At 58.3% G+C, this 56,235-nt stretch carries 55 protein-coding genes and 2 tRNA genes (2 of these 57 running past the window's edge); 28 read left to right on the forward strand and 29 right to left on the reverse strand.

The window, feature by feature from the left end:
- The 4 genes from FPL19_RS10835 to alr form a co-directional block, all read left to right on the forward strand.
- Window positions 1-750: the 3' portion of a YybS family protein gene (locus FPL19_RS10835; RefSeq protein WP_150912586.1), read on the forward strand. It extends 117 nt beyond the left edge of the window; 750 of the gene's 867 nt are visible here — the last part of the coding sequence; its start codon lies off the left edge, out of view; the stop codon is at window positions 748-750.
- Window positions 751-770: 20 nt separating this feature from the next.
- Window positions 771-1,217, forward strand: a complete 447-nt coding sequence (gene rplI / locus FPL19_RS10840; protein ID WP_150912587.1) for a 50S ribosomal protein L9 — start codon at window positions 771-773, stop codon at window positions 1,215-1,217.
- Between the two features lie 112 nt (window positions 1,218-1,329).
- Complete coding sequence (dnaB, locus tag FPL19_RS10845) at window positions 1,330-2,727, forward strand: replicative DNA helicase (RefSeq protein ID WP_150912588.1); 1,398 nt, start codon at window positions 1,330-1,332, stop codon at window positions 2,725-2,727.
- Window positions 2,727-3,803 carry an alanine racemase gene (gene alr, locus FPL19_RS10850; RefSeq protein ID WP_150912589.1) on the forward strand — a complete coding sequence of 359 codons (1,077 nt, stop codon included), beginning with the start codon at window positions 2,727-2,729 and terminating at the stop codon, window positions 3,801-3,803. Before dnaB ends, alr begins: the two co-directional genes overlap by 1 nt.
- Here the strand turns inward: alr and FPL19_RS10855 are convergent.
- Window positions 3,772-4,134, reverse strand: coding sequence for a hypothetical protein (locus FPL19_RS10855; protein WP_150912590.1), 363 nt, complete (start codon window positions 4,132-4,134; stop codon window positions 3,772-3,774). The two genes, alr and FPL19_RS10855, sit on opposite strands and share 32 nt — an antisense overlap.
- 148 nt (window positions 4,135-4,282) lie before the next feature.
- On the opposite strand from FPL19_RS10855, the gene FPL19_RS10860 reads away from it, so the two are divergent.
- Window positions 4,283-5,152 carry a sugar nucleotide-binding protein gene (locus FPL19_RS10860; RefSeq protein ID WP_150912591.1) on the forward strand — a complete coding sequence of 290 codons (870 nt, stop codon included), beginning with the start codon at window positions 4,283-4,285 and terminating at the stop codon, window positions 5,150-5,152.
- Here the strand turns inward: FPL19_RS10860 and ylqF are convergent.
- The gene (gene ylqF, locus FPL19_RS10865; protein WP_150912592.1) at window positions 5,142-6,008 is read right to left on the reverse strand and encodes a ribosome biogenesis GTPase YlqF; all 867 of its coding nucleotides are present in this window, start codon (window positions 6,006-6,008) and stop codon (window positions 5,142-5,144) included. The genes FPL19_RS10860 and ylqF overlap by 11 nt on opposite strands.
- 242 nt (window positions 6,009-6,250) lie before the next feature.
- Here ylqF and FPL19_RS10870 point away from each other — a divergent pair, with 242 nt between their 5' ends.
- The gene (locus FPL19_RS10870; protein WP_150912593.1) at window positions 6,251-6,685 is read left to right on the forward strand and encodes a Spy/CpxP family protein refolding chaperone; all 435 of its coding nucleotides are present in this window, start codon (window positions 6,251-6,253) and stop codon (window positions 6,683-6,685) included.
- Window positions 6,686-6,738: 53 nt separating this feature from the next.
- Here the strand turns inward: FPL19_RS10870 and FPL19_RS10875 are convergent, their stop codons facing one another.
- From FPL19_RS10875 to FPL19_RS10895, 5 genes are all read right to left on the reverse strand, one after another.
- Window positions 6,739-9,231: an efflux RND transporter permease subunit gene (locus tag FPL19_RS10875; protein WP_150912594.1), complete on the reverse strand. Its 2,493-nt coding sequence runs from the start codon at window positions 9,229-9,231 to the stop codon at window positions 6,739-6,741.
- 52 nt (window positions 9,232-9,283) lie between these two features.
- Window positions 9,284-10,504 (reverse strand): methyl-accepting chemotaxis protein, encoded by a 1,221-nt coding sequence (locus FPL19_RS10880; protein WP_150912595.1) that lies wholly within the window; start codon window positions 10,502-10,504, stop codon window positions 9,284-9,286.
- Window positions 10,505-10,512: 8 nt separating this feature from the next.
- On the reverse strand, window positions 10,513-11,559 hold the full coding sequence (lipA, locus tag FPL19_RS10885) for a lipoyl synthase (RefSeq protein WP_150912596.1): 1,047 nt from the start codon (window positions 11,557-11,559) through the stop codon (window positions 10,513-10,515).
- Between the two features lie 151 nt (window positions 11,560-11,710).
- Window positions 11,711-12,988 carry an O-acetylhomoserine aminocarboxypropyltransferase/cysteine synthase family protein gene (locus FPL19_RS10890; RefSeq protein ID WP_150912597.1) on the reverse strand — a complete coding sequence of 426 codons (1,278 nt, stop codon included), beginning with the start codon at window positions 12,986-12,988 and terminating at the stop codon, window positions 11,711-11,713.
- Window positions 12,989-13,115: 127 nt separating this feature from the next.
- Window positions 13,116-13,192, reverse strand: a tRNA-Met gene (locus FPL19_RS10895).
- 154 nt (window positions 13,193-13,346) lie between these two features.
- Between FPL19_RS10895 and fhuF the strand changes: the two genes are divergently transcribed.
- Entirely contained in the window at window positions 13,347-14,117 is a 771-nt protein-coding gene (gene fhuF / locus FPL19_RS10900; protein WP_150912598.1) for a siderophore-iron reductase FhuF, read from the forward strand.
- Here fhuF and FPL19_RS10905 read toward each other — a convergent pair.
- The 9 genes from FPL19_RS10905 to FPL19_RS10945 form a co-directional block, all read right to left on the reverse strand.
- The gene (locus FPL19_RS10905) at window positions 14,105-14,833 is read right to left on the reverse strand and encodes a 4'-phosphopantetheinyl transferase family protein (RefSeq protein ID WP_150912599.1); all 729 of its coding nucleotides are present in this window, start codon (window positions 14,831-14,833) and stop codon (window positions 14,105-14,107) included. The two genes, fhuF and FPL19_RS10905, sit on opposite strands and share 13 nt — an antisense overlap.
- 21 nt (window positions 14,834-14,854) lie before the next feature.
- Window positions 14,855-15,946, reverse strand: a complete 1,092-nt coding sequence (gene ychF, locus FPL19_RS10910; protein ID WP_150912600.1) for a redox-regulated ATPase YchF — start codon at window positions 15,944-15,946, stop codon at window positions 14,855-14,857.
- 35 nt (window positions 15,947-15,981) lie between these two features.
- Window positions 15,982-16,569 (reverse strand): aminoacyl-tRNA hydrolase, encoded by a 588-nt coding sequence (pth, locus tag FPL19_RS10915; protein ID WP_150912601.1) that lies wholly within the window; start codon window positions 16,567-16,569, stop codon window positions 15,982-15,984.
- Window positions 16,570-16,599: 30 nt separating this feature from the next.
- Entirely contained in the window at window positions 16,600-17,253 is a 654-nt protein-coding gene (locus FPL19_RS10920) for a 50S ribosomal protein L25/general stress protein Ctc (RefSeq protein ID WP_150912602.1), read from the reverse strand.
- A 164-nt stretch (window positions 17,254-17,417) separates the two neighbouring features.
- The gene (locus FPL19_RS10925; RefSeq protein WP_150912603.1) at window positions 17,418-18,368 is read right to left on the reverse strand and encodes a ribose-phosphate pyrophosphokinase; all 951 of its coding nucleotides are present in this window, start codon (window positions 18,366-18,368) and stop codon (window positions 17,418-17,420) included.
- A gap of 52 nt (window positions 18,369-18,420) precedes the next feature.
- Window positions 18,421-18,495, reverse strand: a tRNA-Gln gene (locus FPL19_RS10930).
- A 19-nt stretch (window positions 18,496-18,514) separates the two neighbouring features.
- On the reverse strand, window positions 18,515-19,393 hold the full coding sequence (gene ispE, locus FPL19_RS10935) for a 4-(cytidine 5'-diphospho)-2-C-methyl-D-erythritol kinase (protein WP_225314396.1): 879 nt from the start codon (window positions 19,391-19,393) through the stop codon (window positions 18,515-18,517).
- On the reverse strand, window positions 19,390-20,022 hold the full coding sequence (lolB, locus tag FPL19_RS10940) for a lipoprotein insertase outer membrane protein LolB (RefSeq protein ID WP_404802832.1): 633 nt from the start codon (window positions 20,020-20,022) through the stop codon (window positions 19,390-19,392). The genes ispE and lolB overlap by 4 nt, the downstream gene beginning before the upstream one ends.
- On the reverse strand, window positions 20,022-21,797 hold the full coding sequence (locus FPL19_RS10945) for a tetratricopeptide repeat protein (protein ID WP_150912605.1): 1,776 nt from the start codon (window positions 21,795-21,797) through the stop codon (window positions 20,022-20,024). Before FPL19_RS10945 ends, lolB begins: the two co-directional genes overlap by 1 nt.
- Window positions 21,798-22,021: 224 nt before the next feature.
- Between FPL19_RS10945 and hemA the strand changes: the two genes are divergently transcribed.
- Genes hemA through FPL19_RS10970 form a run of 5 tightly spaced genes read left to right on the forward strand, consistent with a single transcriptional unit; the run spans window position 22,022 to window position 26,714 of the window.
- Window positions 22,022-23,311, forward strand: a complete 1,290-nt coding sequence (hemA, locus tag FPL19_RS10950; protein ID WP_150912606.1) for a glutamyl-tRNA reductase — start codon at window positions 22,022-22,024, stop codon at window positions 23,309-23,311.
- A complete protein-coding gene (gene prfA / locus FPL19_RS10955; protein WP_150912607.1) occupies window positions 23,308-24,393 on the forward strand; it encodes a peptide chain release factor 1 in 1,086 nt (361 codons plus the stop codon). The genes hemA and prfA overlap by 4 nt, the downstream gene beginning before the upstream one ends.
- On the forward strand, window positions 24,386-25,285 hold the full coding sequence (gene prmC, locus FPL19_RS10960) for a peptide chain release factor N(5)-glutamine methyltransferase (protein WP_150912608.1): 900 nt from the start codon (window positions 24,386-24,388) through the stop codon (window positions 25,283-25,285). Before prfA ends, prmC begins: the two co-directional genes overlap by 8 nt.
- Window positions 25,286-26,044 (forward strand): HesA/MoeB/ThiF family protein, encoded by a 759-nt coding sequence (locus FPL19_RS10965; protein ID WP_150912609.1) that lies wholly within the window; start codon window positions 25,286-25,288, stop codon window positions 26,042-26,044.
- Between the two features lie 7 nt (window positions 26,045-26,051).
- Window positions 26,052-26,714, forward strand: coding sequence for an energy-coupling factor ABC transporter permease (locus FPL19_RS10970; RefSeq protein WP_150912610.1), 663 nt, complete (start codon window positions 26,052-26,054; stop codon window positions 26,712-26,714).
- A 1-nt stretch (window position 26,715) separates the two neighbouring features.
- Here the strand turns inward: FPL19_RS10970 and phrB are convergent, their stop codons facing one another.
- Window positions 26,716-28,128 (reverse strand): deoxyribodipyrimidine photo-lyase, encoded by a 1,413-nt coding sequence (phrB, locus tag FPL19_RS10975; RefSeq protein WP_150912611.1) that lies wholly within the window; start codon window positions 28,126-28,128, stop codon window positions 26,716-26,718.
- A gap of 134 nt (window positions 28,129-28,262) precedes the next feature.
- Here phrB and FPL19_RS10980 point away from each other — a divergent pair, with 134 nt between their 5' ends.
- From FPL19_RS10980 to FPL19_RS11020, 9 genes are all read left to right on the forward strand, one after another.
- The gene (locus FPL19_RS10980) at window positions 28,263-29,075 is read left to right on the forward strand and encodes a hypothetical protein (protein ID WP_225314397.1); all 813 of its coding nucleotides are present in this window, start codon (window positions 28,263-28,265) and stop codon (window positions 29,073-29,075) included.
- Window positions 29,076-29,126: 51 nt separating this feature from the next.
- Window positions 29,127-30,008: a mechanosensitive ion channel family protein gene (locus FPL19_RS10985; protein ID WP_150912612.1), complete on the forward strand. Its 882-nt coding sequence runs from the start codon at window positions 29,127-29,129 to the stop codon at window positions 30,006-30,008.
- Complete coding sequence (locus FPL19_RS10990) at window positions 29,995-30,492, forward strand: ATP-dependent zinc protease family protein (RefSeq protein WP_150912613.1); 498 nt, start codon at window positions 29,995-29,997, stop codon at window positions 30,490-30,492. The genes FPL19_RS10985 and FPL19_RS10990 overlap by 14 nt, the downstream gene beginning before the upstream one ends.
- Window positions 30,492-31,397, forward strand: coding sequence for a 30S ribosomal protein S6--L-glutamate ligase (gene rimK / locus FPL19_RS10995; protein ID WP_150912614.1), 906 nt, complete (start codon window positions 30,492-30,494; stop codon window positions 31,395-31,397). The genes FPL19_RS10990 and rimK overlap by 1 nt, the downstream gene beginning before the upstream one ends.
- Window positions 31,398-31,399: 2 nt before the next feature.
- Complete coding sequence (locus FPL19_RS11000) at window positions 31,400-32,467, forward strand: succinylglutamate desuccinylase/aspartoacylase family protein (RefSeq protein WP_150912615.1); 1,068 nt, start codon at window positions 31,400-31,402, stop codon at window positions 32,465-32,467.
- Between the two features lie 205 nt (window positions 32,468-32,672).
- A complete protein-coding gene (locus FPL19_RS11005) occupies window positions 32,673-33,650 on the forward strand; it encodes a TAXI family TRAP transporter solute-binding subunit (protein WP_150912616.1) in 978 nt (325 codons plus the stop codon).
- A 90-nt stretch (window positions 33,651-33,740) separates the two neighbouring features.
- Entirely contained in the window at window positions 33,741-35,927 is a 2,187-nt protein-coding gene (locus tag FPL19_RS11010) for a TRAP transporter permease (protein ID WP_150912617.1), read from the forward strand.
- Between the two features lie 90 nt (window positions 35,928-36,017).
- Entirely contained in the window at window positions 36,018-37,832 is a 1,815-nt protein-coding gene (locus FPL19_RS11015) for a sensor histidine kinase (RefSeq protein ID WP_150912618.1), read from the forward strand.
- The gene (locus tag FPL19_RS11020; protein WP_150912619.1) at window positions 37,829-39,181 is read left to right on the forward strand and encodes a sigma-54-dependent transcriptional regulator; all 1,353 of its coding nucleotides are present in this window, start codon (window positions 37,829-37,831) and stop codon (window positions 39,179-39,181) included. Before FPL19_RS11015 ends, FPL19_RS11020 begins: the two co-directional genes overlap by 4 nt.
- Here the strand turns inward: FPL19_RS11020 and FPL19_RS11025 are convergent.
- The 9 genes from FPL19_RS11025 to FPL19_RS11065 all read right to left on the reverse strand — a co-directional run bounded on the left by FPL19_RS11025 (window position 39,171) and on the right by FPL19_RS11065 (window position 46,258).
- The gene (locus FPL19_RS11025) at window positions 39,171-40,751 is read right to left on the reverse strand and encodes a sensor domain-containing diguanylate cyclase (RefSeq protein WP_150912620.1); all 1,581 of its coding nucleotides are present in this window, start codon (window positions 40,749-40,751) and stop codon (window positions 39,171-39,173) included. The genes FPL19_RS11020 and FPL19_RS11025 overlap by 11 nt on opposite strands.
- A gap of 39 nt (window positions 40,752-40,790) precedes the next feature.
- Window positions 40,791-42,176: a PhoH family protein gene (locus FPL19_RS11030; RefSeq protein WP_404802821.1), complete on the reverse strand. Its 1,386-nt coding sequence runs from the start codon at window positions 42,174-42,176 to the stop codon at window positions 40,791-40,793.
- A gap of 30 nt (window positions 42,177-42,206) precedes the next feature.
- On the reverse strand, window positions 42,207-42,701 hold the full coding sequence (locus FPL19_RS11035; protein ID WP_150912621.1) for a CBS domain-containing protein: 495 nt from the start codon (window positions 42,699-42,701) through the stop codon (window positions 42,207-42,209).
- A 49-nt stretch (window positions 42,702-42,750) separates the two neighbouring features.
- Window positions 42,751-43,491 carry an START domain-containing protein gene (locus FPL19_RS11040; protein WP_150912622.1) on the reverse strand — a complete coding sequence of 247 codons (741 nt, stop codon included), beginning with the start codon at window positions 43,489-43,491 and terminating at the stop codon, window positions 42,751-42,753.
- A 166-nt stretch (window positions 43,492-43,657) separates the two neighbouring features.
- Window positions 43,658-43,912, reverse strand: coding sequence for a cell division topological specificity factor MinE (gene minE / locus FPL19_RS11045; protein ID WP_150912623.1), 255 nt, complete (start codon window positions 43,910-43,912; stop codon window positions 43,658-43,660).
- Window positions 43,913-43,915: 3 nt separating this feature from the next.
- Complete coding sequence (gene minD / locus FPL19_RS11050; RefSeq protein ID WP_150912624.1) at window positions 43,916-44,728, reverse strand: septum site-determining protein MinD; 813 nt, start codon at window positions 44,726-44,728, stop codon at window positions 43,916-43,918.
- 80 nt (window positions 44,729-44,808) lie between these two features.
- Complete coding sequence (minC, locus tag FPL19_RS11055) at window positions 44,809-45,585, reverse strand: septum site-determining protein MinC (protein ID WP_150912625.1); 777 nt, start codon at window positions 45,583-45,585, stop codon at window positions 44,809-44,811.
- A complete protein-coding gene (locus FPL19_RS11060) occupies window positions 45,585-45,971 on the reverse strand; it encodes a HopJ type III effector protein (protein ID WP_150912626.1) in 387 nt (128 codons plus the stop codon). The genes minC and FPL19_RS11060 overlap by 1 nt, the downstream gene beginning before the upstream one ends.
- Entirely contained in the window at window positions 45,968-46,258 is a 291-nt protein-coding gene (locus tag FPL19_RS11065; protein ID WP_150912627.1) for a DUF1244 domain-containing protein, read from the reverse strand. Before FPL19_RS11065 ends, FPL19_RS11060 begins: the two co-directional genes overlap by 4 nt.
- Before the next feature lie 111 nt (window positions 46,259-46,369).
- On the opposite strand from FPL19_RS11065, the gene dinB reads away from it, so the two are divergent.
- Entirely contained in the window at window positions 46,370-47,434 is a 1,065-nt protein-coding gene (gene dinB, locus FPL19_RS11070; protein WP_150912628.1) for a DNA polymerase IV, read from the forward strand.
- Here dinB and FPL19_RS11075 read toward each other — a convergent pair.
- Window positions 47,418-47,981, reverse strand: coding sequence for a phosphatase PAP2 family protein (locus tag FPL19_RS11075; RefSeq protein WP_150912629.1), 564 nt, complete (start codon window positions 47,979-47,981; stop codon window positions 47,418-47,420). The genes dinB and FPL19_RS11075 overlap by 17 nt on opposite strands.
- Window positions 47,950-49,170, reverse strand: coding sequence for a glycosyltransferase family 4 protein (locus FPL19_RS11080; protein ID WP_150912630.1), 1,221 nt, complete (start codon window positions 49,168-49,170; stop codon window positions 47,950-47,952). The genes FPL19_RS11075 and FPL19_RS11080 overlap by 32 nt, the downstream gene beginning before the upstream one ends.
- Window positions 49,171-49,295: 125 nt before the next feature.
- On the opposite strand from FPL19_RS11080, the gene FPL19_RS11085 reads away from it, so the two are divergent.
- From FPL19_RS11085 to FPL19_RS11100, 4 genes are all read left to right on the forward strand, one after another.
- Window positions 49,296-50,333 carry an NADP(H)-dependent aldo-keto reductase gene (locus FPL19_RS11085; RefSeq protein WP_150912631.1) on the forward strand — a complete coding sequence of 346 codons (1,038 nt, stop codon included), beginning with the start codon at window positions 49,296-49,298 and terminating at the stop codon, window positions 50,331-50,333.
- Between the two features lie 206 nt (window positions 50,334-50,539).
- Window positions 50,540-50,854, forward strand: a complete 315-nt coding sequence (locus tag FPL19_RS11090; protein WP_150912632.1) for a hypothetical protein — start codon at window positions 50,540-50,542, stop codon at window positions 50,852-50,854.
- 134 nt (window positions 50,855-50,988) lie between these two features.
- The gene (locus tag FPL19_RS11095) at window positions 50,989-53,199 is read left to right on the forward strand and encodes an acetyl-CoA hydrolase/transferase C-terminal domain-containing protein (RefSeq protein ID WP_150912633.1); all 2,211 of its coding nucleotides are present in this window, start codon (window positions 50,989-50,991) and stop codon (window positions 53,197-53,199) included.
- Window positions 53,199-53,657, forward strand: a complete 459-nt coding sequence (locus FPL19_RS11100) for an FKBP-type peptidyl-prolyl cis-trans isomerase (RefSeq protein ID WP_150912634.1) — start codon at window positions 53,199-53,201, stop codon at window positions 53,655-53,657. The genes FPL19_RS11095 and FPL19_RS11100 overlap by 1 nt, the downstream gene beginning before the upstream one ends.
- Here the strand turns inward: FPL19_RS11100 and FPL19_RS11105 are convergent.
- On the reverse strand, window positions 53,599-54,411 hold the full coding sequence (locus FPL19_RS11105; protein WP_191965268.1) for a lysophospholipid acyltransferase family protein: 813 nt from the start codon (window positions 54,409-54,411) through the stop codon (window positions 53,599-53,601). The genes FPL19_RS11100 and FPL19_RS11105 overlap by 59 nt on opposite strands.
- Before the next feature lie 256 nt (window positions 54,412-54,667).
- On the opposite strand from FPL19_RS11105, the gene FPL19_RS11110 reads away from it, so the two are divergent.
- Together FPL19_RS11110 and FPL19_RS11115 are read left to right on the forward strand one after the other, a co-directional pair.
- Window positions 54,668-55,405 carry a response regulator gene (locus tag FPL19_RS11110; RefSeq protein ID WP_150912636.1) on the forward strand — a complete coding sequence of 246 codons (738 nt, stop codon included), beginning with the start codon at window positions 54,668-54,670 and terminating at the stop codon, window positions 55,403-55,405.
- 58 nt (window positions 55,406-55,463) lie between these two features.
- Window positions 55,464-56,235, forward strand: the start of a protein-coding gene (locus tag FPL19_RS11115; protein WP_150912637.1) for an ATP-binding protein. The gene runs 803 nt beyond the window's last position; the window shows 772 of its 1,575 coding nt (coding positions 1-772); the start codon lies at window positions 55,464-55,466; the stop codon falls past the right edge of the window.

The raw sequence follows: 56,235 nt of genomic DNA on the forward strand, positions 1-56,235 counted from the left end.
ATTCTCAGGCTCGGGATGCGTCAGGGCCTCAATATCGGCCTCTGGGCGTTGTTGCCGGCACTGGGCTGGAGCTTGTTAGGGCAGGACCCGACGGCTCTGGCGGTGCTGCTACAGGTCATGCTGGTGGCATCGGTGCTCAGAACGTCACGGTCTTGGGAAAGGGCTCTGCTCTCGGGCAGCCTGCTGGCGATCATCATTAGTTGGATGTTGCCGATGCTGTACCCGGAACTGATTGATTCCCTGGTACAGACGGGGGTGAGGTTCTACGAGCAGTACAACGCCGAAATGGCGAAAAGTTTCGGAGACAATCTGGAACTGGTCATTCGGCAGACCATGATTGCCAGTATGGCGGGCACCTACCTGTTGACAGGTGTGGGCATGACCATGCTGGCGCGGTCGTGGCATGCCGGGTTTGATAACCCGGGAGGCTTCCGCAGGGAATTTCATTCCCTTCGGCTGTCTCCGGCCATCGCAGTTGGCTGCGTTGCCATCATGGTGGGAGGTTCGGTGATCGGGCTGAACCCCATGCTGATGGGCTGGGCCGGCGGGCTACCGCTGATTCTGGCGGGCCTGGGTCTGGTTCATGGTGTTGTAAGCCGTAAGGGGCTGAGTATTCACTGGCTGGTGTTGTTTTATCTGGCGTTGGTGTTTCTGGGTCCGAGTCTGATGATTCTGTTGTTGGTTCTGGCGTTTGTGGATAGCTGGTTGGACATCCGGGGGCGAATCAAGCCCACGGGCCCGGCTGAATAAAGCACGAAGAGGTTAACGAGATGGAAGTTATTCTGCTCGAAAAAGTAGCAAACCTTGGTTCACTCGGTGACAAGGTCAAGGTCAAGGCCGGTTACGGTCGTAATTTTCTTCTGCCCTATGGCAAGGCTGTTCCGGCAACTGCGGACAACCTGAAAGCGTTCGAAGAGCGCCGTGCCGAGCTTGAGAAAGCCGCCGCTGAAAAGCTGGCCGCTGCCCAGGCTCGTGCCGAAGCCCTGAATGGAGCATCGGTCACGATCACCTCCAAGGCTGGCGAAGAAGGCAAGCTGTTCGGTTCTATCGGTGTGCGCGACATCGCTGATGCGATTACCGCTGCTGGTACCGAGGTAGAAAAGAGCGAAGTTCGTCTGCCGGAAGGCCCCCTGCGCGTTGTGGGTGAGTACGAAATCGAGCTGCAGCTGCACTCGGACGTAAGCGCTTCAATCAACCTTGCGGTCGTTGCTGAGTAAGCGACCAAAAGGCGTTGAGCAATACAGGCCCGGTTCCACGCTAGTGGAATTCCGGGCCTGTTGCGTTCTGGTGTATGCTAGTCGCTACTGAACTCCGGACGAAGACGTATCAATGGCCAACCCCAATTTCCAAGCGGTTTCCACCGACCCCGAAACCAGCCGAATTAAAGTCCCGCCCCATTCCGTGGAAGCCGAACAGGCTGTACTGGGCGGCCTTATGCTGGACAATCGCCGGTTCGACGAGATCGCCGAGATTATTTCCGCGGCCGATTTTTATCGCCAGGACCACCGGCTGATTTTCGGCGCGGCCGAGCGCCTGGCCGGCGAGGGCGAGCCGCTGGATGTGGTCACACTGGCCGAGTTTCTTGACCGCGCGGGAGATATCGAGGACGCCGGCGGCCTGTCCTATCTGGCCGAGCTGGCGGAAAAAACACCTGGCGCCGCGAACATTCGCGCTTACGCCGATATTGTCCGTGAACGCTCGATTCTGCGGCAGCTGGTGGAGGTGTCTGGAAAGATCTCCGATTCCGCTTTTAATCCCCAGGGCCGTAACAGTAACGAGGTGCTGGACGAGGCGGAACGTAACGTCTTCCAGATTGCCGAGTCCCGGGTCAAGGAAGGCACAGGCCCTCAGACCATCAATCCGATTCTGACCAAGGCCCTGAGCCGTATCGAGGAGATGTTCGAGTCCGGCGAGACCACCACCGGCCTGACCACCGGCTTCAAGGACCTGGACGAATGGACCTCTGGCATGCAGCCGTCGGACCTGCTGATTGTCGCCGGCCGACCTTCCATGGGTAAAACCACTTTCGCCATGAACATCGTCGAGAACGCGCTGATCACCACCGGCGCGCCGATTCTGGTGTTCAGCATGGAGATGCCGGCGGATGCGCTGGTGATGCGTATGCTGTCTTCCCTGGGGCGTATCGACCAGAGCAAGATCCGCAGTGGTCGCCTGGAAGAGGACGACTGGCCCCGGCTGACCTCGGCGGTGAGCCTGCTCAAGGACAAGCCCCTGTACATCGACGACACGCCCGGTCTCAGTCCCACCGAAATGCGCTCCCGTGCCCGCCGTATTGCCCGTGAGAACGGCGGTCAGCTGGGGCTGATCATGGTGGACTATCTGCAGCTGATGCGGGTGCCGGGCAATACCGAGGGGCGGACTGCGGAGATTTCCGAGATCTCCCGGTCGCTGAAAGGCCTGGCGAAGGAACTGAGCTGCCCGATGGTGGCACTTTCCCAGCTTAACCGCAGCCTGGAGCAGCGACCCAACAAGCGCCCAGTGAACTCCGACCTTCGTGAATCCGGTGCCATTGAGCAGGACGCGGACGTGATCATGTTCGTGTATCGGGACGAGGTCTACAACGAAGACACCTCGGACAAGGGTATCGCCGAGATTATTATCGGCAAGCAGCGGAATGGCCCGATCGGTACCATCCGCCTGGCGTTTATCGGCAAGTACACCAAGTTCGAAGACCTGGCCCACGGCGATTACGGCGGTGACTACTGATGCCGCGAGCCACTGTTGCCAGAATCAGTACCGAAGCGTTAAGGCACAATTACCGTAAAGCCGTGGCAATGGCTGGTGGCGCCCGGGCTATGGCGGTGATCAAGGCGGACGGCTACGGCCACGGCATTCAGACTGTCGCCCGGGCACTGCGGGAAGATGCGTCCAAGTTTGCGGTTGCCTGCATCGAAGAGGCGCTGGCCATTCGTGGCGCCGGGGTAACGGCGCCGGTGGTTCTTTTGCAGGGCCCGCACAGCCCGGAAGATGTGGCAACCAGTGCCGATCAGGATTTTGAACTGGTGATTCACAGCGAACACCAGTTGCGCTGGCTCGAAGAGTCTGTGCGCGTACCAGCGCTCTGGATCAAGGTGAATACCGGGATGAACCGGCTGGGCTTTGCTCCAGCGGACATCGCCGGTGTCATGGAATTACTGGGAAATGCGGAACTGGCTTCCCGGGTAACGGGCTTTGTCACCCATTTTGCCTGCGCGGACGACGCCAACAGTGATAATACCGCCAGACAGACAGCCTGTTTCCTGGACGCGGTTGACCCGTGGCCGGATCTTTCCAGAAGTCTGGGTAATTCAGCCGCGCATTTTCTGGAAGGGCAGCCACTGTTTGACTGGACGCGCCCCGGCATCATGCTTTACGGCGGCTCGCCGATGATCGGGCAGCTTGGCCCGGAACTGGGGTTGCAGCCGGTGATGACGCTGGAGGCCGAGTTGACCAGTGTGCGTACTTTAAAGCCGGGAGAATCCGTGGGTTATGGCGCATCCTGGACCGCCACTGGCGAGACTCCCATGGGCATTGTGGCCGTGGGCTACGGTGATGGCTATCCACGACATGCGGGCACCGACACGCCGGCCTGGGTGAACGGCCGGCGAATCCGGCTGATTGGCCGTGTCTCCATGGACATGCTGGCAGTAGATCTGACCGAAGCGCCGGACGCGAAACCGGGTGACAAGGTGGAATTATGGGGCCGGAATGTCTCTGTGGACGAGGTTGCCCAGCATGCCGGCACCATTGGCTATGAACTGCTGACCGGCGTTACGGTGCGGGTGCCTCGGGTTCATGAATGATTTCCTCGATAAAATCGAGGATCGCTGACAGACTCTTGTCGTCCAGTTTTTTAAGAACCTTGTAAACCACCATTTTGCTGCCCTTGAGCATGCTGCTGATGCCCATTCTTGCCATACCCATCAGCATGTTGCCGGCATTCAGGCGGCGCAGTGGTTCCAGGAAGAAGAAGTCGAGACCGTTGTCGGTCATGTCTACAATCAGGTCAAACAGTTTGTCGATCGCTTCCTTGTCGGCTTTACCGCGTTCGCGCAGTTCGCTGACGGTGTAAAGTGCCCGGGTGCGAAGCTCATCGGGGATGGGAGCGACAATGTGGCTCTGTTGTTTAAGCATGGCAAGTCCTGTTGTTGTATGCTCGTGGGGTGACTGATTTTCGGTGATCCTAGTGTAATCCTGTGCCGGTGGCTGCCATTGGCTCTGTAACTCTCTTGTCTCGTCATATCAGTGAAATTCGCAAGCTCAAACGGAGGCAGTAACCCAAGTGCACGTGCTGGTCGTTCATGATTATGGTCCCCTGGGAAGGGTATTGCTGGAGACGTTGCGTGAGACGCATCTCCAGGTGAGCCCGTTACTGATCAGTGAAGTGGACAGCGTGGAACTTACTGCGTTGGCAAACTGGGTTCCGGACGACACCGACCTGATTGTCAACGCGCTGTGGCTTGCGGACCCGGAGCTGGCCGAAAATGACCCTGAGTTTGCTCACAAGGCCTCGTTTTCTCTGCCGGTAGCCCTGGCGGAGTATGCCAGTGAGCACAACATGTCTTTGCTGCAGCTTTCTTCCAGCTACGTTTTTGACGGGCGTAAACAGAGTGCCTATATCGCCTCGAATCCGGGCCAGCCGGTGAACGAACTGGGCAACTGGCAGTGGGAATGTGAACAGGCAGTCCGTACCCTGCTGACCCGTCACATACTGCTTCGCACCGGCTGGAGCCTTGGTCGTTTTCTACGCAAAGTTCAGGAGGTTGCGGCCAGGTCCGACACCATTAAGCTGCCGGGCAAGTGCCACGGGCAGCCGGTGACGGTGACTGATCTTGCCCGGGTCATCACCGCCATCGTCAAGCAGATTGATTGTGGTGCCGAAGTCTGGGGCACCTACCAGTACGCCGGAGCAGAGGATATATCGCTCTACGAGCTGGGCCTTGCCATTGCCGGCCTGCCGGGTATTCCCAGCGGCCTGCGAGTGGTAGATGAGATGGCGGACTGGGCGAAACTGGAGCCTGCCAACGCCACCATGATCTGCACCAAGATCCGCAATACCTTTGGCATCAAACAGCTTCCCTGGCGCTCCGGCCTTTCCGAAGAGCTGGGCCTGCTGTCCCGTCAGGAACGTCAGTCAGAGTTTACCGACTGACCTCGGCTTCGGCTGTTTCCCGCTCGACCATTGCAGGCGTTTCGAGAGACATCCGGCCGAGTTTTCCGGCCCGGAATTCGTTCAGCAGAACCTCCGCTACCTTGTGCAGATCGGGAACACCACCACGCCGGAAAAACCGCCGCTTGGCGGCGATGCCATCCATCAGTGCCAGCCCGTCCACAGGGGTTTCCTCAAATCCGTACCGAGCGAGTATCTGTTCAGGATAGGCCTGCAGAAGGTAGTCCGCGGCAAACAGCGCCACGTCCTCGAACTCGATGACGGCACTGCGGATGGCGCCGCTGATGGCCAGCCGATAGCCACAGGCCTCCGGCTCCAGTTTGGGCCAGAGAAACCCAGGTGTGTCATAAAGCAGCACGTTTTCCGGCAGCTTGATCGCCTGTTGTGCGCGGGTAACCGCCGGCTCATTGCCTGTCTTCGCCGCAGGCCGACCGGCCAGGGTATTGATCAGTGTGGATTTCCCCACGTTGGGGATACCCAGGATCATCACCCGCAGGGCACTTTTCTGGCGGTCGTGCCCCGGTGTCATATCATTGGCCAGACGCAGTATCTCCAGCGCCTCGCTACGCTGGTTGTGGGTCATGGTGATGGCCCGTACGCCCCGCTCTTTTTCCAGCCAAGCCTGCCATTGGGCCGTTATTTCCGGATCTGCCAGATCCCGTTTGTTCAGTACCTTGATGACCGGCGTGTCCCCGCGCAGGGCCGGCACCAGGGGGTTTTCACTGGAGAAGGGTAGGCGCGCATCCAGAACTTCGATGATCAGGTCCATCTGGGGCATGATCTTTTTGATCTCCTTGCGGGCCTTGTGCATATGCCCTGGAAACCAGTTAATGGCCATTGAGGTGAACTCCGTCGTGGGTGGCTGAAAAACTGCGGGAATGGCGTAACGGCGCCATTATGGACGGGAATGACCAAATTTTCACATTTCCGTGAGCGCCCGTATGGCAGGCGCTCTGGCGGGCCATGGTGGGACGTGTGTACAAAAATGAGGGTAATGGGATGAAATCCGGGTTTGATTTGTACTAGGGTGTAGGGCTTGAAAGTTAAATTGTCTGTTTGAAAGATCTTGGAGATCAATCTATGAAGCTCGTAAAACTGTTTGGAACTGCGCTGATCGCCCTCGGCCTCAGTACTGCTGCCGTTGCTCAGCAATCCGGGGGTCAGCCGGATCAGGTCGATCAACTTGCCCAGATGGTCGGTTTGTCCGATGAGCAGCAGAAGGAAATTCGCGGCATTCTCGAAGACATGCAGGGCGAAATCCAGCAGCTCCGTCAGCAGGCCCAGCAACTGCAGCAGCAGATTCAGGGGCAGATCAAGCCTGATTACGATGAGTCAGCCATTCGCGAGAACGCAGAAGAGCTCGGTGACATCACCGGTGAAATTGCGGCTCTGTCCACTCTGATGCAGGCCAAAGTAGACGAAGTCTTCACCGAAGAGCAGCGTGAAACGCTGAATAAGCGCATGCAGCAGATGCAGCAGCAGATGCAACAGCAGCGTCAGATGCAGCAGCAGTAATTACCAAGGCCTTGCAGAAAACCGCCCCCGCCGTTCAGGCGCGGGCGGTTTTTTTATGCCTGTTTGCCGAAAGGCTTCACTAACACGATCAGTCGGGGGAGCAGGGTAAGGGCGCCCAGCAGGGCCATAAACATGGCAAACCCGGTGAACAGACCGAAGTAGATAGTGGGAATGAAGTTCGACAGCACCAGAATCGAAAAGCCGGTAATGATTGTCAGCGAGGTAAAGAACATCGCCTGCCCGATGCTGCGGTGGCAGCGGTGCATGGTAGCGATGTAGTCGCCGTCCTTGGTGAACTCTGTTTTGAAGCGGTGGATGTAATGAATGGTGTCGTCCACCGCGATACCCACGGTAATCGCAGCCACGGTAATGGTCATCATATCCAGTGGAACGCCCAGCCAGCCCATCAGCCCCAGGACCGAACCAGCGGCAATCAGATTGGGCGCCATGCCAACCAGCGCCAGTTTTACTGAGCGGAACAGCACCAGGAACATGGCCATAATGGCCAGGAACACCACGCCGATGGTCTTGATCTGGGAATCGAACAGGCTCTGCAGCATGTTGTTGTACATCACCATCATGCCAGTGATCTGCACCTGATCGTCCTGGAAGCCCATGTCTTCGGTCAGATGAGTACGGATATTCTCCAGCAATTGGTCTCGTTCCAGATCCTGGGAGGTCTCCAGTACACGGATGCTGAAGCGGGACTGATCGTGCTCTTCGCTAATGTAGGGGGTGAGCAGGATATCCTTCAGGTCTTTAGGTATCTGCGAGGGCACGAAGGCAAGCTGCAGGGCATCCAGAGGTTCGCCACCGTTCACCCGGGCGAGAATATCCAGAGTGGTCACGATGGACAGCACCTTGCCGGTTTGGGGCAGACTGTCCAGATAGTTGTGAACCTTCCGCAGGCGTTCCATTTTCTGGTATGTGAACCAGGTGTCACGGTACTCCTCGTCGCCTCCACAGTCCTCCACAAATGGGTCACAGCCGCTGGCAAAGGGATCGCCGCCAGGCTGTGCTTCGGCCTCCGGAGGCGCTTCGTCGGTAATCACGATGTCCAGGGGCGTGGTGCCGCCGAGGCGGTTGTCGATGGTCACCATGCCCTGATGGATTTCCGTGCTGGACTTGAAGTAGTTGATGAAACTGTTCTCTACAGTGAGCCGGTTCAGGCCAATTACACAGAGCACGGCAATAATGCCGGAGCCCACAAACACCGTCTTGCCGAAACGCTCGGTGAAGTTTGCGAACCGGTCAGTGAACGGCACCCGGTCCGATTTCACCCGGTCGTCCAGGGGCGGTGGCATAAGGGCCAGCAGCGCCGGGAACACAATAAAGGTGATCAGGAAAGCCACCATTAGGCCCAGGGTCATCATCCAGCCGAAATCGATCACCGGGCGAATGCCGCTGAAGGTCAGCGAACCAAAGGCCACGATGGTGGTGATGGCCATGTAGAAACAGGGCTTGATCATTGCCAGAAGCGTGCGCCGCAGAATGTCCTGTGACTCCGCCTCGGGGTCGTCGTGCTGAAATTCCCGGTAGCGGACGATCAGGTGAATGGTCAGCGACAGGGTCATGATCAGCAGCAGCGACACAAAGTTGGAGGAAATCACCGTGACCGGCCAGCGCATCCAGCTCAAATAGCCGATCATCAGCCAGACGGTGAAACTGCAACACAGCAGTGGTACCAGTACCCAGCGCCACTGGCGGAAGATGATTGCCAGGGTCAGCAGCAGGAATAAAAGCACGCCTACTCCGAAGGTGGAAAGATCGTTCTGGATAAAGCGGATCATGTCGGCAACGATCATGGGCACGCCGCCAAGATAGATCTCGGCGCGGTCCCGGTAGCTGTCGAGGATGTCGCGCACGTTGCTGATGGTGCGGTCCCTCTGTTCACCCTGTGCTTCGGTGAACTCTATGAATTGCTGGCTGACGCTTTCCAGTTGCTGTTTTTCCTCAGCCGAGGCCTGGCCACTGTCGACCTTGTCCTGTAGGCGGTTGCGCTTGTAAAGCAGCTCGAAATACCGGTCTGGCGTGGGAAGGTTGACCTGTATTGCCGTGGTGCGGCCGTCCTCACTGATCAGCAGGTTGGGGTAGAGCGGGTTGTTCAGCAGCGCCTTGCGGGCCGTATCCGGCGGGACTTGGTCCTCATCAATGGTTTTGATCTCGGAGTCCACGGTGTCCAGTGTCAGGTCGGGACTGTGTAGCAGCGGGACGTTGAGGATGCTGTTTGTAGAACTCACGTTCTCCAGCGCGGCGAGCTCATTGCGTAGGGACCTCAGCAGGGCCAGGCCTTCCTTGCTGAACAGTTCCTGTTCCGGCGTGAAGGTGACAATCAGAAAATCATCGGAGCTGGTAAACCGACGATTTACCTGGCGGTACTGCTCCAGCTCGCGGTCATCCTCCAGAACCAGTGATTCGGCTGAGGCGTCGAGGCGGAAATGATCCAGCCTCAGGCTGGCAATTACCAGCAAGGCGCCAAACAGAAGCAGTGCCAGAACGGGATGGGGAAAAATCAGCCGGTCATAAAACGATCGAAGCCAGGACATTACAAACAGCGCCTTTCACAACGGAAGTGAAGGCAGAGTGTGCCACAAACTGTCAGTCGACGGTGACCCTGTTTGAGGCCTGTTCCAGGGAATCGATCAGCCGTTTCAGGCGCTGGCTCATCTCCGCGCTTTCGGTAAGCTGGGTAACCATGCTTTGGGTGGTTTCGCGAATGCTCTGGACATTGGCCAGCACGTCGTCCGTGGCGCCCGTCTGGTCGGCCGACACGTCGGCGATTTCCTGGTTGGTTTGATCGATGCGTCCCACCACTGAGTTGATGGCGTCCAGGGATTTCCGCGCCTCGTCGGATTCCTCCACGCACTTTGTGGCGTCGCCGGAGCTGGAGTTCATCTGATTCACCGCTCCTTCCATAGCTGACAGCAGGCGGTCGATGGTGCCCTGAATCTGCTCCGTGGAATCCTGCACCCGCTGGGCCAGTTTGCGTACTTCGTCTGCCACTACGGCAAAGCCCCGGCCGTGCTCGCCGGCCCGAGCAGCTTCTATGGCCGCATTCAGTGCTAGCAGATTGGTCTGTTCGGCAATGCCCTTGATTTCGGCAACGGCTTTACTGATTTCATGGCTGTTGGCCGCCAGTGCCTGCACGCTGTCGGCGGAACTCTGGATGGCGGTTGAGAGCCGGCGGATGGAATCGGCGCTGCGACTGACCCGGTCGCTGCCATCAATGGCGGTGGTTCTGGCTTCCCGGGACAGGGTTTTGGCGATGCCGGCCTGCTCTGCGATACCGCCAAAGCTCTGCAGCATGGTTTCGACCACCTCGGCGCTGCGGTCTGCGCCCGCCTGCTGGCGGCCGAGATCATCGCGGCGGGCTTCCGCTGCAGCCGTCAGTTCGTGCACCTCCCGGTGCAGGTGGTCGGTGGCCTCTTTCATGCTTTTGACCACGCCCATGGTGCGGTCCTGCATGGCGTTGAAGGCCTGGCCCATCTCGCCTATCTCGTCGGTAGAGTCAATCTGCGCGCGTTCACTCAGATTGCCTGACGCCTGCACTGACACCATGGTTTTCTTGAGGCGGACAACATGTCGCTCGATAAATGAAATCAGCAGCTGTGAGCAGGCCATTTCCAACGCCATCAGAGCAGCCACAACCAGGGCGAAGCCACCGGCGGTTTCGCTGAACAACTCTGAAAATGGCCGGTTGGTGAGCCCGGCTATGGTGTTCATGGCGTAGAGCACCAGCAGGCAGAGCACCACAAACACAACAATATTGAGTAGCCAGAACTTGTATTTAAGCCGGGCATTCCTGAGCAGTTGAAGCATGGCTGATCTCAGTCAACGGCCTTTACAGGGATTTGCTGGGCGTTCGATGAAGCGGGGACTTCCGGTACCGCAAGGCCAAGATTGTTCTTTTCGAAAACGCGATCGGCGCGATAGCTGGAGCGCACCATGGGGCCGGAGGGCACTTCCATAAAGCCTTTTTCCAGGCCGATCTCACGGTAACGGTTGAAGGCTTCCGGGGTGACGTATTCCTCCACCGGCAGGTGGTTCTGGGTCGGTCGCAGGTATTGGCCCAGGGTCAGGATATCCACATCAATGGCCCGCAGGTCATCCATGGTTTGCAGGATCTCTTCCTCTGTTTCACCCAGGCCCAGCATCAGGCTGGTTTTGGTGAGCACGTCCGGCCGGTGCTTCTTGGCGTGGGCCAGCACGCTGAGGGTTTTTTCATAGCCTGCCCGTGGATCCCGGACACGAGAGGTCAGGCGTTTTACGGTCTCCACATTCTGAGCGAACACGTCCAGGCCCGAATCCACCACTTTCTCAACGTGCTCCATCACCGCATCGAAATCCGGCGTCAAAGCTTCAACCGCAACGTGCGGCGTGCGTTCCTTGATTGCGGATACGCAGGCAGCGTAATGGGCGGCGCCGCCGTCTTCCAGGTCGTCCCGGTCAACGGAGGTCAGCACGATGTATCTCAGGCCCATGAGCTCCACGGATTTGGCGGTATTTTCCGGTTCTTCCTGGTCCAGCCAGCCCTTGGGGTTGCCGGTATCCACCGCACAGAAACGGCAGGCACGGGTGCAGACGGAGCCCATCACCATGATGGTGGCGGTTCCGTTGCTCCAGCATTCGCCGATATTGGGGCAATGGGATTCCTGGCAGACGGTGCTTAGGCGGTGCTCGCTGACGTTCTTGCGCACCGCTTCGTAGCGCTCGCCACCGGGCATGCGAGCCCGCAGCCAGGAAGGTTTGCGCTGGGTCTTGGTGTCGATGATGCCCGAGCCCGAGCGCTTGATTCCGTCCTTGATGGCGGAAAAGCCATGTTCATTGCGGAATTTCGAACCGCTGGTGACGCGGGGCTTTGCGCTGTCGCTCATTGCAGTGGGACTCTCTATCGATCGGGCAAGTTCAGGAAAGTAAAGCCTATGGTTAAAAGGGTAATCCGGCGCCGGGATTGTTACAAGGCAGATAGGGATAATCACGGGGGCGCCGGGCACGACCTTAGTCGCACCCGGGTTTTCGTTCGCTTCAGGCCGTGGCTTTATTCAGCGCCTGGCTAATGTCGGCGATGATGTCGTCCACATGCTCGATGCCAATGGACAAACGCACTAGGTCTTCACTAACGCCCGCGCTTTTAAGCTCTTCGGGATTGAGCTGGCGGTGGGTCGTGGTGGCCGGGTGGCAAGCCAGGGATTTGGCATCGCCGATATTGACCAAACGGTAGATCAGCTCCAGCGCATCAATAAACTTCGCGCCGGCTTCCAGGCCGCCCTTGATACCGAAACTCAGAATGCCGGACGCCTTGCCACCGCATATCTTGTCGCAGGTGGCTTTGTAGGGGCTGCCGGGCAGGGCGGCGTAATTGACCCATTCCACCGAGGGATGGCTGTGCAGGAACTGAGCGACCTTCTCTGCATTTTCACAGTGCCTTTCCATTCTCAGGGCCAGGGTTTCCAGCCCCTGCATGATCAGGAAAGCATTGAACGGGGACAGAGCTGCACCCGTGTTGCGCAGCGGAACCACGCGACACCGGCCGATGAAGGCAGCTTCACCGAGCGCTTCGGTGTAGACCACGCCGTGGTAGGAGGGGTCTGGCTCGTTCAGCATGGGGAATTTGGCAGCGTTGGCTTTCCAGTCGAACTTGCCGGAATCCACCACAACGCCAGCCACCGTGGTGCCGTGACCGCCGATGTACTTGGTGAGTGAGTGAACCACGATATCCGCACCGTGTTCGATGGGGCGACACAGGAAAGGCGTACCCACGGTGTTGTCAACGATCAACGGAACGCCATGCCTGTGGGCAATCTCGGCCCAGCGCTGGATATCCACCACGTTCCCCGCAGGATTGCCGATGGACTCGCAGAACAGGGCCCGGGTGTTGTCATCAATGGCTTTTTCCACCGCGTCGAAATCATCATGGCGCACCATCCGGCAGTCGATGCCCTGGTTCGGCAGCGAGTGGGCAAAGAGGTTGTAGGTGCCGCCATAGAGCTGGCCGGTGCTGACGATGTTGTTGCCCACTTTGCAGATGGTCTGCAGGGAATAAAGGATGGCCGCCATACCCGAGGCTACGGCAAGGGCTCCTACGCCGCCTTCGAGCTGCGCCATGCGCTCTTCCAGCACCGCATTCGTGGGGTTCATGATGCGGGTGTAGATATTGCCCTGCACCTTAAGGTCGAACAGGTCCGCACCATGCTGGGTGTCGTCGAAGGTGTAGGACGTGGTCTGGTAGATTGGGGTGGTTGCCGCATTGGTGGCCGGATCGCCGTTAAATCCGGCGTGAAGGGCGATAGTCTCTGGTTTCATTGTTCTGGTCCCTGCGAAAACGGATGAGTGAAACAATTCCGACCGGAATTATGGCATGACAGCACAGTCTTCGCAGTTTTCCGGGATCAAAAAAAACCTGACTCTTTCGAGCCAGGTTTTTGAATACTGGTAGCAAGGGGCGGAGTCGAACCGCCGACCCCGGCATTATGAGTGCCGTGCTCTAACCAACTGAGCTACCTTGCCATCGCTCCACCAATGGGAGCGGCGCGTATATTATGGTTGGGGCTTGTAAGTGTCAAGAGCCTGACTGTTTTTCGACTCAATCAAGAATGATTATTGTTTACGCTTCATAGTATTTTCATTAGAATAGCGCGGTCATTCAGCGGGACACGAACCTATGACCATTCGCGCCCTTGCCCCCCTGTTTGTGGGGGACTTCGAACACTACCGGCACGTTCTTGTACTGCCGGACGATCGGCGGCCGGGTATCCCGGCCAGCGAGCTGATTACCTGTGATGGCCTGACCTGGCTGTTGGAGCAGTACGGTCGTCATCAGCCCGGCGAGGACCGGCGGGCGCTGGTGTCCCAGTGGTCGCGGTTCTATTTCGTGAAACTGATTGTGCCCACGGTCGCCGCGAACCTGGTCCTGGGGCACGAATTGCCGGTGGCGATCGACCGCCTCGAGGTCATTCTCAGCGACGACGGCCTGCCGGAAGCCTTCCGCCTACCCCACGAGGGCAAACCGTTCGCCCGCAAGCCTGAGGGGCCTTTCGAGCGCTTTGAGGCGCTGCTGGAAGGCAACCTGGCGCCAATGGTGGAGGGCTGGCACCATCAGGTCAGGTTGTCCAGAAAGGTGTTATGGAACAATGCGGCCAATTATCTGGAGTGGCTGATTGGCGCTATGGCCGGGCTGGGTGTGCCAACGGCAATGCTGGCGGATGGTAAGCGTCTTGTCGAGTGGGAGCGTCGTCCCGACGGGCATCGCAACCCCATGTATAGCCCGGTGCGTTACGTAGAGCGCGAGCGCGGTCCGTCGCCGCTGCGTCAGCGGCGCCAATGCTGCATCCGGTATCGTCTGCCGGATCTGGCGCTTTGCGAGAACTGCCCTCACATTGACCGGCCGCCGAAAGGCGCGCGCCTGCCGGAAAGCCTGATTCAACGCTGCTGATCAGCGGGCACCGCCACCAGGCTTATTGCATGGTCGTTTTCAACGACAAACTGGGCGTCGATTTCGCGGCCTGCAGGCCATTGCGCCGATAGTTCGGTCAGCAGCCTTAGTCGCCCAGTGCCATCCTCAGTTTGTGAAACCAGCTCTGCGTCCTGGAAATAGAAACGCTGACCAGTCAGCGGATAGAGCGCCTTAAAAAGACTCTCTTTCATGGAAAAAACGAGGGTGACCAGCCAACCTGCGTGTTCGTCCAGTTCGACCTGGAATCGCTTCTGCTCTGCAGGTGTGAGGATCTTTCGAGCCAGTGCGGTTGCGCGTCGGTCAGAGAGAAGGGTTTCGGCATCCAGGCCAAGCCCGGCGAAGTGCGGCTTCGGGCCGGCTACAGCCGCAGCCCAGCCCTGGGTGTGGGTTATAGAGCCGACACAACCGTCTGGCCATATGGGCGCGCCATCGTCGCCGCGAGCGGGGGTCACCGAATTGCCGGTTGTCGCCAGCAGGCACTGACGCGCACACAGGCGGCCGGCAAGATATTCCGCCTGGCGCTTTTCGACGGCCCCGGTGATTGAGAGGGGCGGGGTGATATCACAGCGCCGAAAGTCGTCAGGTCTGAGCCCGGCCGATTCGAAGCTCAGGCTGACCATGGTCAGCCCCGTTGGCTGCTGCGTCCATGGCCATTGATCAACTGGTGTGCCGCAGCAGGAGGGCAGGAAAGTCACCGTCCGATCACTCCCGCCGGATCAGACGTTAAACCGGAAGTGGATTACGTCGCCGTCCTGCACGATGTATTCCTTACCTTCCAGGCGCCATTTTCCGGCATCCTTGGCACCGGCTTCGCCGTTGTACTTGACGAAATCGTCGTAGCTCACCACTTCAGCGCGGATGAAGCCGCGTTCAAAGTCGGTATGAATTACGCCGGCGGCCTGGGGCGCTGTTGCGCCCACTTTTACGGTCCAGGCCCGGACTTCCTTAACGCCGGCGGTAAAGTAGGTCTGCAGGTTCAGCAGGCCGTAGCCGCCACGAATCACCCGGTCCAGGCCGGGCTCGTCCATGCCCATTTCGTCCAGGAACATGGATTTCTCATCGTCTTCCAGTTCCGAGATCTCGGCTTCTATCTTGTTGCAGATGGGCACAACCACTGCGTTCTCGGATTCCGCGATCTGCTTTACGGTATCCAGGTGAGGGTTATTCTCGAACCCATCTTCGCTGACGTTGGCAATGTACATGGTGGGCTTGACGGTCAGCAGGCAGAGCTCACGGATCAGCGCCATTTTCTCTTTATCCAGATTCATGCTGCGAACGGGTTTGCCCTCATTCAGCACGGGAAGCAGGGTGTCGAAGACTTCCAGCTGGGCTTTGGCTTCCTTGTCACCGCTTTTTGCCACACGCTGTACCCGTTTGATGGCTTTCTCCACGGTTTCCAGATCAGCCAGCGCCAGCTCTGTGTTGATGATTTCGATGTCCGAGGCCGGGTCAATCTTGTTGGCGACGTGAATGACGTTGTCATCTTCAAAGCAGCGCACCACATGGGCAATGGCGTCAGTCTGGCGGATGTTGGCCAGAAACTGGTTGCCCAGGCCCTCACCTTTCGAGGCACCTTCCACCAGGCCGGCGATATCCACAAATTCCATGGTGGTCGCCACCACCTTTTCCGGCTTCACGATTTCGGCGAGCTTGTTCAGGCGGGGGTCGGGCATGGCCACGACGCCAGCGTTGGGCTCGATGGTGCAGAAGGGAAAGTTTTCCGCGCCAATGCCGGATTTGGTCAGCGCGTTGAACAGGGTGGATTTGCCCACGTTGGGCAGGCCTACGATGCCGCAGTTAAATCCCATGGAGTGCCTCTGCTGGGTGTGAAAATTTGGCCGGATTATACCGGTTTGAAGCTGTGCAAGCGATTCATGGCGGCGGGAAGTTTGCCGCTGGCAGCGTCCGGGAGTACACGAATAATCTCGTCGATGACCGCATTCAGCTCTTCGGTTTCCTGCTTGCCCAGGCGCCCGAGCACGTAACCGGTCACCTTGCGGCTGTCGCCAGGGTGGCCGATGCCGACCCGAAGCCTCAGGAATTCGTTAGTGCCCAGATGGGCGATGGTGTCCCGCAGACCGTTGTGGCCGCCGTGGCCGCCGCCTTTCTTGAACCTGGCGGTACCCGGGGGGATGTCTAGTTCGTCGTGGGCAACCAGAATCTGATGGGGTTCGATCTTGAAAAAATCGGCCAGCGCTTTGACAGAAAGCCCGCTGCGATTCATAAACGTGGAAGGGTTCAGCAGGTGCAGGTCAAGACCGTGCCACTGAAGCCGGGCGTAGAGCCCGTGATATTTCTTTTCGGGGCGGAGCGTCTGGCCCGCTTCACGGGCCAGAGCTTCAACGAAAAGGGCACCGGCGTTATGGCGGGTATTTTCATAGTCCGGGCCGGGATTCCCCAGCCCAACAACCATGACGATATCCTGATCCATCTGCCGGTGCCCTCGTCAGTCCAGGAGTGATTACTCCTTGTCTTCGCCTTCTTCACCTTCTTCGCCGCCTTCACCTTCTTCGGTGTCGTCGACTTTGGCTGCGCGCGGCTTGTGGATTGCAACCACTGGCAGGTCGTGATCTTCACCCTGGATCAGGGCAGCGATACGAACACCTTTTGTCAGCTTCAGATCGCTCAGGTGAACTACCTGGTCCATTTCCACTCCGCTCATATCAACTTCAATGAACTCGGGCAGATTCTGGGGCAGACAGATCACTTCCACTTCGTTGATCTGGTGGTGTGCAACGCCGCCATGCAGCTTGATAGCCGGTGCGGTATCTTCATTGATGAAGTGCAGCGGTACGTTGACGTGGATCTCGTGATCCTTGTCGACGCGAAGGAAGTCAGCGTGGGTCAGCAGGGCCTTGTAGGGGTGGCGCTGCAGATCCTTCAAAATAACGCTTTCTTTCTTGCCGTCCAGCTCAATGGTCAGAACGTGGGAGAAGAAGGCTTCGTTTTCCAGTGCCTTCTTCAGCTCGTTGTGCCAGATCGAGATGCTGGTGGCATCCTTGTTCCCGCCATAAATGATGGCCGGAATCTTCTTCTCCTCACGACGCAGGCGGCGGCTCGCACCTCTCCCCTGATCGCCACGAGGAAATGCTTCGATTACAAATTCCTGAGACATGGTATTAACCTCAATCGTCACCTGAAGGGCCCGCGACCAGGCGTGAAATCAGGTGATGTTTCTGAAAAGCCGGTTTTCCGGCTGACTAAAAGAGACGGGAGCCTATTGAGGCTCCCGACCCGGTAACTGCTTGTTCTGACTGCCTTAAAACAGAATCCGGCAGGTCAGACGTTCTCGAACATGGCACTGATGGACTCTTCGTTACTGACGCGACGAATAGATTCGGCCAGCAGTCCCGCCATTTCGAGGACGCGGATTCTATCACAATTCTTGGCTTTGTCACCCAACGGGATGGTATCGCAGACCACCAGCTCATCAAGTTGTGAGGCGTTGATGTTGTCAACGGCCGGTCCCGAGAGCACCGGGTGGGTGATATAGGCAACGACCTTGGCAGCGCCATGATCTTTCAGGGCGTTGGCAGCCTTACAAAGCGTGCCTGCGGTGTCGATAATGTCGTCCACCAGGATACAGGTCTTGTCTTTAACGTCGCCGATGATGTGCATCACCTGGGATACGTTGGCTTTGGGGCGGCGCTTGTCGATGATTGCCAGGTCGGCGTCATCCAGTTTCTTGGCCACGGCCCGGGCGCGAACCACGCCGCCAACGTCCGGGGAGACCACAACAAAGTTCTCAAAGCGCTGCTTCTCGATGTCCTGCAGCATGACCGGGGTGGCGTAGATGTTGTCCACCGGAATGTCGAAGAAGCCCTGGATCTGATCGGCGTGAAGGTCGACGGTCAGTACACGGTCGACGCCGATGCTGGAAATCATGTCGGCAACCACTTTGGCGCTGATCGCTACCCGCGTCGAACGGACGCGACGATCCTGGCGAGCATAGCCGTAATAGGGAATAACCGCCGTGACACGGGTGGCTGATGCGCGACGCAGGGCGTCTGCCATCACGATCAGTTCCATCAGGTTGTCATTGGTGGGGTTACAGGTCGGCTGAATGATAAAAACGTCGTGTCCGCGGACGTTCTCATTGATCTCGACGGTGGTTTCGCCGTCGCTGAAAGTGCCAACAGTAGCCTGGCCCATGGGAATATGCAGCTTCTGGGCGATGGCCTTGGCAAGCTCGGGATTGGCGTTGCCGGTAAAAATCATCAGTTTGGACACGACGGAATCCTTCTCGGTATCGGAAGTTGAATCAGAAGAATCGGAAGAAAGGTGGCTGGGGTGGCAGGATTCGAACCTGCGCATGACGGGATCAAAACCCGTTGCCTTACCACTTGGCGACACCCCAGTATCGTGCTTTTTTGGCATCAGTTCAGCTCTGTCAGCTTTTTGTGAAGTGGTGAAATGTTCACCCCTTTAGCTACGAACCCGCTGATGCCGGAAGGTCTGCTTGCCCAGATTTTCCGGGCTTTGGATTCTGTTGGGAAACGTCCAAATATGCAAGCCCCGGTTCCGGTTAATCTTGCAGGTCCGAATTGTGCAAGCCATTCCAGGCCTTGATGAACCTCAGGATACAGTCTGCGAACTACATCCTCACAGTCGTTTCGGTACCTCGAGGCGTCTCCCTCAAAAGCGGGCGCTATTTTGATTCTGGGGGTGTTCCTTGTCAACCCTTGCTCGGAAAAAATCTCCCCCGTGCTGATGTCGCAGCGGGGCTTAAGCACCACAAACCAGTCTTCCGGTGGCTGGGCCGGGGTGAGCTTTTCACCCACACCTTCCCCCCAGGCAGCGTGCCCGAGTACAAACACCGGTACGTCCGCACCCAGGTCCAATCCCAGCTGTGCCAGGCGCTCCAAGGTCATGTCCAGGCCCCACAGCCGGTTGAGGGCGAGCAGCGTTGTGGCGGCGTTGGAGCTTCCGCCGCCAAGGCCGCCGCCCATTGGCAACTGCTTGTGGATATGGATTGTGACGCCCGGAACGGGGCAGGAGGCGGAATCGGCCATTAACCGGGCAGCACGGTAGATCAGGTTGTCCTGGTCCGCCACGCCGGGCAGGGATTCGGCCAGAACGATGCGACCGTCGTCGCGCGGTGCAACGGTAATCTCGTCGCCGTAATCCAGAAACTGGAACAGGGTCTGCAGCTCGTGGTAACCATCATCCCGCTTGCCGAGGATGTGGAGGAACAGGTTGAGCTTGGCCGGCGCAGGCAGGGTCAGGCTCTGCTTTTGGAGCACGGTTGCGTTCACGGTTGCGAGCCTTCCGCAAGCTGCCAGTCCGACACCACCAGGCGAACCCGCTTTTCACCTTTAACTGCCGTCAGCCGGGCAGGCAGAGGTGGGTATTCCTCCAGAAAGCGATTCCAGCTGTCGTAGCGAATCTCCCAGCCCTGCTGGCGAATCAGCGCAAGCTGGCCCTGATCGTTGAAAAGTAGCCTGTAATCTCCATTGGTGCCGGGCAGGCCTTTGATCCAGCGGGTCAGGTTGCCCAGAGGCAGCTGCCAGCCGGTCGCCGCTTCAACCAGCGCTTCCGGGTCGCCGGACTGATAACGGTCACCGCTGGGAAGGGTCAGGGTGATAAACCCTGGCGTCCCCTCCAGCCGCGTGCTGCCCATGCCAAGAAATGATGAGGACAGGCCGATGTCGTAGGCGTTTCCGCTCTGTTTCCAGTGGTTGATGATGGCCGTGCCGCTGTCGGAAGGCTGGCGTACAGCCAGTTTTCCGGCCAATTTCCAGCGGGTGAGGTCATTCAGCCGTGCTATGCGTTCCGGCCAGTTCTCGGGTTGTTGATCGCTCAGGCCCTCGGGCAGCGGTTCCAGATCGATGGATGCACAGCCGGCAATGGACAACAGCAACGCGAGAAGGCCAATGCGGAATATCACTGGGCGGCGTCTCCTGTGAGACGGTTGATCGTTTCATTCAGAATCGGGTGCTCCGGGGCTTCCTTCAGGGCTCTTTCCCAGATCATGCGGGCCTGGCTGCGGTCACCGGTTGTCCAGAGCACTTCGCCCAGGTGGGCCGCCACTTCCGGATCGGGGAAGGCTTCCCAGGCACGTGTCAGGTAATCCAGGGCCTGATCGGTGTTGCCCTGTTTAAACAGCACCCAGCCCATGCTGTCGAGAATGGCAGGGTTTTCCGGGTCCAGCTCCAGCGCCTGCTCAATCATTGACCGGGCCTCGGTGTAGCGCTCCGAGCGCGTGGTCAGGATATACCCAAGAGCATTCAGGGCCACGGCGTTGTCCGGGTCGGCTTCAATAATCATGCGCAGGTCGGCCTCTGCGGCCTGGTAGCGGCCCATGCTGTCCAGCAGCATTGCGCGGGCATAACGCAGGGATACATTATCCGGATAAACCTCCAGCGCGGCATTGGCCGCTTCCAGAGCCCGGGCATCGCTGCCCTTGTCGACCAGCAGATTCACTTCCAGCAGCCAGAGGTTTTCGGCTTGCTTCGGGTTGCCCTCGCGGAGGGTCTGAATGTGCGCCAGGGCGGCGTCGAGGTTGCCCTGTTCCGCTTTAAGCTCGCTCGCCCGGGCCAGGGCCGGGAAGTAGTAGTTGCCGGATGCTACGTTGTCGTAAAAGCCGATGGCCTTTTCGGGTCGGTTGTTCTGATCAGCGATCCGGCCCAGATAATAGTGCGCTTCGTCCGTGTGATGACCCTGCTCGATCAGGCGAGTCAGTTCGTCCCTCGCCAGCTCGATTTCGCCGTTTTCCAGCGCCACCAGGGCATGGGATAAACGCAGGCCGGGAACATCCGGAAACTGATTGACCAGCCGTTTGAATTCGTCCTGCGCGGCCTGTAGCTCGCCCTCGCCAATCAACATGCGACCGTAAAGGGTGCCCATCTGACGGTTGTCAGGGAAGCGGCGGGTATTGCGCTGCAGGTGATTGAGGGCCTCACGCTTTTGGTCGGTTTCATAGAGCAGGTCGCCTTTCAGCACCAGAGCCGGCTGGAAGTCGGGGTTCTTTTCCAGCAACGGCTCCAGTTGTGCCAGGGCCTGTTGTGGGTCGCCGGTGACTTTCATCAACAGGGCGATGCTGAACTGGAGTTCGGGGTTATCGGGGTGCCGCTGTTCCAGCTGCTGATACAGTCCCAACAGCTCCTGCTGCTTTTCTGGCGGCAGGTTGCCGGCCATGGCGGCAAGGCTGTCGAAATCAGCGTCGCCGCCCAGGTCCATGATGGTTTCCATGTGGCCCAGGGCTGCCTCAAGGTCGTTCTGCTTGACCGCCTGGATCGCCAGAACCCGATGCGCCTGAAGGTTTTCCGGCTCTATCTCCACCCACAGATTGGCCAGCTGGCGCTGGGCGTTATCGGCGTTCAGTGATTGGGCAATGCGCAGTGTGCGTTTGATCACGCCCACATCCCGGGAAAGTTTCGCAGCTTTCAAATAATTGACCAGAACCACATCATAGCGCCCGCGCTGGGCTGCAATCTCGGCGGAAAGCAGCAGATAGAGAACTTCCGGCTCCAAATCCGCGTATTCTGTCTGCGGTTGCGCTTCGGCACTCTGAGATTGCGATTGTGTTGATTGGCTTTGTTCTTCACTCTGGTCCGCTGACGCGGCAGCCTCTTCTTCGAACGGGGTTTTAAGTACGGCGCAGCCGGCCATCGTCAGGCCGAGAAGGCAGGTAACAAGCGTAAGAGCAGGCTTTTGCATGCAACATCCCATGATCAGGTGAGGCTGGAATCGACAAGGCTGTATCATCGCACAAGCTTCCGGAGTTGCCCAACCTGTCGGCCTGTCTCACTTACTTGCGGCGAAGTTTACCGTTATAGGGATGATTACGTGGCCGGAGGATAGGCCATTCGGGTAGCGGCAGGGGCTCCCGACCGTTAAAATACGTGTATTCGTTAATGACTATAAGGCAGTTGTCACCTCCTATGGCATTGGTCACTCTGGGAATCAATCACCGCACCGCACCAGTCGAGTTGCGTGAGCGCGTTGCGTTCGCGCCGGACCGGATGGCGGACGCCTTTGCCGAACTGAAGGCCACTTCCGGTGCCTCCGAAGCTGCTATTCTTTCTACCTGCAACCGCACCGAGATCTACCTTGCCGGCGACGACGACTGTGCCCCGGCGGTGCTTCGCTGGCTGGCAGGGTTTCACGGCCTGCCCGCCGGAGATCTGGAAGAAGCGCTTTATGTCTACCGTGACGCAGAAGCCGTGCGGCATGTGATGCGGGTGGCTGCCGGGCTGGATTCCATGGTGCTGGGCGAGCCGCAGATTCTGGGCCAGTTGAAAGACGCCTACGCCATGGCGCGGGAGCATCAGGCCAGTGGCGGCTTTCTGTCTCGCCTGTTCGAGCAGACCTTCTCAGTAGCCAAGCGCATACGGACGGAAACCGCCATCGGCGAGAACCCGGTATCCGTCGCCTACGCCGCGGTCAGCATGGCGCACCATATCTTTTCCGATATGTCCCGTCACAAGGCTCTACTGATCGGTGCCGGCAAAACCATTGAGCTGGTATCCCGCCACCTGGCAGACGCCGGTGTTAAGGATTTTCTGGTGGCCAACCGGACGCTCGAACGCGCCCAGACCCTGGCCCAGGCAAGAGGCGGACGGGGCATTCTGCTGTCGGAGATTCCGGATCATCTGGCGGATGTGGATATCATTATTTCGTCCACCGCCAGCCCGTTGCCGATTCTGGGCAAAGGTGCGGTGGAGCGCACCCTGAAAAAACGCAAGCACCGCCCCTATTTCATGGTGGATATTGCAGTCCCCCGGGATATTGAACCGGAAGTGGGCTCACTGGCGGACGTATTTCTTTACACGGTAGACGATCTGCGCCAGGTGATTGAGGAAAACGTCCGCTCCCGCGAGGGCGCCGCGCGGGAAGCCGAGAACCTGGTGGCCGATGGCGTAGGCCAGTTCCTCAGTCAGTTGCGGGCACTGGACGCGGTGTCTACCCTCAAACAGTTCCGCCAGCGGGCGGAAACCCTGCGTGACGCGGAAACCGAAAAGGCCCTGCGGTCGCTGCGAAATGGCGCCGACCCGGAGACTGTTCTGCGCAGCATGGCGCGGGGGCTGACCAACAAACTTCTGCACGAACCTTCCATCCAGGTCCGCAAGGCCACCACCGAAGGCCGGCCCGAAGTCACCGAGTGGCTGCGAGAGCTGCACCAGCTCGATTCCCTGGAAGCCGACGAACCGATCATCCCGGAAAAACTATGAAGCCATCCATCCAGTCCCGCCTTGAGCAGCTTAAAGAACGCTTCGAGGAGGTCAGTGCGTTGCTGAGTGATCAGGGCACAATTGCCAATCAGGACAAATTCCGGGACCTGTCCAAGGAATATGCGGAAATCGAACCGATTGTCCATTGTTTCGAAATCTGGCAGCAGGCACGGGCGGACATGGAAGAAGCTACCGAGCTGGCCCGGGACGGTGACGGCGAGATGCGGGCCATGGCGGAAGAGGAACTGGCCGCCGCCGAACGCAAAAGCGAGGAGCTGGACGAAGAGTTGCAGCGTCTGATGCTGCCCAAGGATCCCAACGACGGCAAGAACGTGTTTCTGGAAATCCGGGCCGGTACCGGCGGCGATGAGGCAGCGATTTTTGCCGGGGATCTTTTCAAGATGTACATGCGCTATGCCGAAAAGCACAACTGGCAGGTGGAAGTGCTGAGCGAGAGTGGAGGCGAGCACGGAGGTTATAAAGAGGTCATTGCCCGGCTGGCCGGCAATGCGGTCTACGGTGCCCTGAAATTCGAGTCCGGCGCCCATCGGGTGCAGCGGGTTCCGGAGACCGAATCCCAGGGGCGCATTCACACCTCGGCCTGTACCGTTGCGGTGATGCCCGAAGCGGATGAAGCCGAAGCCATCGATATCAATAAATCGGACCTGCGGGTGGACACCTTCCGGGCGTCCGGGGCCGGTGGTCAGCACGTTAACAAAACGGATTCGGCGATTCGCATTACCCACATTCCCACCGGCATAGTGGTGGAGTGCCAGGAAGAGCGTTCTCAGCACAAGAACCGCGCCAAGGCCATGAGCTTTCTGGCTTCCCGGTTGAAGAACGAGGAGCTTGAGCGTCAGCAGAAATCCATTGCCGATACCCGCAAAAGCCTGGTGGGCAGCGGCGACCGGTCCGAGCGTATCCGCACCTACAACTTCCCCCAGGGGCGGGTCACCGACCATCGTATCAACCTGACGCTCTACAAGCTCGACGAAGTTATGTCCGGCGACCTGGATTCAGTGATCGGACCTCTTAGGCAGGAACACCAGGCCGATCTCCTGGCCTCCCTGGCCGATGACTGACGCGCCGGAAACCTGTGAAGCGCTGATCCGGGAGGCGGCCCGATCTATTGGCGGCGAGTCGCCGCGGCTGGACGCGGAATTGCTCTTGGGCCAAGCCTCTGGCTGGACGCGGACCAGCTTTCGCGCCTGGCCTGAGCGCCAGCCCACCCCGGGGGTTGTGGCGCAATTCCGGTCGCTGGTGGAACGCCGGATCAAGGGGGAGCCGATTGCTCATCTGCTGGGGGAGCAGGAATTCTGGTCGCTTCGCCTGAAGGTGAACCCGTCCACTCTGATTCCGCGGCCCGACACCGAATGCCTGGTTGAGGCCGCGCTTGCACTGCCGCTGCCGGCCCAGGCGGCCGTGCTGGACCTGGGCACCGGCACCGGTGCCATTGCGCTTGCCCTGGCCAGCGAACGGCCGGACTGGACCATTCACGCCTGTGATGCCGAAGCCCAGGCAGTGGCGCTGGCGGGGGCCAACGCCGCAGCCCTTGGGCTGTCGGTGAAACTGTTCCAGAGCGACTGGTTTTCGCGCGTGCCGCCGCAAAGCTATCATCTGATCGTGTCCAATCCGCCGTATGTGGCAGAGAGCGATGAGCATCTGGGCCAGGGTGATGTGCGGTTCGAGCCTGCCTCGGCACTGATTTCCGGCCCCGACGGTCTTAACGACATCCGCCAGATTCTGGGCGAGGCCCCTGGCCGGCTGGAGCCCGGTGGCTGGCTGCTGGTGGAGCATGGCTATAATCAGGGGCAGGCGGTAAGGACGCTATTTACTGAGGCCGGCTTTGATTATGTTGAAACCCGCCAGGACTATGGCCAACGGGACCGTTTCACGTTGGGTTGCTGCAACGCTTGCCTGAATCCTTGTCCAAACCCAGGCGCTGATGAATCCAACAACCAGGGAGCAGCCTGAATGCTGAATGACGAAGAACTGCTGCGCTACAGTCGCCAGATTTTGCTGCCGAATTTTGACGTCCACGGCCAGGCCAGCCTGAAGTCCGCCCGCGTGCTGGTAGTCGGAGCCGGCGGGCTGGGCTGCCCGGTGGCGCTGTACCTGGGCGCCGCCGGTGTCGGTCACCTGACAATTGTGGACGACGACCGCATCGAGCTTGCCAACCTTCAGCGTCAGATCGCCTTTGATCAGCACAGCCTCAGCTCAGGTAAGGCCGAGGCGTTGGCCGCAAGGGTTCGCGAGCTCAACCCGGAAGTTTCCGTAACGGCCATGGAATCCCGGCTGGTAGATGAGGAACTGGAACAACAGGTGGCGGCGGCCAGTCTTGTGGTTGATTGCAGCGACAATTTCGCTACCCGGTTCGCCCTGAATCGGGCCAGCGTTGCCGCCGGTGTGCCGCTGGTATCCGGCGCGGCCATCCGGGGCGAAGGCCAGCTCACCGTTTACGACCCAAGAGATGCCTCCAGCCCCTGCTACCACTGCTTGTACTCCGAACAGGGCAACGAGGAGCTGACCTGCTCCCAGGCCGGCGTGATTGGCCCACTGGTGGGCATGATCGGCGCGTCCCAGGCCATGGAAGCCATCAAGGTGATTGCCGGCGTTGGCAGGCCATTGGTGGGGCGGCTGCTTCTGCTGGATGCCTGGCAGATGGAGTGGCGGGAGATGAAACTGGCCCGCGATCCGGGCTGCCCGGTCTGTCGCAACACCAGGTTGGCATAGCCCGGCCATGGGAATAACCGAGAACCTCCTCTCGACTGGCCAGATTGTTCTGACCGGTCTGATCTTTCTGGTGATTCTAATCATTGCAATACACCGCATCGACTGGCGCGCGTTCCGGGCCGACGATGCGCTGCAGCACACCTTCTATGGTGCAGCCATCGTGCTGGGCTTGTTATGGCAAATGCGAGCCGGTATCTCGCCGGGGCTTTCCATCCACGTGTTCGGTATTACCGTGGTCACGCTAATGATTGGCTGGTCGTTGGCGGTGCTGGCGGGCCTTATGGCGCTGGTGTTCACGGTCATGATCGGTGAGGAGCCAGTTTCGGCGTTTGCCGCGAATGGCCTGATTACGGTCATGATTCCAGCGTTGATCAGCCACGGAATCATGCTCTGGGAACGGCGCCGGGATTTTGGAAACTTCTTTGCCTACATTTTTGTCTGTGGCTTTTTCGGCGCTGGCTTGGCCGTGGCAGGTGCGGGCATAGTGATGTGTCTGCTTCTCTGGGCCGGGGAGGTTTACAGCTTCGACCAACTGGTGCACGAATACTTGCGCTACCTGCCGCTTTTCATGATTCCCGAGGGGTTTGCCAACGGCGCCTTCGTCACCGGCCTGATGGTGTTCCATCCGGACCAGCTCCGAACGCTGGACCAGCGGCGCTATCGCCGCTGACTCAGTCCTTTTTCAGCGCCTGGAATTTTTCAATGGCCGCTTTCCGGCTTTCCTTCAGGTCAACAATCGGCCGCGGATAACCTTTCGGCAAGACGCCCTTCTTTCCCGGCTCATGTATCTGCTTGTTGTCGAATTTGTTCAGCTCGGGAACGTACTGCCTGATGAAATCTCCGTTCGGGTCGAACCGTTCACTCTGGGTGGCAGGGTTGAACACCCGGAAGTAAGGAGCGGCATCGGTGCCGGTGGACGCACTCCACTGCCAGCCACCGTTGTTGGAGGCCAGAAAGCCGTCCACCAGTTTCGACATGAAATAGGCCTCGCCCAGACGCCAGTCGATGAACAGGTTCTTGGTCAGGAACATGGCGGTAATCATGCGCAGGCGGTTGTGCATCCAACCGGTCTGGTTGAGCTGGCGCATGGCGGCGTCGACGATGGGAATACCTGTCTGGCCGCTTTTCCAGGCCTCAAATTTGTCGCCCGGGGTGTTCCACGTCAGGGTGTCGGTTTCCGGTTTGAATGCCCGGTGCATGCTCACTCTGGGGTAGTGGTACAGAATATTGATGTAGAAATCCCGCCAGGCGATTTCGCTGGTCCAGGTGGTCAGACCCTCCTGATTGCCGCCCTGGCTTTGCCGCTCCTGGGTCGCTGTGAGGCACTGGCGGCCAGATAGCACACCGTTGGCAAGATAGGGCGAGATCATACTGGTGCCGTTGACCGCGGGCAGGTCCCTCAGTGCCTTGTAGTCACCGACGCGTTCGTTCAGGAATTGCTCGAGTTGTGTGTGGGCGGCATCTTCCCCGGTTTTCACCAGGGCTGGCGGCGGCTCGGGAAACTCCGCCGGGAAGAGCGCTGAGTTATCGAAGCGTTCAGGCTTGACGGGCTCACCCACGGGTGCCGGCACTGGAAACACTGACGGCCGGTTGTCATCAATCCACCGGCGCCAGCTGCGAGAGAAGGGCGTGAACACCGAATAGGGCTCGTCTTGCTGGGTCAGGATGCTGCCAACGGGCGCCACCGTCTGGTCCCGGTATTTGTTGACTTGTACGCCGAGGCTGTCCATTTCGGCCTTGACCGCTTTGTCCCGCAGCCTCTCGTTAATCCCGTACTCCTCGTTGAAGTGCAAATGCCTGATACTGCGCGCCTTGCAAAGCTCCGACAGCTTATTGATACCAGATCGGAAATCCGGCGTGGTGATAAAGGTCATCGGAATGCCCAGCTCGGCCAGTCTCCGGGACAGAGCGTTGGCATGGTCCAGTACAAGCGATACCCGTGCGGGGGACCAGTCGTGTTCCTGCCACTGGCCCGGGGTAACGATAAAGCAGGCGTGAATTGGCCCGCCGTTTTTACAGGCGGCGGTCAGCGCGGCGTTGTCTGCCACTCGCAGATCGTTTCGGAACCAGACAAGTTGCGTCATAGAGGATCCTTGATGGAAATCATGGATTTAACTGGCAGTGCCCAATGCAGTCTATTCGCCGGAATAGCCTGATTGGATTATAGTTGTGTACAAACTCAGGAAGCCATCGGGCGTAAACGATTACAAAGGCACAGATGCAACAAACGATGACTCAAGGCATGGAAGATGGCGAATGGGCCCGGCCTTATACGCTGAGCCCCGGCGATACCCATTATCATGAGCTGAGCCACACCCAGGTGTGGGTGACGCTGCTTGAGCGCGAGTGGCGGGTGTGCTACCAGCGGGTGGCTGAAGATGATGATCAGGACCGTTGGTTGCAGTCTGCAGGCCAGGGGTTCCCGGCTGAAGATCTCTCGGAGCAGCGCTTTGTAAGGCCGGATTCGGGCAACCAGGTGACCTATCAGCCGGTGATGTCCAAGCTGGCTATGGTGATCCGGCCCTATCAGCCGCTGACGATTCCGGCGGACAGTGAGTGCACCATCTATGTAGGTACTCTGCTGTGGATGCGGATTCAGGTCGGTGACAAGAGCACAAGGTTGCTGGAGTTGCCGCTGGCGGACCCAATGATGACCTGGGTGGGGCGCAACACCATGGAAGGCGAGCTGTGCTATTCCGCCGCCACCTTTGCGCGCCTGGTGCTGGAGTCGGTGCCCCAGCGACCCTGGAGGGCTATTACACCGGTCAGAATTGTTAACGATCAGAACGAACCTTTGTTGCTGGAGCGTTTCAATTTGCCAACGCCCCTGCTGTCTCTTCATCGAAACGCGCAGGGCCAGCTATGGACACCCGGCGTGACGGTCTATTGCGAATCCGGCATGAACTCGGCCAGGCTGCGCGTGGATTCCGGTGTTATGGCGGCGGCCGGCGATTGCTCGCTGGTAACGGCGGCGAGGGAGCAGCCATCCCGCGGCGGCCTGATCCGCGCCTATGACCGGATGTTTGGCTAATGTCGAGGATGATCGGTTTCCATTTCCTGGCGAACACATGGAGTGTCTATCTTGCCTGAACAGCTTCAGACCGGGTTTGCCGCCTTTGTATCGGGCATTGCCTGGGGTAAATGGATTGGTGTGTGTTTCCTGATTCTGCTGGGCGGTGTGTTGGCATCTCTTGCGGGCCGGGGCGTGAACCGTTTTATGCAGGAGCGTGCCTCGCGGCATCACACGGTGATGATGCGGCGGCTGGTGTTCTACCTGGTGCTGGTGATTTTTTTGATTGCCGCCCTGCGCGAAGCCGGGTTTTCCCTGGATGTGGTGCTGGGAGCCGCCGGTATACTGACCGTTGCCATCGGTTTTGCTTCTCAGACATCGGCCTCCAATATGATCAGTGGCCTGTTCCTGCTGGTTGAGAAGCCTTTTGAGATCGGCAATTTCATTGAAGTTGAGGGTCGAATCGGCGAGGTTGTGGCCATTGACATGCTGAGTGTGAAGCTGAGAACGCCGGACAACCTGTACGTTCGGATTCCCAATGAAACGCTGATCAAAACCCTGGTGATCAACCGGTCCCGTTTTCCCATCCGTCGGCTGGACCTGACGGTGGGCATTGCCTACGCCGAGGATGTAAGCCGGGTTGAAAATATTCTTCTGGACCTTGCCCGGCAGAACCCGTTCAGTCTTGAAGAGCCAAAAGCCTTCGTACTGGTGACCGGTTTCGGGCCGTCTTCAGTGGATCTGCAGTTTTCCTTCTGGTTGCCGGCCGATAAGGTGCTGGAAGGCAGAAGCCAGATGATGGTGGATATCAAGCGCACGCTGGACGAGCATGGCATTGAAATTCCTTTCCCGCACACCAGCGTGTACGCAGGAAGCCACTCGGAACCCTTCCGGGTTCAGCTTTTGAACCCGGAATCAATGACAAAAACAGGAGACCCGGATGTCGACCAGTAAGGATCAAAGCGCCAGTAATCAGGCCGCCGATCACACCGATGGCAAAATGGCGCTGGGCTGGCGCGAATGGGTAGCCCTGCCGGATTTTGACATCGGTAGAATCAAGGCAAAAGTGGATACCGGTGCCAGGACGTCCTGCCTGCACACATTTCGCACCGAGCCCTATACCGCCGCTGACGGCCATCGCCGTGTGCGGTTCTGGGTTCACCCGGTGCAGAACGATCTTCATCAGGTGGTTGAGTGCGACGCCGCTATACTTGACGAGCGCAACGTGTCTGATTCCGGTGGGCACAAGGAATTGCGCCTGGTGATTGAAACCCGGCTGGTGATTGGTGGTGAAGAATGGTTCATCGAAATGACGCTGACCAACCGTGATTCGATGCGATTCCGAATGTTGCTTGGCCGCACTGCAATGGCGCGCCGGGCGTTTGTAGTTCCTGAATGCTCCTATCTTGCCGGGGAACCGGCTCTAAGGAAGAAATAATGAAGATTGCGATTCTGTCGCGTAACCGGCATCTCTATTCAACCCGCCGCCTGGTGGAAGAGGGTATTAACAAAGGGCACGACGTCAAAGTGATCGATGCCCTGCATTGCTCGATGAATATCACCTCGGCCGACCCCAGAATTCATTACCATGAGGAAGTGCTGGAAAACTTCGACGTGGTTATTCCACGGATCGGTGCGTCCGTCACCTTCTACGGCACGGCGGTGTTGCGCCAGTTCGAGATGATGGGCGTATTTCCTGTCAACGAATCGGTGGCCATCACGCGGTCCCGTGACAAGTTGCGCTCTTTGCAGCTGCTGGCCCGCAAGGGCGTCGGCATGCCGGTCACCGGATTTGCCAACAAGCCGGACAACGTGCCGGAGCTCCTGAGCATGGTGGGCGGTGCGCCGGTGGTGATCAAGCTGCTTCAGGGCACTCAGGGCATTGGCGTGGTACTGGCGGAAACCCGCAAAGCCGCGGAAAGCGTCATCGAAGCCTTTATGGGACTGAAAGCCGATATTCTGGTGCAGGAATTCATCAAGGAAGCCGGCGGCGCCGATATCCGCTGCTTTGTTATTGGCGATAAGGTGATCGCCGCCATGAAACGCCAGGGTGGGGAAGGCGAATTCCGATCCAACCTTCATCGTGGCGGCACTGCGTCGCTGGTGAGGATTACACCCGAGGAACGCCGCACCGCCATAACAGCCGCCAAGTCCATGGGCCTGAACGTAGCGGGTGTGGATCTGTTGCGTTCCAGCCGGGGTCCGCTGGTGATGGAAGTGAACTCCTCGCCCGGACTTGAGGGTATTGAAAACGCCACCGGCAAGAATGTGGCGGGCATGATTATCAACTGGACCGAAAAAAACCAGAAGCCCTGGAAGACCCGCACCAAGGGAGGCGGCTGATTATGGCTGCGCGTTCTCCCTTTGCTATCGCCGGCCATGAAATCAAGGCGGGCACCCGCCAGACGGTTGAAGTGCCCGTTGCCAAGCTTTACACCCATACGCCACTGCATATACCGGTGGAAGTGGTGCATGGGCGCAGGTCGGGGCCTGTGATGATGGTGTGCGGTGCCATCCATGGCGACGAGATTAATGGCGTGGAAATTGTGCGGCGTGTGCTGAAAAACTCTGCCTTGCGCCATTTGCGAGGCACGCTAGTAGCGGTGCCGATCGTCAATATTTTCGGTTTTGTTCAGCGCACCCGCTACCTGCCGGACCGCCGGGATCTGAACCGGTGTTTCCCGGGCACAGAATCCGGCTCGCTGGGCGGCCGCATCGCCTATCTGCTGCGCACCCAGATCATGGAAAACGTATCCCATATCATCGACTTGCACACGGGGGCCATTCACCGCTTCAACCTGCCGCAGATCCGTGCGGAACTGAAGAACCCGGAAACCATCCGTATGGCGGAGGCCTTCGGTGCGCCGATTATCATCAATGCCAGCCTGAGGGAGGGTAGCCTGCGGGCCTATGCGGATTCCCAGGACATTCCGGTGATCACGTTCGAGGGTGGTGAAGCGCTGCGCTTTGATGAAGTAGTGATCTCCAGCGGTGTGAAAGGGGTAATCCGGGTGATGCGGGAGCTGGAAATGATTCCCGCCAAAAAGGGCCCGAAGGCGCCGAGAAAACGCTCGGAAACGGCCGCCAACTCACAATGGGTGCGAACTGACACAGACGGCATTATGCGACCGGTTGCCAGACTGGGTCAGAAGGTCCGAAAGGGTCAGAAGCTGGCGATGGTAGCGGATCCGTTTGGTGAGTCGGAGAACGCGGTGGTGTCTCCGTGCTCGGGTATCGTTATCTGTGTGAACAATCTTCCGCTGGTGAACGAGGGTGAGGCGATCTACCACGTTGCCCGGTTTGATGAGCTTGGTGAGGCAGAGAAAGCCATGGACTACTTCCGGAGCAGTTACGAATCAGACGTCAGTGACGCCGTGCTGCCCGTCCATCCCTGGGATGAGAACCAGAAGTAGTCGGCGGGTTTCCACCCTTTGCGTCCAGGAAAATGGGTGGAAACCCACCCATTTTCCTGTTGCTGAAATCCGCTCCCATTAACTAGCCAGCTGTTACGTAAAGATTTTCTGATGTTGGTCCGCTCCTTGCTGGTTTGTTTTCTCAACGAAGCTCTATCGCTTCGTCGAGCACCCAACAAACACAATGATACGGGGAGCATCCTCTATGAAAACCCAATCCATAATGGCATTGGCATTCGTCTCTACCTTTGCGGTCGCCAGCCCGGCGATTGCCCAGGACAAGTCCGGCTGGCCTGATAACTTCACAGTGGGTACTGCCAGCCAGGGCGGCACCTACTTCGCTTACGGTTCTGGCTGGGCCAACTTTGTGGCCGAGAACCTGGGCATTTCCGGCGGCGCCGAGATTACCGGCGGCCCCATGCAGAACATGGCCTTGGTACACACCGGCAACCTGCAGTTCGGCCTGACCACCATGGGCCCGGCACGGGAATCCCTGGAAGGCAACAGCCCACTGGCTCCGGGTGTTGAGATGGATAATGTCTGCGCCATCTTCCCCATGTACCAGACGCCTTTCTCGGTAACCGCTCTGTCCAGTTCCGGTATCACGTCCATTTCCGAAATTCCTGATGGTGCCACCATCGGTTTCGGCCCGGCCGGTTCTACCTCGGATACCTATTTTCCGCGAATGATGGAAACCCTGGGCGTGGATTTCGAGCGTCGAAACGGAAGCTGGTCAGACCTGGGCACGCAGCTGCAGGACGGCCTGATTGACGTGGTTGCGTTTGCGGCGGGTATTCCTATTCCGGCGGTTAGTCAGCTGGAAGTTCAGACCGATGTAAATATCATCAGCATGACCGATGCAGAAGCCAAGAAAATCACCGACAACTTCCCTGTCGCTGAGTTCATCATTCCGGCGAGCACCTACCAGTCCCTGGAGAAAGACTCACGCGTGGTGTCCATGTGGAACTTCGCCATTGCCAACTGCGAACTTCCGGAAAGCCTGGTATACGAAATCACCAAGCTGACCATGGAAAACAACGATCAGATGGTCTCCATCCACAAGGCGGCCACCACCTCGGTTCCTGAAAACTACACCAAGAACAAGGTTCTGCCCTGGCATCCGGGTGCAGCCCGCTGGTTCAACGAAAACGGTTACGAGATTCCTGCTAGCGAGATCAAGTAACCAGCATTGTGTGTCAGGGGCCCCGGCCGGGGCCCCGAATGACCGGCCGGCCCCAGGCCGGCCAAGTTCTTTCTGCAGGCAGGGTTTACCATGACCAACGAACACTCCCCGAAGGATCCGATTGAGGAACTGTCGGACGACGACCACATTCTTGCCCACGATGTCGATGAGGAGCCGGTCGAGGCCAACCGCCGGCTGTTTGATGGCTGGTTGCTGAAATTTGTGACCTTGCTGACGATCGGCTATTCGTCGTTTCATCTGTATTCACTAAACATTGCCCCCATGGAAACCTGGAGCTATCGCATCGTTCACGTCGCGGGCGCCCTGGTTCTTGGCTTTATTCTTTACGCCGGTGCCCGGTTCGCCACTCAGGAAGAGGGTGGTATCAGGCATAGGTGGACTACCTGGATGGGTAGCGTGGCACTGTTGCCCGCCCTTTATGCCCTCTACCAGACGTATTCATTCAGCCAGATCGTTGCCGGTGGTGCTCTGCGGATTCCGCCCGTGCTCGAGACCTGGCATTACGGCTGGCCACTGCTCGCGGCCACCTCGATCGGCATTATTCTGAGCTGGTTCCACCAGCGTGAACGTTCACGCTTCAGCGTGCCGGATCTGGTGCTGGTTGTCTGCTCGATTGCGGTAGCCGCCTATTTCCTGGTGGCCTATAACACCAACATGCGGATGACTACCGGCACCTCCTTCGCGCCCGTGGGTATTTCCTTTGCCGCCGTCGCCGGTTCGGCACTGATCCTCGAGCTGACCCGTCGGGTTGCGGGCCTGGCACTGGTGGTGATTGGCTTGGTGTTCCTGGTTTACGTGTTCGTCGGCCCCTATCTACCCGGTTTCCTGGGTTTCCCCGGGCTGTCGGTTCAGCGCTTTTTCAGCCAGGTCTATACGGATGCCGGTATTCTGGGTCCCACCACGGCGGTATCTTCAACCTACATCATCCTGTTTATTGTCTTTGCGGCATTTCTACAGGCGTCGAAAGTGGGCGATTACTTTGTGAACTTTGCGTTCGCCGCCGCTGGCCGTTCACGCGGTGGCCCGGCCAAGGTCGCCATCTTTGCCTCCGGCCTGATGGGCATGATCAACGGAACCAGCGCCGGTAACGTGGTTTCCACCGGCTCGTTGACGATTCCGCTGATGAAGAAAGTGGGCTATTCCAAGAAGTCGGCAGGTGCGGTGGAGGCCGCCGCTTCTACCGGTGGCCAGATCATGCCGCCGATCATGGGCGCTGGCGCCTTCATCATGGCGGAAATTACCGGTATTCCCTACACCGAAATTGCCATTGCGGCGATTATCCCTGCCGTTCTGTATTTTGCCTCGGTCTACTTTATGGTGGACTTTGAGGCGGCGAAACTGGGCATGCGTGGCATGCGTGAGGACGAGCTGCCAAAGCTTCGCAAGCTGATCAAACAGGTCTACCTGTTCATCCCCATTATCATCCTGATCTATGCACTGTTTCAGGGTTATTCGGTGATTCGCGCGGGTACGCTGGCGACGGTGTCCGCTGCGGTGGTGAGCTGGTTAACGCCCAATAAAATGGGCATCCGCGCGATTCTGCGGGCGCTGGATATCGCCTCTATGATGGCTATTCAGATTATCGTGGTCTGCGCGGCCGCCGGTATTATCGTCGGCGTAATCTCGCTGACCGGTGTGGGTGCCCGTTTCTCGGTGCTGCTGCTGGACGTGGCCCAGACCAGCCAGCTGCTGGCGCTGATTTTCGCCATGTTTATCTCTATCCTGCTGGGCATGGGGATGCCCACCACGGCTGCCTATGCCGTGGCGGCATCGGTGGTGGCGCCGGGCTTGGTAAAGCTGGGCATTGACCCGCTGACGGCGCATTTCTTCGTGTTCTACTTTGCTGTGGTGTCCGCCATCACGCCACCTGTTGCCCTGGCGTCCTATGCGGCCGCCGGTATTTCCGGAGCCAATGCCATGGAAACCTCGGTGGCCTCGTTCCGGATTGGTATAGCGGCGTTCATTGTGCCTTTCATGTTCTTCTACAACAGCGCGCTGTTGATGGACGGTGACTGGTTCGTGATCGCCCGGGCACTGGTGACCGCTACCTTTGGTGTGTACCTGCTCTCTGGCGGTGTGCTGGGCTGGTTCGGTAAGGTTGGTGCCGGTTGGCCGGTTCGTATCATGCTGATTGTGGCGGCACTGCTGATGATCGAAGGCGGCCTGTGGACTGACATGGCCGGTGTATCGCTCGCAGTGATTTCCTTCCTGCTTCAGCGCCAGCGCAGGCTGCGTGTGGCGTCCACGCCGGCGTAGCCTATGCAGGGCAGGACAGCCGCTGCAATGTGCGGTTGTTCTGCCCGGTCCCTGACGCTACGCTAGCGTTTTTATCAGGAACCGGTCTGTATGTCTTACCGGATTGGCGCTTTTCTGGTTTTCTGCCTGACCCTTCTGGTGTCCTGGACACTGGGCGGCTGGGTCGGTTATCGGCAAGTGGAACAGGAAAGCCTGGCGGAATCCTTCCGTTACCGTCAGCTGGTGGCTAACGAGCTGAATCGCTACCTTCCCATTCCCGAACTGATGGCGGAACACCCGCTTCTGGAAGCGGCGTTGGCCGCGCCGGAAGACCCCGGGCTGATCCTTGATGTAAACCAGGAAATGCAGCAGATGGCGGCCATTGTAGGCAGCTCCGATGTGTACCTTCTGGACACCACAGGGCTGACCATCGCGGCCAGCAATTATCGTCTGGAAACCAGTTTTGTGGGGCAGAGCTATCACTTTCGGCCCTATTTCAGTGACGCCATGGAAACCGGCGGCTCCGCGATCTATTTTGCCCTGGGCCAGATGTCTGGTATCCGGGGCCTGTACTTTTCACACCCGATACGCGACGACGACGGCTCGATACTGGGGGTGATTGTGGTGAAAGTTCTGGTGCAGGAGCTGGAGTCCCAGTGGCACCGGCCGGCCTCGTCACAGGAGGCGGAAATGGTGGTGCTCGACCGGGCCGGCATCAGCTTTCTGGCCAGTAACCAGGCCTGGCTGTACCGGGATTTCAACGGCCCGGAATCTTCGCAATTGAGCGAGGCTTCCCGTCGGCGATATCCTGGCCGAACCTTGGACCCGATCAATTTCGCGGTGCTGAACAAGCCTTCAGGGTTGTCTGACCAATCCCGCAAGATCCTCATTCTGGACGAGGGTAATGGCAAGGAATACCTGAGTGTGCGGACACCGCTGCCCAGGCTGGACTGGACCCTGCAGGTAATGGTGAGCACCCGTTCCGTGCTCTGGACCCGCTTCGGATTCCTGTTGGCAGGTGCGGCATTATTCTTTGGCGGGCTGCTGACCTGGCTGTACGTCCGTGAACGCTATCGCCGTGAGGCCGAGCTGGCCCACCGGGGTGAGCAATTGGAACGCAGTGTAGCCGAGCGGACGGCGGACCTGGAACGGTCGAACCTGCAGTTGCTGGAAGAGGTTCGTGAACGGGAACATGCCCAGAACGAGCTGCGGGAAACCCAGCATGAACTGATTCAGGCCGCCAAGCTTGCGGCGCTGGGGCAGATGTCGGCCGGCCTGAATCACGAGATGAATCAGCCGCTGACGGCGATCCAGACCTATGCGCGCAACAGCCGCCGGTTTCTGGAGAAAGGCGCGGCGGAAATGGTGGATTCCAATCTCATAGAAATAGTCAGCCTGTGCGACAAGATGGCGGAACTGACCCGTCAGTTCAAAGTCTTTGCCCGCAAGTCGGAAGGGCCCCCGACCATTGTGGATCTGCGGCTGGCGGTGGATGCGGCACTGAAGATCATTACTGCCCAGCAGAACAGCGCAAGTACCCTGATTCACTGGCAGCGGCCGTCTGAACCGGTACAGTGCCATGGGGACCTGATCCGTATCGAACAGGTGATGGTGAACCTGCTGGCCAATGCCGTTCAGGCCGCCGAGGAACGGGAAACGCCGGAAATTTCCATCGACATCACGGAAGATGAGCATCACTGGTACTGTACAGTGCGCGATAACGGCTCCGGTCTTCCCGGAAAAACCGAGCAGGTGTTCGAGCCCTTTTTCACCACCAAGTCGGTGAAGCAGGGGTTGGGCCTGGGGCTGTCGATTTCACGACAGATTGTCGATGCCCTGGGCGGCCGGCTTACCGGCCAGAACCGGGAAGACGGGCCGGGTGCTGAATTTGTATTAACCCTGAAAAAGCGGGAGACCAGGGAATGACCGAAACATCGGTAATTTTTGTGGATGATGACCCGCACATCCGTCAGGCCATCGCCCAGACACTGACTCTGGAAGATCTGCCGGTGGAATGTTTTGCTGATGCCCGAACCGGGCTCGGAAGTATCACCCCGGATTACAACGGGGTGGTTCTTTGCGACTACAACATGCCGGAAATGGATGGGCTGGAAATGCTGGACGCCATCCGCGCGATCGACAACGCCATTCCGGTGATCATTCTCACCGGCCAGGGTGACATCAGCACCGCCGTCACCGCCATGCAGCAGGGCGCCTACGACTTCATTGAAAAGCCCTTTGATCACGACGAACTGATCGAATTGCTGCGCCACGCCCTGGAAAAGCGCCAGCTAGCGCTTGAAAACCGCCGTCTGAAGGCCCAGCTCAAGCATCTGGCACGGCCTGGGCCACGTCTGCTGGGTAACTCCTCCGGCATGCGGAAAGTCATGGCCACCATTGATCCGATTCTGGATATCTCCGCCAACATCCTGCTCCACGGCGAGACCGGTTCCGGCAAGGATGCGCTGGCCCGTTATATCCATGAAAGCAGCGCCCGTGGTGCCCACAATTTCGTTGCCATCAACTGCGGGGCGGTGCCGGAGAACCTGATTGAAAGCGAGCTGTTCGGTCACGAGGCCGGCGCTTTTACCGGCGCCGACAAACGCCGCATTGGCAAGATCGAGCATGCAAACCACGGCACCCTGTTCCTGGATGAGGTGGAAAGCATGCCCCTGGCGCTACAGGTGAAGCTGCTGCGAGTGCTTGAAGAGCAGCGGGTCGAGCGGCTGGGAAGCAACAAAGTTCAGGAAGTGGATGTCAGAATCATCGCCGCCACCAAGGCCGATCTGAAGGCTCTCAGCGACGAGGGGGAATTCCGCCCGGATCTGTATTACCGTCTGAATGTGGTGAAGGTGGATATCCCGCCGCTGCGGGAGCGCAAGGACGACATCCCCATGCTGTTCCATCACTTCGTGCTGATCGCAGCCGCCCGTTACGACCGTGAAAGTATCCCTTTGGACGTCAGTCAGGCGGCGCGCCTGATGCAGCATTCCTGGCCGGGTAACGTGAGGGAGTTACGAAACCTGGCTGAACGCTATGTGTTACTGGGGCCGGCGGCTCTGGACGAAAACGACCCGTCTTCAGCCACCAACGTACCCGGTCGCCAGACCCTGTCGGAGATGATGGATGCTCTGGAGCGGTCGGCCATTATAAGTGCCCTCAATGCCTGCCAGGGCAGCATTAAGGACACCATGGTGCAACTGGGCATTGCCCGCAAAACGCTTTACGACAAGATGAGAAAGCACGGGCTGGACAAGGCGCAGTTCAAGGACTGAGTCTGCCATTATTCGACTCATACTCCACCCGGTTTCTTCCCAATTCCTTGGCTCTGTAGAGGGCCTTGTCTGCCGTCTGAATCAGGTCTGAGCTGGTGAAATCCTGGGAGGGGATCACCGCTGACACGCCAATGCTGACGGTAATGACCGGTGCCGTGCTGCTTTCGGAGTGTTCGATTCCGGCATTATCTATCGATTCCAGCAGTCCGTGGGCGATGTCCAGGGCGGCCTCGGCGTCTGTGCCGGGCAGTACGATCAGAAACTCTTCGCCACCGAAGCGAGCGACCATGTCAGAGTCGCGCTTTGCTGCGCCTTCCAGTAACCGCGCGATCTGCTCCAGGCATTGATCGCCGGCAAGATGGCCGTAGTGGTCGTTGTAGGCTTTGAAGTGGTCGATATCGATCAGCATTACCGCCAGCGGGTCGCCGGTGCGGGTCAGAATATGCCAGGCCTGTGCCAGTTTTTTGTCCAGCGCCAGTCGGTTGAAAAGGCCGGTCAGCGGGTCTGTCTCGGTCAGCTTTTTCATCTCTTTATTGTTGGACTCGATCACCCCAAGCATGGCGTTGAATTCCTGCGACAGGGCCCCGATCTCATCTTCGTTTCTGATGTGCGCCCTCAGTGAATAATCCATGGCACCGGAAATTTCAGCGATGTCGTTTTTCAGGTCCAGGATTGGCCTGATCACAAGCACGCGGAACAGCACCAGCAGGATGGCTGACATCAACAGACTGAGCATCACGAACAGGACAATGCCGTAAACGGTAATGTCGCCGCCAAGCCGGGTAATGTCCCGGTTCAGAATGGTAGAGACCCGGAGCTCGGGCACGCCATTTATGGTCATGATTTTTGACGCCGACAGTTGGTCTTCACTGAGCGCCCTTATGGCATAGGCGCCTGTAGGGTCGGAATCAGCGCTGCCATTGGCCATAGACACCGAGAAATCCAGCACGATCTGTTCGGCTAGCGTGTCGATGCGTTGTTCGCTGAGTAACTGCCCGAACATGACATAACCCCGTGGCTCGCCGGTCCCGTCGCTTTTATGGATGGGGCGCATGGCGAACAGCAACGGCGTGTCGTCGATGTTGAGAACGCCGGTAATCCTCCGGTCGTCGATGGGTGCGCTGGGGTCGATATCACGGCTGAGCCTGGCAAGGGTAGGACGGAGGCTGGCCAGGTAAGGGTCAATCAGGTTGGTGTCGTACTCTTCCGCCTGGTAATCAAAGTATCCGCCCCAGACCAGGTTGTTATCGTTATCCAGGAACAGCGCCATCTGGATGCCGTAGTTCAGAAAGGTATCGGCGCTCAGGTTGGATTCGACAAAGGCGTCGTTGCCGTCTTCGATAAAGCGGTAGGTATCATCCCAGGAGGACCAGTCATAGACGGTAAAATCGATGATATCGATCTCGCCATGGAGGCGTCTTACCACGCGGTCGATGTTATCCCGGGCGTAGTCGATCTCGATTTTGCTAAAGGCCGGATACACCAGTTTCTGCTGTATGAAATAGGCCGCCAGGGACAGGAGCAGGGCCATCAGCAGAATGGGAATCGTTGTTTTTGTCGAGATCGACATAGACCACACTTCCTGTCTTACGCCGGCCCTGCCTGACGGCTAGAGATTCGCCTCTGCGTATTCGGCCAGTACTGAACGTGGTACGCCCTGAAGGTGGATATGACCGCCGTGCCGGAAGCTCTTGAAGCGTTCGGTCATGTAGGTCAGGCCGGAACTCAGAGCGCTCAGGTAGGGCGTGTCTATCTGCGCCAGGTTGCCCAGGCAGATCACCTTCGATCCGTTGCCGGCACGGGTAATGATAGTCTTGATCTGATGCGGCGTCAGGTTCTGGGATTCGTCTATGATGATCAGGCTGTGCTGGAAGCTGCGGCCGCGAATGTAATTCATGGATTTGAAGTGCAGCGGCACCTTGCTGAGGATGTAGTCCACGCTGGCGGTCATGTTCTCGTCGTCTTCGTGCAGGGCCTCCAGGTTGTCCACAATGGCGCCCAGCCAGGGTTCCATTTTCTCCGCTTCGGTGCCGGGCAGAAAGCCGATGTCTTCGTCCAGACCCTGAGTGCTGCGAGTGGCGATAATACGCTTGTAGAGCTTGCTGGCCACGGTCATTTCGATGCAGGCGGCCAGGGCCAGAATGGTTTTACCGGAACCGGCGGAGCCGGTCAGGTTGACCAGATGGATGTCCGGGTCCAGCAGAAGGTTCAGCGCGATTGCCTGGTAGACGTCCCGGGGCATCAGGCCCCAGACTTCCTCATTCATCAGGTCGTGCTGATGCAGGTCGCGGATCACCAGCTGGTCCTCGCTTAGATCCGACACCTTGCCTACAAACCCCTGCTCGTCGATCACAAACTCGTTGATGGTCAGCTTTGCGAGGTCGCCTTCGCGGCGAAGAATGTGCTCGGTAATGCCTTCGCGCTGGATGGTCTCGACTTTCTCGATGGTGTCCCAGAAAGAATTGGCGAATTCCTTATAGCCCTTTGGCAGCAGATCGATATCGTCCAGCAGCATGTCGTTGTGATAGTCCTGGGCTTCCACGCCAAAGCCCCGGGCTTTAAGCCGCATGTTGATGTCTTTGCTGACCAGGATGATGTCCCGCGACTTGTGCCGGCTCTGCAGCGCCGCCAGGGTATTGATGATCTTGTTGTCGTTCAGGTGCTCCGGCAGGCCGTGGTTGCCGTGGTGTTCGGTGCTCATCAGTATCGACAGGGCGCCCAGCGGCTCGGCTTTCTTTCCCCGCACGATGGGCACGCCTTTTTCAATATCGCCCGGGCTGGCATCGCCCAGTAATTTATCGATATTGCGTATAGCCTGGCGGCAGTCGGCGGCCACGGCCTGTTTGCCGGACTTGAGGCTGTCTAGTTCTTCAAGGACGGTCATCGGAATGATGACATCGTGTTCTTCGAAATTCAGGAGGGCGTTGGGATCGTGGATCAGGACGTTGGTGTCGAGGACATACATTTTTCTGCGAGCCTGCGGTGCTCTTGGCATAGGGTGCAATACCTCTCTTTTCAGACTGGCTCAGCCGTTCCCGGCACAGCGTTTGGTGAGCTCCTTGTCGGAGATCAGTTTCAGCATATCGTAGGTGGTTACGATACCCGTAATCTTTTTCCCTTTGGTAATAAAGATACGGTGAAGGTGTTCCTTCATCATGACATCGGCGATGTCCTGCACCGGAGTCTGTTCGTCCACCGACAGCACAAGGGGCGTCATGATGTCCCGGACTTCCACGGGAACCTTGCCCATTTCCTCGAAAATGACCATTCGAAGGCGGCGGGCCTCCTGCTCTTCCTCTTCGGTCATGCGGGTTCTGGCGCTTTCGTCGCGGTTGGCGTTCCAGCGGAACTCGGTGATGTCCTTGAGAGTGGCAATGCCGACTATGTCGCCGTCATCATCGATGACCGGGCTGCCGGTAATTTCATTGTCGGTCAGAAACCGTGCCAGACGGTCCATTGTCCATGACTGGGGTACGGCTTTGATGCTGGGGGTCATGATCTCGTAGGCGAGAACGGTCATCGACGTTCGGGCTCCGTGGCTTCCGTTAAACTAGAGCTTAGCTGTTCCGTCAGGAGTCGTCATCCCCTGATTTTGGTTCTGTTTTCCCGGGGACGACGGCGGTCAGTTTTCCTTCCTCGTCGTACACCAGCTCATAATTCTGGTAACGCGTTTTTCCCGCTACCCGTTCCAGTTGTTCCATGGACTTGATGGGAATATCCACCAGCAGGGAGTTGACCAGCCAGCCGGGTATAGACCCGTTGGGGTCGGTGTGCTGGATCCAGATCATGCGTGTCTTGTCGCCCAATGGGACAAAGCGATAGTAGGTATCTGAGCTGTCGACCCGGACCAGGCCTTCTTTGTTATCAAGGCGTTGGGGAACGGCGTTCAGGTCCATGACGATTTCGCCGTCTTCACGGCTGCCGTGGGTGCGGATACGCAACACGTAGTCCCGGTCAGCCACGGGCCAGGGCATATTGTTGACCGAATAGGCGTAGCGGTCATAGAAATCGCCTTCGCCGAAGGCATGGGATTCCGAACAGTTGTGAACCCACTCCACGCAGGATTTCGGATTAACCATCACCGCCATAAGGTTTTCAATGGGCACGTCCAGCATCGCCACGGCTTTGAAAGCCTGAAAGCTGGAGTTGGGCTGGTCCATGGTGTATACCCGAATGGCGTCGGTCTCCTTGCGCAGCGTCCAGGAGTCTGCATCTTCCGGTGGTAATTGGGCGGCGGCTGTCAGAAGAGGAAAGATCAGGGCCAGGACAATCACTGACCGCCGAACAGCTTGCGTGCTCGGGTTATGCATTTCAGACACTTCCTTGAGAATGAAGGCGGCAGCTTAACATGCCTCCTGCCTGTTCAGAGGAAGCCGATACGGGGTTTGTGAACTGGGTATCTGATCCGGCCGGGGCAGGCCATTTCTGGCCTGATTTGCCGCTTGGCAAACCGTTGCGCCGGTGAGCGGGATCGGGTCAGTGCTCGGGGAGCGTGACGTTCAGCTCCAACACGGAATGGCTGTCGGTCCGGTCTACCTCGACCTGCACCATATCATCGCTGATCTGCACGTACTTACGGATCACTTCCAGCAGCTCCTTTTGAAGCGCAGGCAGGTAGTCCGGCTGTTCACGCTGACCACGTTCATGGGCAACAATGATCTGCAGGCGCTCTTTGGCCACGCTTGCCGTGCGGTTGCTTTTTTTGCTCTTGAAATAGTCCAGGAAACTCATCCCTTAGCCCCCCTTGAACATCCGTGAGAAGAAACCCTTTTTCTGCGAGGACATAAAGCGGTGTTCCCGCTCTTCACCCAGCAGCCGTGCGACGGCGTCTTCATAGGCCTGGCCGGCGTCGCTGTCTTCTTCCAGAATGACCGGCACGCCCTGGTTAGAGGCATTCAGCACAATCTGTGACTCGGGAATCACGCCCAGCAGCGGGATTGCCAGAATTTCTTCCACGTCGGCTACCGACAGCATCTCGCCTTTTTCCACCCGGTCCGGGTTGTAACGGGTCAGAAGCAGGTGCTCCTTGACTGGGTCCTGGCCCATTTCAGCGCGGCGTGACTTGCTTTGCAGAATGCCCAGGATACGGTCGGAATCCCGCACCGAGGACACTTCCGGGTTGGTCACCACAATGGCTTCGTCGGCATAGTAAAGCGCCATCAGCGCACCGTGCTCAATGCCGGCCGGGGAGTCGCAGACGATGTAGTCAAAGCGCTCGGACAGTTCATTGATGACCTTTTCCACGCCTTCCTTGGTTAGCGCTTCTTTTTCCCGGGTCTGCGAAGCAGGCAGGATGTAAAGCGTTTCAACCCGCTTGTCCTTGATCAGCGCCTGGTTAAGAGAGGCTTCGCCCTGGATGACGTTGACAAAGTCGTACACCACCCGGCGTTCACAGTTCATGATGAGATCAAGGTTGCGAAGGCCCACGTCGAAATCGATAACCACGGTTTTGTGGCCGAGTTTCGCCAACCCTGTGCTGATAGAGGCGCTGGTTGTGGTTTTACCTACGCCACCTTTTCCTGAGGTAACGACAATGATTCTAGCCAAGATTGCATCCCTGTTTTTCAGTGAATTCGAAATTGTCTGTTTATGTCAGCCGCGGGGGCTTAAATCCGGGCCGCAGGCGTTCAGCCCTTGTCCAGTGGCGTCACCACCAGCAGATCATCCTTGAGCTGGATCTGAACGGCTGTCTTCCAGCCATTATCCTGGAGATCTTCCGAGATTTTATAGTGTCCGGCAATGGACACAAGCTCTGCTTCCAGAGACTGGCAGAAAACCCGGGCGTGTTCAGCCCCGTGGATACCTGCAAGCGCCCGGCCTCTCAAAGGCCCATAAACATGAACATTACCGGCGGCCAGTACCTCGGCTCCGGCCTGCACTGATGCCAGAATAATCAGATCGCCGTCCGGCGCATAGACCTGCTGCCCCGAGCGCACTGGCTGGTTGATAATGCGGGCGGGCGCGGGTTCGCCGGTTTCTGTGCGTGCCGATTTGCCAGTCTGCTCTTTATTGGACTCGGCGGCCACTGCTGCGGCGTCGTCTGCCTCCGGACCGATGGCGCGGTCACGCTGGTTTGTGCCCGGTAGCAGCGCCAGCGACGCGCCGCGGGCGAGCCTGCGCTGGTCATCGTTGCCGCCGCGCACACCGATCACATGAATGTTGTGGCGGCGGCAGGTGCCGATAATCTTGAAAAAATCCAGTTCGCTGCTCAGGCCTTCATATTTCTCAAGGCTGATAATCAGGGGGATGTCCTTGAAGAAGCCGGGCGCCTGATTGATCTTGTCTTTCAGGGTCTGCTCGAATTCACCTTCTTCAAAAAAATACAGCTCCAGCGCGGTCATGGAGACGCTGGCACTTTTCAGCTGAAAACACTGGGTAACGCCGGAAGCAGCGGTATCAGTCATCAAGAACTCTCTTCGGTAGTGTCTTCCTGGCCGGCGGCCGGGCGTTTGCGTAAGGGCGGTTTGTCAAAGCTCACGCCGGACCAGCCGGTTGTCATGAATTGGCGGATATTGCCATGGCTTTCACCCGCCGGGTCGTCCAGCACCTGCTGGTAATGTTCGGCGAACAGGCGAAGCGTATCGCTCTCGTTCAGGTTACAGTACTGGGCCAGGGAAAAGACGCGGCAGGAACCTTCGTTCTCTCCTGCGGCGTTGGCCAGGGGGCCGTTGCGAAAGCTGACCGGCTGATAGTCGAAGGACTGGCTGATCAGCTCCAGCGTGTCGCTGAACCGGCTGTGGCCGGCCGCAAGAGACGCCAGATGCACCCGCACCCGTTCGTTGACGTTCATTGGGGCCGGCCTTTCAGGTCCTTTTTGGCGTCGGTCTGATAGGCGGCTTTCCAGTCTTCGTAGGGCATGCCGTAGATGATTTCACGGGCCTGCGGGTCGGACAGGTCAAAGCCGCGTTCGCTGGCCTCCGCGCGGTACCACTTGGACAGGCAATTGCGGCAGAAGCCGGCCAGGTTCATCAGGTCGAGGTTCTGCACCTCGGTGTGCTCGCGCAGGTGGCTTACCAGCTTGCGGAACGCGGCGGCTTCAATTTCGGTCTGGCTATCCCGGGGGATCTGATCAGTCATAATAGGGCATCCGTCTGACGATTGGTCGTGAACGATCCTGACATTCTCTGCATGTTACCTTAAGATACAAGGCTGTACATATGTACAGATCCATTACCCGATTGAAATGCCATGGCTCAGCGAAAAATTATCCATGTCGACTGCGACTGTTTCTACGCCGCCGTCGAGATGCGGGATGATCCGACACTGCGGGATGTGCCGCTGGCCGTTGGCGGGCAGGGCGGTCGTGGCGTCGTCACCACCTGCAACTACCGGGCGCGTGCGTTTGGCGTGCGTTCCGCCATGCCCGGCGGCGAGGCCCGCAGGATCTGCCCGGGCCTGGTGACCGTGCCGCCGGATATGAACCGCTACCGCATTGCATCCCGACAGGTTATGGATATTTTGCGGGAGCTGACCGATCTGGTCGAGCCTTTGTCGCTGGATGAAGCGTTTCTGGACGTCACCGAGGTAACCGATCACAAGGGCAGCGCCACGTTGATGGCGGAATATCTCCGGCAGAGGGTAAAGGATGAGGTGGGGATCACCATCTCCGCCGGCGTTGCGCCCAATAAATTCCTGGCAAAAATCGCCAGCGACTGGGAAAAACCCGACGGTCTTTTTGTGATTACCCCGGACCGGGTCGATGAGTTTGTCCGGGCTTTGCAGGTAGAAAAGCTGTTCGGTGTCGGCAGGGTAACGGCCGGTAAGCTCCATGATATGGGCGTGAGCACCTGCGGCGATCTGCAACGTACTCCGGTCGAAGATCTGCTGGAGCGATTCGGCAAGCAGGGCTATCGGCTCAGGGAGATGGCCTTTGGTCGGGACAATCGGGAAGTGGTGGTGTCGCGGATTGCCAAATCCGTTAGTGTGGAACGGACCTTTTCCCAGGATCTGCCCGATAAAAACGCCTGCGACTCGGTGATGGCCTCGCTGGTGGCAGACCTGAATCTGCGGCTCAGTCGGAAGGCCGGGCGCAAACCCATTCACAAGCTGTTTATCAAGATCCGCTATAGTGATTTTTCCACCCACACCCTGGAGCGGGTGCGGGATCAGATCCAGAAGCCGGAACTGGCGGATTACCAGCCACTGCTCGATGAACTGGTCACCAATACTGAGCGGCCGGTGCGACTGCTTGGCCTGGGGGTGCGGTTCCGCAACGACGAGTCTCCCACCACACAGCTCAGACTATTTGACTGAACAGTTCGACCAGCGCTCCGGTGGTCAGTAGGCCCAGGCAGCCACCAAGCAGTGCGCCCGCGGCGACATCCGTGGGGTAGTGCAGGCCCAGAACCACCCGCGAGGCCGCAACACTCAGAGTAAAAGGCAATAGTGCCCAGGCCAGTTCCGGTATGGTCAGGGCCAGCATGGTATTGAAGCAGACTGCGTGAAGCGTGTGGCCGGACGGAAAGCTGTAGCGATCCAGTGGTGGAATTCCGCAATTGATTGCCTGGAATGAAATAAAAGGGCGTTCCCTTACCAGACGGTGCTTCAGCAGTTTGTAGATCAGCGTGCACAGCAGCCCCGTTGTCACCATGGCCAGGGCGATGCCCAGACCCCGGGCCGGCAGTAAAACCGGTATGGCAAGGATAACAAGGTACCAGAGCCAGCCGTCCCCAAGCCGACTGACAACACTGAAGTAGCCCCTGATCGGCCGAAATCTCAGTAGTCGGTTAATGGAGCGGCACAGCAGGAATTCCCGCTGATCCACCAGATCAAACAGTTGTGACTTGCTTGTGACGGACATGATGACGGGCCTCTGCGGGCTGGTTAATGACCAGGTTTTCGAATCGTTCCACCTGAGTTGCCCAATCCAGATCCAGGGCGTCCAGCCTGGCCTGGGTCCGGATCCGGCGGGTAAAGGTTGGCTGATCAATCAGCCTGAGCGCGTGGCTTACGAAGGCCTCGCTGTCTTCAAGGCTGGCTTTCATGCCGTTGTCGCCATGGCGGATGTGCTCGCGTGCGGCGGCATCGTCGAACGCCACCACTGCAAGACCGCTGGCCATGGCCTCGGTGACCACATTACCGAAGGTGTCGGTTTTGCTGGGGAACAGAAACAGGTCGCCGGAGGCGTAGTGCTCGGCTAGCTGTTCGCCACGCTGGATGCCGGTGAACAGATAATCCGGGTGACGTTCTGCCAGGCGCTGACGCATGGGGCCATCCCCCACCAGCACGAATCGTGCGGTAGGATGCAGGCTCTTGAGCCGTTCGAAACAGGACACCGCCAGCTGCAGGTTTTTCTCCGCTGCCAGCCGGCCGACATACAGGATAGCGGTGTCCCCGGGGTTCAGTCCCCAGGATTCCCGTAATGCCTGGCTCCGTTTGGCCGGTGAAAACAGGTTGCAATCCACCCCGCGGCTCCATAATGCGACCGGGTTGATGCCCATGCTTTGGGTGGCGGCCATGGTTTTGCGGGTCGGCACCAGGGTTACTGCGGTGCGATTGTGGAACCACTGGCCGTAGCGGCACAGAAGGGCCTCAAGCCAGCCGGCACCATAGTACTGGCTGTAACTGTGAAAATTGGTGTGAAACCCGGAACTGACCGGAATGCCAAGCCGGCGCGCGGCGCTCACCGCAGACACCCCGAGCGGCCCTTGAGTGGCGACATAAACAGCGTCTGGGCGGTTTTTGCGCCAGAGGCGGGTCAGTCGCCCGGGCACCGATAAGCCGAAACGGAGATCGCTGTAGCCGGGAATGGGCAGGCCTGTTACCCGCAGGGTTTGATGGCACAAGTCGGGAGTTGCCTCAAAGCCGGCGCTATCTTCCTGTTTTTGCCCGGGACGGACAACCGACACGTAATGGCCGCGACGGACCAGTTCCTCGCACAGATAGCGGAGTGTGTTGGCCACGCCATTGACCTCCGGCGGAAAGGTCTCGGAAACAATGGTAATGTGTCGTTGACCTGTGATCGCCGGGCTGGGTGCTGTCACTTTCATTCCCGAACACGCTGTTTTCATGGTTCCCACTGTGAAGCCGGGCCATGACAGGGTTGCGACAGTATTGTGACAATACCGTGACAGTCGAATCAGACAAATCAGGCACCGATAATTCCGGAGGATCTATGAAAACCCGCAGGCTTGGCAGAACCGATATCGACGTTAGCGAAATATGTCTGGGCACCATGACCTGGGGTGAGCAGAATTCCGAAAGTGAGGCGGCTGAGCAGCTGGATTTCGCCACGTCCGAGGGTGTCAATTTCATTGACGCCGCGGAAATGTACCCGGTGCCGCCCCGGGCAGAAACCCAAGGTCTGACCGAGACTTACCTGGGTAATTGGCTGGCGAAACGCGGTAAACGGGACGATCTGGTGATTGCGTCAAAAGTGGCAGGGCCCGGCAATGGACTGACCTATCTGCGAAACGGTCCGCGCCTTACCCGGTCTCACATCCGCCTGGCCTGCGAAGACAGCTTGAAGCGGCTGCAGACAGATTACATCGACCTCTACCAGGTTCACTGGCCGGACCGGAATGCCAACTTCTTTGGCAAACTTGGCTACCAGCATCAGCCGGATGAGCAATCGACTCCCATCGAGGAAACCCTGGAAGCGCTCCACGAGTTGGTGGGGGAAGGCAAGATCCGCCAGATCGGCATCTCCAACGAAACCCCCTGGGGTACATCCGAGTATCTGCGTCTGGCCAGGGAAAACAACTGGCCGCGGCTGGTCAGCATCCAGAACCCCTACAACCTGCTGAATCGCACCTTTGAGGTGGGTATGGCCGAAATCGCCTGTCGGGAACAGGTAGGTTTGCTGGCCTATTCGCCACTGGCGTTCGGGGTGCTGTCCGGTAAATACCTGGGTGGCCGTCGGCCCGAGTGTGCCCGGCTGTCGCTCTACACTCGCTTTTCCCGATATACCAGCAGTCGCGGTGACGCTGCTACCCGCGCCTACGTGGATCTGGCGAAAAAGCATGGTCTGTCTCCGGTGCAGATGGCGCTGGCCTACGTGACAGGCCGGGATTTTGTGACCAGCAACATCATTGGGGCAACGTCGCTGGAGCAACTGCGGGAGAACATCCGTTCTGCTTCATTGCAGCTGGATGATCAGGTGCTTGCCGATATCGAGGCCATTCACGGGGAGTTCACCAATCCCTGTCCTTAGTTGTCCTTAGTGAGTTGTCGGCAGGTCAGGGTGGCGGGATTACACCCCGTTACAGAAAATGCTGGTTTTTTGACAAAAAAGATGCCCTCTGATGGCGGTATTCCGGCACATTTGTGTGCAAATTCACAACATTTTTGCGTTGGATCATTAGACTTTGATCGCAGGTGACATTAGAATCTCCGCCTCGATCAGGACCCAGAAACATCATGATTATTCGCATCTTTATCGCCCTTCTCGCACTCAACATGGTGGCTTTCGTCGTTCGCGCTGAAGCAGCCGAGCGCGTATTTGCCGACCAGGTGCCGACCCAGGATGTTTATGAACTTCAGGAGCAAATGTCCGGCGACTTCGAGCGCGAAGCTTCTGACATGTTCGCCTCTATCGGATCGCGTCTGCTGAGCCTCAGCCTTTCGGGCTCGGATCCGAAAGAAAAGACCTATGCATCGGATTCCGCGAAGGCGGATCATGGTGTTGCCTTGCTTGAAGAGGGCGCCTGCCTGAATTTCAAGTGGATCTTCTGAAACCGCCAGCTCTCACTACTGCCACCACAACTTTCTGCTTCATTCTACGCCCCGCACCAGATTGCCTGTCCGCGTCAGCCGTGTGATCATCCGACTCCTGTAATCGTTCTTTGATGCCAACACGGAGTTCGCTCATGGCCAACGATAGACCGTTGAAACTCAATGACAGCCAGGCCTGTGTTGATCAACTCATCCAGCGGGTCGGCAAAAACATCACCATCGGGTTGCCCCTCGGGCTCGGTAAGCCGATCCGGTTTATAAACGCGCTCTATGAGAGGGCGAAGTCGGACCCTGGCATCCGGCTTCATATTCTTACGGCCCTTTCGCTCACGGCGCCCGGCGGTCGCTCTTCCCTGGAAAAGCGGTTTATGGAGCCTTTTGCAGAGCGCCTGTATGGCGATATACCGGAACTGGATTACGCCCGGGATGTTCTAGCAAAACGCCTGCCGCCAAACGTGTCGGTATCCGAATTTTTCTTCAAGGCCGGCTCCTTGCTCAATCACCCCTCGCAGCAGCAGCGATACATCTGTACCAACTATACCCATGCGGTTCGCGACCTCATGGCCCAGGGGATCAATGTGGTGGCCCAGATGGTGGCGCCTCCGGTGGATGATGGCGATGAGGGCATGTTGAGCCTGAGCAGCAATCCGGACCTGACCCTGGACCTGATACCTCTGCTGCGGGAGCGCGAGGAAAGCGGTCAGCCGGTGGCGCTGGTGGGTGAGATAAACAGCCACCTTCCATTCATGGACAATCACGCAGCGGTCAGTGATACCAGTTTCGATATCCTGCTAGAGCATCCCCGTTCGGATTACCCGCTTTTTTCCGCCCCGCCAATGGCTGTCAGCCCGGAGGATCACCTGATCGGGTTCTACGCCAGTGCTCTGCTGAAAGACGGCGGCACGCTGCAGGTGGGCATCGGCTCACTGGGTTCAGCGTTGGTTCACAGCGCGATTATGCGCCACAGAGACAACGATCAGTGGAAAGCAGTCTATGACGAGCTGGCCGTGGACGGGAATTTTCCAGAGGTCGAACCGCTGGGTGGGCTAGAGCCTTTCGAGCAGGGCCTCTACGGCTGCAGTGAGATGATGGTGGACGGCTTTATCCATCTGCTTGAGGCGGGGGTTATCAAACGTGAGGTATACAACCACGCGGGCCTGCAGGAGCTGGTTAATCACGGGAGGATTGGTCGTCAGGTTTCCATGGAAACCCTGGACGTACTGCGGGAAGAGGATCTGATCGACTCGCCGCTGCGGTCGCGGGATGTCTCCTGGCTGATCGGCTACGGCATTCTGCGGCCCGACGTTGAATTCAAGGGCGGTCGCCTGCGGATAGGGCAGCACTCCCTGGAGCCGGATCTGGATGATGCCGAATCCCGCGAGGCCATACAGAAACTTGCGCTGGGCCGTGAACTGACCGGCGGCATCGTTATTCACGGGGGATTCTACCTGGGACCGGAGTCTTTCTATCAGCGTCTGCGGGATCTGCCCCCGGAAAATCGTCAGCGGATCTGCATGACCAGCGTCAGTTTCATCAATCACCTATACGATCATGCTTTTGGTAATCAGCGGTTGAAGTCTGCCCAGCGGGCCCACGGCCGGTTTATCAACACCGCCATGATGCATACGCTCAATGGCGCCGCCGTGTCTGACGGGCTTGAGGATGGTCGTGTGGTCAGCGGCGTTGGCGGCCAGTACAACTTTGTGGCCATGGCCCACGAGTTGCCGGGGGCGCGTTCCGTTATCTGCCTGCGAAGCACCCGCCAGTCCGGTCAGGAAACGGTGTCCAATATCGTGTTCAACTACGCTCATTGCACCATACCCCGCCACCTGCGGGACCTGGTGGTTACCGAATACGGAATCGCCGACCTGCGCGGGCAATCAGATGAGCAGGTGTATCTTCGTCTGATCCGCATTGCCGATTCCCGTTTCCAACAGGATTTGTTGGATCAGGCCCGGAAAGCGGGCAAGGTGGATCCAGGCTTTCAGCTACCGGAAGCCTGGCGTAATAATACCCCGGAGCGTGCCAGAAAAGTGGTGGAAACCGCCGGTGGCGGCCATCTGTTCCCGGCCTTCCCGTTTGGCTGCGACTTCACCGATGATGAGCTGGTCCTGGGCAAGGCGCTGAAAACCCTGAAAACCGCAACGGCTACCCGTCGTGGTAAAATCACTGCGTTGTGGCAGGCAATGAAGGCTAGCGACGAGGACGACCGCTATCAGCGCCTGCTAGAGCGAATGAAGCTCGACAGTCCTCGCGGGCTGCGGGAAAAACTGGATCAACGGCTGCTGATTCACGGCCTTGATCTGACCAACACCTCACCGGACACAGGAAACCAGACAGCCTGATGCAAAAACCTGCCGTATTTACTGTTCACTATGTGCTCAAGAACAAGCTTGGCGAGTTGGTCGACACCTCTGAGGGCAGCGAGCCGCTGCATTTTCTCCAGGGCAGTCCCGGCGTGATCGCCGGCATCCAGGAGGCGGTTAAGGACCGGAATATTGGCGACTGTCTGGAAGTTACCGTGCCGCCGTCCATGGCCTATGGTGAGCACAATCCCGAACTGATCCGCACCGTGCCCCGCTCCATGTTTGAAGGTGTGGAAAACCTTCAGGTGGGCATGAAGTTCCAGACAAATACCGGCGATGAAGCCCAGGTTGTTCAGGTGGTCAGCATTGATGGCAATCTGATCAAGGTCGACGCAAACCATCCGCTGGCCGGGTTCACCCTCTATTTCGATCTGGAGATCATCGAAAGGCGCGAGGCGACGGATGCGGAAATAGCGGCGGGTCACCCGCTGGAGTGAGGCCGGGCTGACTATTGGTAATGGCGCCGACGCCCTCCAGTACCGTGGCCCGCAGAGTTGCTGCCAGTTCGGAGGGCCTATCATCCGGCCGAGGCATTATCGGCGGGTGAAGCAGAACTTCAACGGTCGGCGGCGGTTGACGCAGCAGCCTCCAAAGGTGCCCAAGGAATTCATCGTCATTGATGAAGGGCGCCAGATGATCCTGCGCTCGGCCACGTCGATACACAATGCTAACGGGCTGAATGGGTGTACCTGCGATCTGTGCCGCCCGCAGTAGTCTGCCGTGAAATGGCAGGACAGTGATTCCCGTGCTTGTCGTACCCTCCGGAAACACCATGACTGATTGGCCTCCTGCCAGAATGTCCGACAGCTGATCCACAATGCCTGAAATCTTGCCGCCGCCACGCTTGATAAACACTGTTCCTGCCTGACGGGCAAGAAAGCCAATCAGTGGCCACTGGCCCACCTCCGATTTCGACAGGAACCTGGCTGGCAGCACGCCACCGAGGACCGGAACATCGAACCAGGAAACGTGATTGCAGACGAAGAGTGCAGGCGAGGGCGAGGGCTGGCCATGAGCGGTGACGTTCAGACCCAGGCATCCGGTGGCGCCACGGAAACAGCGTTGGGCCCAGAATGTGTGATCAATGGGTCGGGACGTGACCAGTTCCGCAACTTTCAGAAAAACCGCCAGCAGTCCAATGGCGACAAGAAACCCGATAAACAGTGTGAGCCGGGCAGTCTGGGCAATCATGTCGCGCCTCCAGTGGTGAATCTTCCCGACAAGGCTATGAACCGGCGATGACATGCAGATGAACAGAAGGTGACGAGTTGATGACAATCCGGGCCTCTGGGGCCGGTATTGGACGTATCCACGGTGTAACCAACGGTCTGTTCAATGTATATTTCTGAAAAGCATGTATAATTGCTGTTACAAGACGTAGCCTGTATGGTCTGTAAAACAGCGATTCGTGTGCTAAAAACTCTAGAAACCCGAATAACAATCAGAGATGGACGGCGTGGAACAAACGAACGAAAGTTGGCGGATTCTTATAGTCGAGGACGACGAGAGGCTGGCAGAGCTGACCAAGGAATATCTGGAAAGCAATGGCCTGACCGTCGCCCTGGAAACCCACGGCGGAAACGCAGTCGAGCGTATCCGCAACGAAAAGCCGGATCTGGTGGTATTGGACTTGATGTTGCCCGGCGAAGACGGCCTTTCGATCTGTCGTCGCGTCAGGCCAAGCTATACCGGACCTATCATTATGCTGACCGCCCGAACCGACGACCTGGATCAGGTTCTTGGCCTGGAAATGGGTGCGGACGACTATGTTGGCAAACCGGTCAAGCCACGGGTTCTGCTGGCCCGAATCCGCGCCTTGTTGCGCCGGGTGTCGGAAACCGGCACGGTCGCGGCGGAAGAAGGTCTGACCGAGGAGCCGGTGCGCTTGCAGTTCAATGATCTGGTGGTTGATCGCTCCATGCGTGAGGCCTGGCTGAATGACAGCAGCATTGACCTGACCAGTGCCGAATTTGACCTGTTGTGGCTGCTTTCAAGCAATGCCGGCCGGGTGCTGAGTCGTGAAGAGATCTTTACGGCGTTGCGAGGAATTGAGTACGACGGGCAGGACCGTTCCATTGATGTCCGGGTGTCCAGAATCCGGCCGAAAATCGGTGATGATCCGATTCATCCGCGACGCATCAAGACCGTTCGCAGCAAAGGCTATCTTTTCGTAAAAGAAGCCTGACTATCCAGTCTCTGGCGCCGGCCCTCGGGGGCCGGCGTTCATTGCCAGGGTTCATACAATGCCCTTCAAGTTTTTCTTCAAGCTCTACGCCCGCCTGATTGGCCTGACATTCCTGATTCTTATGTTCTGTGTCGCCCTGTTTATGGGGGTGAATTCGGTTCGTGAACAGTATTGGCAGGAACGTTTCGCCGAGCCCCTGATGCGTTGGATTGCCTCCACGCCCAATCCGCAAGAGCAGTTTCACTGGCTGTCCGCATTTTACGATTTCCGACTGTTGTCGCCGGAGCAGCTGGCGGTTTCTGACATCGAGATTGAACGGCTTTCCTACGGTCAGGTGGTTTCCAAGGACACCAGTATCGGCCAGCAGATAATGGTTCTGGATGAGTCCGGTCGGGTGCTGCGGATGCGTTTTGGCAATCTTTACAGTGACGTGTCGGAAGCGCTGGCACTGATTGCCCGCTGGCATCTTGGTGGCGTGCCGCCGGAAAGCCGCGAGCAGGCGGTGGCGCAGTTATCCCAGTCGCTGGGCGCGTCACTATCCATCATTCAGGAGCCGGAATCGGTTCCGGATACGGAAGTTCTGGGCCGGGTGTCTGATCGCGGCATCTCGCTCTACCAGCATCCGTCCAGCGGCCGGGCTCATGTTCTCATTCGCCTGAAGGATGGGGCGTTGGTGGATCTGGCTATGCCGCCGCCCTTCGATCCCTGGGCATGGCCGGTGTTGCTACTGTTGATGGTGGTCGGCGGTAGTGTGCTGGCGCTGGCGCTTTATCTGGCCATGAGGGAAGTGGACAGCAATCTACGGGCCGTGGAATCCGTTGCTATCCGCA

Source organism: Marinobacter halotolerans (assembly GCF_008795985.1).
Classification (GTDB): Bacteria; Pseudomonadota; Gammaproteobacteria; order Pseudomonadales; family Oleiphilaceae; genus Marinobacter; species Marinobacter halotolerans.

Bases quoted from the DNA above. Each gene is read 5' to 3' on its own strand.
- dinB (WP_150912628.1), top strand. From the start codon at position 46,370: ATGGCTCAGCGAAAAATTATCCATGTCGACTGCGACTGTTTCTACGCC.
- FPL19_RS10945 (WP_150912605.1), bottom strand. From the start codon at position 21,797: ATGCAAAAGCCTGCTCTTACGCTTGTTACCTGCCTTCTCGGCCTGACG.
- FPL19_RS11035 (WP_150912621.1), bottom strand. From the start codon at position 42,701: ATGACCGTTCTCGCCTACGAGATCATGACCCCCAGCATCAAAGCCGTA.
- FPL19_RS11020 (WP_150912619.1), top strand. From the start codon at position 37,829: ATGACCGAAACATCGGTAATTTTTGTGGATGATGACCCGCACATCCGT.
- prmC (WP_150912608.1), top strand. From the start codon at position 24,386: ATGACTGACGCGCCGGAAACCTGTGAAGCGCTGATCCGGGAGGCGGCC.
- FPL19_RS11085 (WP_150912631.1), top strand. From the start codon at position 49,296: ATGAAAACCCGCAGGCTTGGCAGAACCGATATCGACGTTAGCGAAATA.
- FPL19_RS11090 (WP_150912632.1), top strand. From the start codon at position 50,540: ATGATTATTCGCATCTTTATCGCCCTTCTCGCACTCAACATGGTGGCT.
- minC (WP_150912625.1), bottom strand. From the start codon at position 45,585: ATGACTGATACCGCTGCTTCCGGCGTTACCCAGTGTTTTCAGCTGAAA.
- rplI (WP_150912587.1), top strand. From the start codon at position 771: ATGGAAGTTATTCTGCTCGAAAAAGTAGCAAACCTTGGTTCACTCGGT.
- FPL19_RS11025 (WP_150912620.1), bottom strand. From the start codon at position 40,751: ATGTCGATCTCGACAAAAACAACGATTCCCATTCTGCTGATGGCCCTG.
- minE (WP_150912623.1), bottom strand. From the start codon at position 43,912: ATGAGTTTCCTGGACTATTTCAAGAGCAAAAAAAGCAACCGCACGGCA.
- FPL19_RS11075 (WP_150912629.1), bottom strand. From the start codon at position 47,981: ATGTCCGTCACAAGCAAGTCACAACTGTTTGATCTGGTGGATCAGCGG.
- ylqF (WP_150912592.1), bottom strand. From the start codon at position 6,008: ATGGCCATTAACTGGTTTCCAGGGCATATGCACAAGGCCCGCAAGGAG.
- FPL19_RS11100 (WP_150912634.1), top strand. From the start codon at position 53,199: ATGCAAAAACCTGCCGTATTTACTGTTCACTATGTGCTCAAGAACAAG.
- phrB (WP_150912611.1), bottom strand. From the start codon at position 28,128: ATGACGCAACTTGTCTGGTTCCGAAACGATCTGCGAGTGGCAGACAAC.
- dnaB (WP_150912588.1), top strand. From the start codon at position 1,330: ATGGCCAACCCCAATTTCCAAGCGGTTTCCACCGACCCCGAAACCAGC.
- prfA (WP_150912607.1), top strand. From the start codon at position 23,308: ATGAAGCCATCCATCCAGTCCCGCCTTGAGCAGCTTAAAGAACGCTTC.
- FPL19_RS10970 (WP_150912610.1), top strand. From the start codon at position 26,052: ATGGGAATAACCGAGAACCTCCTCTCGACTGGCCAGATTGTTCTGACC.
- FPL19_RS10855 (WP_150912590.1), bottom strand. From the start codon at position 4,134: ATGCTTAAACAACAGAGCCACATTGTCGCTCCCATCCCCGATGAGCTT.
- FPL19_RS10875 (WP_150912594.1), bottom strand. From the start codon at position 9,231: ATGTCCTGGCTTCGATCGTTTTATGACCGGCTGATTTTTCCCCATCCC.
- FPL19_RS10980 (WP_225314397.1), top strand. From the start codon at position 28,263: ATGCAACAAACGATGACTCAAGGCATGGAAGATGGCGAATGGGCCCGG.
- FPL19_RS11110 (WP_150912636.1), top strand. From the start codon at position 54,668: ATGGACGGCGTGGAACAAACGAACGAAAGTTGGCGGATTCTTATAGTC.
- FPL19_RS11015 (WP_150912618.1), top strand. From the start codon at position 36,018: ATGTCTTACCGGATTGGCGCTTTTCTGGTTTTCTGCCTGACCCTTCTG.
- fhuF (WP_150912598.1), top strand. From the start codon at position 13,347: ATGACCATTCGCGCCCTTGCCCCCCTGTTTGTGGGGGACTTCGAACAC.
- FPL19_RS10870 (WP_150912593.1), top strand. From the start codon at position 6,251: ATGAAGCTCGTAAAACTGTTTGGAACTGCGCTGATCGCCCTCGGCCTC.
- FPL19_RS11005 (WP_150912616.1), top strand. From the start codon at position 32,673: ATGAAAACCCAATCCATAATGGCATTGGCATTCGTCTCTACCTTTGCG.
- FPL19_RS10890 (WP_150912597.1), bottom strand. From the start codon at position 12,988: ATGAAACCAGAGACTATCGCCCTTCACGCCGGATTTAACGGCGATCCG.
- FPL19_RS11095 (WP_150912633.1), top strand. From the start codon at position 50,989: ATGGCCAACGATAGACCGTTGAAACTCAATGACAGCCAGGCCTGTGTT.
- FPL19_RS10880 (WP_150912595.1), bottom strand. From the start codon at position 10,504: ATGCTTCAACTGCTCAGGAATGCCCGGCTTAAATACAAGTTCTGGCTA.
- FPL19_RS10965 (WP_150912609.1), top strand. From the start codon at position 25,286: ATGCTGAATGACGAAGAACTGCTGCGCTACAGTCGCCAGATTTTGCTG.
- FPL19_RS11105 (WP_191965268.1), bottom strand. From the start codon at position 54,411: ATGATTGCCCAGACTGCCCGGCTCACACTGTTTATCGGGTTTCTTGTC.
- FPL19_RS10920 (WP_150912602.1), bottom strand. From the start codon at position 17,253: ATGTCTCAGGAATTTGTAATCGAAGCATTTCCTCGTGGCGATCAGGGG.
- FPL19_RS11010 (WP_150912617.1), top strand. From the start codon at position 33,741: ATGACCAACGAACACTCCCCGAAGGATCCGATTGAGGAACTGTCGGAC.
- FPL19_RS11040 (WP_150912622.1), bottom strand. From the start codon at position 43,491: ATGCATAACCCGAGCACGCAAGCTGTTCGGCGGTCAGTGATTGTCCTG.
- pth (WP_150912601.1), bottom strand. From the start codon at position 16,569: ATGGATCAGGATATCGTCATGGTTGTTGGGCTGGGGAATCCCGGCCCG.
- lipA (WP_150912596.1), bottom strand. From the start codon at position 11,559: ATGAGCGACAGCGCAAAGCCCCGCGTCACCAGCGGTTCGAAATTCCGC.
- FPL19_RS10990 (WP_150912613.1), top strand. From the start codon at position 29,995: ATGTCGACCAGTAAGGATCAAAGCGCCAGTAATCAGGCCGCCGATCAC.
- FPL19_RS11060 (WP_150912626.1), bottom strand. From the start codon at position 45,971: ATGAACGTCAACGAACGGGTGCGGGTGCATCTGGCGTCTCTTGCGGCC.
- FPL19_RS11030 (WP_404802821.1), bottom strand. From the start codon at position 42,176: ATGCCAAGAGCACCGCAGGCTCGCAGAAAAATGTATGTCCTCGACACC.
- hemA (WP_150912606.1), top strand. From the start codon at position 22,022: ATGGCATTGGTCACTCTGGGAATCAATCACCGCACCGCACCAGTCGAG.
- rimK (WP_150912614.1), top strand. From the start codon at position 30,492: ATGAAGATTGCGATTCTGTCGCGTAACCGGCATCTCTATTCAACCCGC.
- FPL19_RS11080 (WP_150912630.1), bottom strand. From the start codon at position 49,170: ATGAAAGTGACAGCACCCAGCCCGGCGATCACAGGTCAACGACACATT.
- alr (WP_150912589.1), top strand. From the start codon at position 2,727: ATGCCGCGAGCCACTGTTGCCAGAATCAGTACCGAAGCGTTAAGGCAC.
- FPL19_RS11000 (WP_150912615.1), top strand. From the start codon at position 31,400: ATGGCTGCGCGTTCTCCCTTTGCTATCGCCGGCCATGAAATCAAGGCG.
- FPL19_RS11065 (WP_150912627.1), bottom strand. From the start codon at position 46,258: ATGACTGATCAGATCCCCCGGGATAGCCAGACCGAAATTGAAGCCGCC.
- ychF (WP_150912600.1), bottom strand. From the start codon at position 15,946: ATGGGATTTAACTGCGGCATCGTAGGCCTGCCCAACGTGGGCAAATCC.